At 48.6% G+C, this 57,671-nt stretch carries 40 protein-coding genes and 3 tRNA genes (1 of these 43 running past the window's edge); 21 read left to right on the top strand and 22 right to left on the bottom strand.

Translation table 11 applies throughout. The features are described from left to right. Positions 1-36 carry the end of a hypothetical protein gene (locus ACN4EG_RS13135; protein ID WP_431630010.1) on the top strand. The gene continues 411 nt to the left of window position 1, outside the view, so only the last 36 of its 447 coding nucleotides appear in the window; its start codon lies beyond the left edge, outside the window; it ends in the stop codon at positions 34-36. Between the two features lie 98 nt (positions 37-134). On the opposite strand, the gene ACN4EG_RS13130 is transcribed toward ACN4EG_RS13135, so the two are convergent. The 6 genes from ACN4EG_RS13130 to ACN4EG_RS13105 form a co-directional block, all read right to left on the bottom strand. Continuing rightward, complete coding sequence (locus ACN4EG_RS13130) at positions 135-452, bottom strand: hypothetical protein (RefSeq protein ID WP_431630012.1); 318 nt, start codon at positions 450-452, stop codon at positions 135-137. Beyond that, positions 358-633, bottom strand: coding sequence for a BrnT family toxin (locus ACN4EG_RS13125; protein ID WP_431630009.1), 276 nt, complete (start codon positions 631-633; stop codon positions 358-360). The genes ACN4EG_RS13130 and ACN4EG_RS13125 overlap by 95 nt, the downstream gene beginning before the upstream one ends. Positions 634-715: 82 nt before the next feature. Continuing rightward, on the bottom strand, positions 716-1,189 hold the full coding sequence (locus ACN4EG_RS13120; RefSeq protein ID WP_431630007.1) for a hypothetical protein: 474 nt from the start codon (positions 1,187-1,189) through the stop codon (positions 716-718). A 177-nt stretch (positions 1,190-1,366) separates the two neighbouring features. Further along, entirely contained in the window at positions 1,367-3,646 is a 2,280-nt protein-coding gene (locus ACN4EG_RS13115) for a pentapeptide repeat-containing protein (RefSeq protein ID WP_431630005.1), read from the bottom strand. Between the two features lie 624 nt (positions 3,647-4,270). Beyond that, a complete protein-coding gene (locus ACN4EG_RS13110) occupies positions 4,271-4,489 on the bottom strand; it encodes a hypothetical protein (protein WP_431630004.1) in 219 nt (72 codons plus the stop codon). A gap of 353 nt (positions 4,490-4,842) precedes the next feature. After that, complete coding sequence (locus ACN4EG_RS13105; protein WP_431630003.1) at positions 4,843-5,550, bottom strand: exopolysaccharide biosynthesis protein; 708 nt, start codon at positions 5,548-5,550, stop codon at positions 4,843-4,845. 201 nt (positions 5,551-5,751) lie between these two features. Here ACN4EG_RS13105 and ACN4EG_RS13100 point away from each other — a divergent pair, with 201 nt between their 5' ends. Continuing rightward, positions 5,752-7,620 (top strand): ABC transporter ATP-binding protein, encoded by a 1,869-nt coding sequence (locus ACN4EG_RS13100; RefSeq protein WP_431630002.1) that lies wholly within the window; start codon positions 5,752-5,754, stop codon positions 7,618-7,620. Here the strand turns inward: ACN4EG_RS13100 and ACN4EG_RS13095 are convergent. Next, on the bottom strand, positions 7,561-7,833 hold the full coding sequence (locus tag ACN4EG_RS13095; protein ID WP_431630001.1) for a hypothetical protein: 273 nt from the start codon (positions 7,831-7,833) through the stop codon (positions 7,561-7,563). The two genes, ACN4EG_RS13100 and ACN4EG_RS13095, sit on opposite strands and share 60 nt — an antisense overlap. Here ACN4EG_RS13095 and ACN4EG_RS13090 point away from each other — a divergent pair. Continuing rightward, positions 7,795-8,877, top strand: coding sequence for a bestrophin family protein (locus tag ACN4EG_RS13090; protein WP_458575109.1), 1,083 nt, complete (start codon positions 7,795-7,797; stop codon positions 8,875-8,877). The two genes, ACN4EG_RS13095 and ACN4EG_RS13090, sit on opposite strands and share 39 nt — an antisense overlap. Before the next feature lie 115 nt (positions 8,878-8,992). On the opposite strand, the gene ACN4EG_RS13085 is transcribed toward ACN4EG_RS13090, so the two are convergent. The 3 genes from ACN4EG_RS13085 to ACN4EG_RS13075 form a co-directional block, all read right to left on the bottom strand. Next, entirely contained in the window at positions 8,993-10,486 is a 1,494-nt protein-coding gene (locus ACN4EG_RS13085; protein WP_431629999.1) for a PP2C family protein-serine/threonine phosphatase, read from the bottom strand. Between the two features lie 811 nt (positions 10,487-11,297). Further along, the gene (locus ACN4EG_RS13080) at positions 11,298-11,708 is read right to left on the bottom strand and encodes a ribosomal maturation YjgA family protein (RefSeq protein ID WP_431629997.1); all 411 of its coding nucleotides are present in this window, start codon (positions 11,706-11,708) and stop codon (positions 11,298-11,300) included. Between the two features lie 58 nt (positions 11,709-11,766). After that, the gene (locus ACN4EG_RS13075; protein WP_431629996.1) at positions 11,767-12,729 is read right to left on the bottom strand and encodes a glycosyltransferase family 2 protein; all 963 of its coding nucleotides are present in this window, start codon (positions 12,727-12,729) and stop codon (positions 11,767-11,769) included. Between the two features lie 269 nt (positions 12,730-12,998). Here ACN4EG_RS13075 and ACN4EG_RS13070 point away from each other — a divergent pair, with 269 nt between their 5' ends. Then, on the top strand, positions 12,999-13,328 hold the full coding sequence (locus tag ACN4EG_RS13070; RefSeq protein ID WP_431629995.1) for a DUF7219 family protein: 330 nt from the start codon (positions 12,999-13,001) through the stop codon (positions 13,326-13,328). Positions 13,329-13,405: 77 nt separating this feature from the next. On the opposite strand, the gene wecB is transcribed toward ACN4EG_RS13070, so the two are convergent. The 9 genes from wecB to ACN4EG_RS13025 all read right to left on the bottom strand — a co-directional run bounded on the left by wecB (position 13,406) and on the right by ACN4EG_RS13025 (position 25,333). Continuing rightward, positions 13,406-14,530, bottom strand: coding sequence for a non-hydrolyzing UDP-N-acetylglucosamine 2-epimerase (gene wecB, locus ACN4EG_RS13065; protein ID WP_431629993.1), 1,125 nt, complete (start codon positions 14,528-14,530; stop codon positions 13,406-13,408). Between the two features lie 239 nt (positions 14,531-14,769). Continuing rightward, a complete protein-coding gene (locus ACN4EG_RS13060) occupies positions 14,770-15,147 on the bottom strand; it encodes a hypothetical protein (protein WP_431629992.1) in 378 nt (125 codons plus the stop codon). A 609-nt stretch (positions 15,148-15,756) separates the two neighbouring features. Further along, positions 15,757-16,530 carry a TIGR03943 family putative permease subunit gene (locus ACN4EG_RS13055; protein WP_431629991.1) on the bottom strand — a complete coding sequence of 258 codons (774 nt, stop codon included), beginning with the start codon at positions 16,528-16,530 and terminating at the stop codon, positions 15,757-15,759. 282 nt (positions 16,531-16,812) lie between these two features. Beyond that, a complete protein-coding gene (glgP, locus tag ACN4EG_RS13050; RefSeq protein WP_431629990.1) occupies positions 16,813-19,017 on the bottom strand; it encodes an alpha-glucan family phosphorylase in 2,205 nt (734 codons plus the stop codon). 882 nt (positions 19,018-19,899) lie between these two features. Further along, on the bottom strand, positions 19,900-20,361 hold the full coding sequence (locus ACN4EG_RS13045) for a hypothetical protein (protein WP_431629988.1): 462 nt from the start codon (positions 20,359-20,361) through the stop codon (positions 19,900-19,902). A 39-nt stretch (positions 20,362-20,400) separates the two neighbouring features. Beyond that, positions 20,401-20,874, bottom strand: a complete 474-nt coding sequence (locus ACN4EG_RS13040) for a CRR6 family NdhI maturation factor (RefSeq protein ID WP_431629987.1) — start codon at positions 20,872-20,874, stop codon at positions 20,401-20,403. 34 nt (positions 20,875-20,908) lie between these two features. Continuing rightward, positions 20,909-22,471: an ATP-binding protein gene (locus ACN4EG_RS13035; protein ID WP_431629986.1), complete on the bottom strand. Its 1,563-nt coding sequence runs from the start codon at positions 22,469-22,471 to the stop codon at positions 20,909-20,911. Between the two features lie 751 nt (positions 22,472-23,222). After that, positions 23,223-24,287, bottom strand: a complete 1,065-nt coding sequence (locus tag ACN4EG_RS13030; RefSeq protein WP_431629984.1) for a tetratricopeptide repeat protein — start codon at positions 24,285-24,287, stop codon at positions 23,223-23,225. Between the two features lie 167 nt (positions 24,288-24,454). Then, positions 24,455-25,333 carry an alpha/beta fold hydrolase gene (locus ACN4EG_RS13025; protein WP_431629983.1) on the bottom strand — a complete coding sequence of 293 codons (879 nt, stop codon included), beginning with the start codon at positions 25,331-25,333 and terminating at the stop codon, positions 24,455-24,457. 217 nt (positions 25,334-25,550) lie between these two features. On the opposite strand from ACN4EG_RS13025, the gene ACN4EG_RS13020 reads away from it, so the two are divergent. The 4 genes from ACN4EG_RS13020 (at position 25,551) to ACN4EG_RS13005 (ending at position 28,493) form a co-directional block, all read left to right on the top strand. After that, positions 25,551-25,622: transfer RNA gene (locus tag ACN4EG_RS13020), tRNA-Gly, on the top strand. Between the two features lie 224 nt (positions 25,623-25,846). Next, positions 25,847-25,918: transfer RNA gene (locus ACN4EG_RS13015), tRNA-Gly, on the top strand. 919 nt (positions 25,919-26,837) lie between these two features. Then, a complete protein-coding gene (locus ACN4EG_RS13010; protein ID WP_431629982.1) occupies positions 26,838-27,245 on the top strand; it encodes a hypothetical protein in 408 nt (135 codons plus the stop codon). Positions 27,246-27,272: 27 nt separating this feature from the next. After that, the gene (locus ACN4EG_RS13005; RefSeq protein WP_431629981.1) at positions 27,273-28,493 is read left to right on the top strand and encodes a glutamate-5-semialdehyde dehydrogenase; all 1,221 of its coding nucleotides are present in this window, start codon (positions 27,273-27,275) and stop codon (positions 28,491-28,493) included. Between the two features lie 132 nt (positions 28,494-28,625). Here the strand turns inward: ACN4EG_RS13005 and ACN4EG_RS13000 are convergent, their stop codons facing one another. Continuing rightward, positions 28,626-29,444, bottom strand: a complete 819-nt coding sequence (locus ACN4EG_RS13000; protein WP_431629980.1) for an acyl-CoA desaturase — start codon at positions 29,442-29,444, stop codon at positions 28,626-28,628. 169 nt (positions 29,445-29,613) lie between these two features. Here ACN4EG_RS13000 and ACN4EG_RS12995 point away from each other — a divergent pair, with 169 nt between their 5' ends. The 4 genes from ACN4EG_RS12995 to ACN4EG_RS12980 all read left to right on the top strand — a co-directional run bounded on the left by ACN4EG_RS12995 (position 29,614) and on the right by ACN4EG_RS12980 (position 42,996). After that, a complete protein-coding gene (locus ACN4EG_RS12995) occupies positions 29,614-30,846 on the top strand; it encodes a methionine gamma-lyase family protein (protein WP_431629979.1) in 1,233 nt (410 codons plus the stop codon). A gap of 721 nt (positions 30,847-31,567) precedes the next feature. Then, positions 31,568-39,631: a PAS domain S-box protein gene (locus tag ACN4EG_RS12990; RefSeq protein ID WP_431629977.1), complete on the top strand. Its 8,064-nt coding sequence runs from the start codon at positions 31,568-31,570 to the stop codon at positions 39,629-39,631. A 97-nt stretch (positions 39,632-39,728) separates the two neighbouring features. After that, positions 39,729-41,642 (top strand): response regulator, encoded by a 1,914-nt coding sequence (locus ACN4EG_RS12985; protein ID WP_431629976.1) that lies wholly within the window; start codon positions 39,729-39,731, stop codon positions 41,640-41,642. A 226-nt stretch (positions 41,643-41,868) separates the two neighbouring features. Further along, positions 41,869-42,996 carry a response regulator gene (locus ACN4EG_RS12980; RefSeq protein WP_431629974.1) on the top strand — a complete coding sequence of 376 codons (1,128 nt, stop codon included), beginning with the start codon at positions 41,869-41,871 and terminating at the stop codon, positions 42,994-42,996. Positions 42,997-43,022: 26 nt separating this feature from the next. Here ACN4EG_RS12980 and ACN4EG_RS12975 read toward each other — a convergent pair whose 3' ends face one another. Continuing rightward, complete coding sequence (locus ACN4EG_RS12975) at positions 43,023-44,366, bottom strand: UDP-N-acetylmuramoyl-tripeptide--D-alanyl-D-alanine ligase (protein ID WP_431629972.1); 1,344 nt, start codon at positions 44,364-44,366, stop codon at positions 43,023-43,025. 189 nt (positions 44,367-44,555) lie between these two features. Between ACN4EG_RS12975 and ACN4EG_RS12970 the strand changes: the two genes are divergently transcribed. Then, positions 44,556-44,636 (top strand) — tRNA-Leu (locus ACN4EG_RS12970). 148 nt (positions 44,637-44,784) lie between these two features. Here ACN4EG_RS12970 and ACN4EG_RS12965 read toward each other — a convergent pair. Beyond that, on the bottom strand, positions 44,785-46,851 hold the full coding sequence (locus tag ACN4EG_RS12965; protein ID WP_431629971.1) for an AAA family ATPase: 2,067 nt from the start codon (positions 46,849-46,851) through the stop codon (positions 44,785-44,787). A 359-nt stretch (positions 46,852-47,210) separates the two neighbouring features. On the opposite strand from ACN4EG_RS12965, the gene btpA reads away from it, so the two are divergent. The 8 genes from btpA (at position 47,211) to ACN4EG_RS12925 (ending at position 57,628) form a co-directional block, all read left to right on the top strand. Beyond that, a complete protein-coding gene (gene btpA, locus ACN4EG_RS12960; protein ID WP_431629969.1) occupies positions 47,211-48,008 on the top strand; it encodes a photosystem I biogenesis protein BtpA in 798 nt (265 codons plus the stop codon). A gap of 321 nt (positions 48,009-48,329) precedes the next feature. Further along, positions 48,330-49,466, top strand: a complete 1,137-nt coding sequence (locus tag ACN4EG_RS12955) for a response regulator (RefSeq protein WP_431629967.1) — start codon at positions 48,330-48,332, stop codon at positions 49,464-49,466. 534 nt (positions 49,467-50,000) lie between these two features. Then, entirely contained in the window at positions 50,001-52,187 is a 2,187-nt protein-coding gene (locus ACN4EG_RS12950) for an SPFH domain-containing protein (RefSeq protein WP_431629966.1), read from the top strand. 1 nt (position 52,188) lies between these two features. After that, positions 52,189-54,132: a protein kinase domain-containing protein gene (locus ACN4EG_RS12945; RefSeq protein ID WP_431629965.1), complete on the top strand. Its 1,944-nt coding sequence runs from the start codon at positions 52,189-52,191 to the stop codon at positions 54,130-54,132. Between the two features lie 14 nt (positions 54,133-54,146). After that, positions 54,147-54,893 carry a creatininase family protein gene (locus ACN4EG_RS12940; protein WP_431629964.1) on the top strand — a complete coding sequence of 249 codons (747 nt, stop codon included), beginning with the start codon at positions 54,147-54,149 and terminating at the stop codon, positions 54,891-54,893. Positions 54,894-55,065: 172 nt separating this feature from the next. Next, on the top strand, positions 55,066-56,619 hold the full coding sequence (locus ACN4EG_RS12935) for a class I SAM-dependent DNA methyltransferase (RefSeq protein WP_431629963.1): 1,554 nt from the start codon (positions 55,066-55,068) through the stop codon (positions 56,617-56,619). Continuing rightward, a complete protein-coding gene (locus ACN4EG_RS12930; protein ID WP_431629962.1) occupies positions 56,616-57,092 on the top strand; it encodes a DUF1016 N-terminal domain-containing protein in 477 nt (158 codons plus the stop codon). Before ACN4EG_RS12935 ends, ACN4EG_RS12930 begins: the two co-directional genes overlap by 4 nt. A gap of 86 nt (positions 57,093-57,178) precedes the next feature. Beyond that, positions 57,179-57,628, top strand: coding sequence for a restriction endonuclease subunit S (locus tag ACN4EG_RS12925; protein WP_431629961.1), 450 nt, complete (start codon positions 57,179-57,181; stop codon positions 57,626-57,628). Positions 57,629-57,671 lie beyond the last annotated feature (43 nt).

Genomic DNA, 57,671 nt, shown 5'->3' with positions numbered 1-57,671 from the left:
GAAATCTTTGAGGTAAAACCTGAATTTTCAGTTTAAATGTGAAGTTAAAACCCATCTTGTAGGCAGGCTAGATCCAGCTAACGTTCCGGTTGAGCGGCTGCCGATAACCTTTGCTGCAACACTAACCAAACTTGCTAGTCCGCTCCAACCGGGTTGTTAGGTTGCTGTCGCTGAGCAATTTGGAGTAGTAACCGTAATGCTTCATTTACAGATGCATCGGTTGGAAAGGCTCGGGCAATATCAGGATCTAAAAGAACTAAATTTGTTCCTGCTCGGTATCTTTCAACATACTTACCTCTGACACCTCCCGTCATCTTGGAGAAGTCGTATTCAGGGCGTAGTTCATCCTTTAGCTCATCAACTTCCTTCTTCATAAAATCTCCTTTCTTGGCGAGTGGCTCTTCGAGCACTGATAATCCGAGTGCGGTTTCCTCGGTCAGTGTGAGAGACAACTAACAACTGCCCTAACCCGGACATCCCAATGATAACGTAGCGGTCTTCTCCTATGGAATGATCAGGGTCAGGAAATGTTACAGATAACGAGTCGTCAAATACGGTTGCAGCTTCTTGGAAAGAAATACTGTGCTTTCTCAGATTGATAACCGCTTTATCTGGGTTCCACTCGAATTCCATGCAGAAGCTCTCATTGTCAAATGGCTTCCGCAGTTTATCAGGTTGCCAAGCCCTTAAACTGCGGAAATGAGTTTGATGCCACCTATGAAATTTGGGTCAACAGTTTTCTCAAATGTTGCTGAAAACCCTGTAGCCCCTCCACATCTTTCCAATACTGAGATTGGAGCATTCCGTCAGTTGGAATCTTATGCACAAGACCATTACGGGGAAGGTGCTCAACACCGAAAATCTTTTTCTGGTGCGGAAGGTTCCACCGATCGACTCCTTTACGAGACATCCACACAGCCTTCACTATGCGGTATATGCCCCACTCTTTTTCGGGGTTTTCATAAACCACGTCATCTAGCATCTCAACTATGTGAGTGCCCCTTGCTGATTGAACGAGTACTACTAAGTCACCCTTAAGAGGTTGTTGAGCATTGGCTTTATCGTCTTGACTGCGCCAGTGCAAGCGAAAAATTCTAGCTTCTGGAATTGGCATCTCATCAAGTTTGTCATAAGCCCAGCCTTGGTCAGGTTTAACATTCTTGAGCCACTTCAGTTGCGATAAATCCATCCTACCAACGACCTCAAAGTAATGTAATTCTGAATCTCAACAGACAACACTCAGGCGACTGTCACCACCAACTATCTAAGCAACCTAACGGCTCTGGTCAGCGGTTACCAATAACCTCTGCTACACCACTAGCAACTTCAGTCAATCCGCTGCACCAGAATTGTTATGCTGCGATCGCTACATTGAAAACCCCAGTGCCTTCAAAATCATTGGTAAAAGCTTACTGCACGCTTCCATAATCTTGGCGGTATCTGGCAATGTCCTTAACGTTGCTTCAAACATCTTCTTCGCCTTCCGTACTAGTCCTTCCTTTCTTTCCTGATCGGGCATTTGCTTAACCTCTGCTAATGCTTGCACTTGCTCCAGTAAATCTGCTTTATCTTCAAGGGATAGCTCAGTTGCCTCCTCAATAGCTGCCTGAAGCTGGATCAAAAGTTCTTTAATTCCAGGTTGGTCGGGATTCGGAGAATTGGGCAATCGATTAACAACGTTGGATACACTGCCGCTGATTTCACCCAAGTTAATTGTTGATCCGGTGACATCACCACCAATACTGATATTAGTTCCGCTCTGTTCTGACATAAACGCTCCTTGATTTCTATAAGTTTCTGCATAAAACTTTGGTTGCTTTAAGGCTGTCATAACCATACCTTCTAGGCTCTGGATTCGATCGTCTTGAGCAGCTAATAACAACTGAATATTATCGTGTGGTAGAGCCTTGATTTGATTATAGTTAGAAAAATATTGAGCACTCAATTCTGATTTATCAACTAAATCTGAGGTTTTAGCCCGTAACAGAAACTTATCACGTCCTCGCTTCTCAAGTGCTACGATTTCCAGTTCCGCCTCTGGATTATTTTCTGATAGCCTTTTAAAGGCTATAGCAATAGAACGTGGATCAACTTCGCTGTTGTGATATAAATCGAGAGTATTCATCAAAGGCTTGATAAAATCAGTGAAATCCCCTTCAGAAAATATTTCTTGACGATTGTCTGGTTTTCGTACCGGGTCAGGGTCTTCTTCTGTTGGGAGGTGCATGTAAACATATTCACAACGTACTCCATCGAGTTTAGTTTCTCCTGTAACACCCCAATCTTCAATATAAGCTCCTGTGAGACAGGCTCTCGTTAAATCAGTTCGATCTAACCGAGCTTGCACCAATTTTGCTCTGGACAGATCTGCTTCCTGCAAGGCAGATTCACTAAGATCTGTTCCAATAAAACTAGCATCTGAAAGATTAGCTTTAGATAAGTTGAGTCCTCTCAAATCCTTGCGATCAAAGTTTTTGTTTCGTCCATTTCCTGTAACTACAAGTAGCTGTAAATTACGATTCTTTAAATAAGTTTCTTCAGTGAAAGCAAACTCAAGCTTTTTAACCTGAAAAAAACGTGTTCGCTTAAGAATAGATTTGCTAAAGTTTGTATTTTTCAGTGTTGCATTAGTGAAATCAGCATCAGTTAGATTTGCCAGCTTAAACTTAGTTCCTTTTGCAGCAATAAAAGCTGATGCTATATTAAGGATAAACCTATATTTCTCATTCATAGATATAGCTTGCCGTCCTATATAACCACTTAAAATAATCACAATGACAGCTACAGTTGCAGCACTAATTGATAACGAGATCCCTAAAAGATTTAGAAGCTGATATTGGGATAGGATTGAATATAGTAAAGTCAAAGTTAATATAAAAGCCATAGCTACAGCTACAGCTTCAACCATGATTCCACTTATAAATCCAGCTAAAATGTTTGCTCCAGCTATAGATAAAGAAGCAAATAAAATCGCAGTTAGCAGTAGGATTAAAGTTAGCCCTCCAAAAAAAGCTAGGAATACAGTTAGCATTCCAACTCCATATAAAGCTCCAATTAAAAGTCCAGTTAATCCTCCAAGGAAAAACCCTATAAATCCGAGAGATGATGCTCCTAAAGCAGCCCCAAATAAAGCTCCCGATAAGGCTCCAACTGAAGCTCCAATAAAAGCCAATATACCAAAAATTATTAAAATAACTCTAATACTTACTATTAAACCCTTCTTTACAGTAACAGCACAAAAAGTAACAAATAATATAAATTTGATTACTGTTAAGGTAGGATACATAATGCGAAATATGGATATCGTTGCACCCAATTGCTGCATTGACATCTTGCCCTGAGGGTCTACTAAAGCTGAAAGAGAGTGCTCAGGAGTTAATAACACGAATGCATATGCTAACATCTCAAGAGCAGTAACAATAGCGATACCAGCAGATATTGCTGCTAAAAAAAATGAAATTATTACTAGTATAAATAGCCATCGCTTCTGTAAGCCAGCTATTGTAGATCTAAAGTTTGTATTAACGAGTATGGCATTGCTAAAATTTGCTCCTCGGATATCCGCATAACTAAAATTCGCTCCAGTGAGGTCTTGCCCTTTGAAGTTGTGTCCACGCAAGTTCTGACCAGAAAAATCTAAAGTCATAGTTATAGAAGGTTATGAAAGCAAGTTTGTTTAGCTCGTCTGACAAATTCTGTGCTTAATTACAGCTTGACGATGTAAAGATTTTCTTGTGCATACGTAGCGATCTAGCTTGATGTTGAACACTAACGAGTAATCTCCGAATACTTCCCCCACCTAGAACTGAGCTGCATAACGATTAATAGACTGAATTTTTCCGCCTAAGATCCCAAAATGGGCGGATAGGCAGAATGAATCAGCCTAAGAACCCAAATTCCTACTTATGTCGATTCTTTCTGTATAATATGCCCTTGAAGCTGATTCGCGAGAATCTTTCCGTATAATTTCAGATTTCTTATGGGAATTATCAAATGTACTACTGGGGGAGGCAGTATATCTACTTATCTCCATCCAGCTACCTCTAAAAAAATGCTGAATCAGGTGCGGGATGCGATTCGTCTCACGCATTACGCCTACCGTACTGAAGAAACTTACGTACAGTAGATCCTCTACACGATTCAAGAGTTGTTAGGTGATAAGGATGTGAAAACAACGATGTTCCACACCCATGTACTAAATGATGGTAATCGAGGTATCCGTAGTCCATTAGACAACTAACCAAACTGCGAAACACCTTAGCTTCAACTGTTATCGCAGCCGTTCGCGACTCAATATGCTGATGTATTGCCCGTCGGAATGCAAAATCTTCATCGGTTGACTCCAATGAATCCTGTCTGCGATGCGATGGACATGTAATTGATTAATCGTGTCTTGAATGAATTCTGGATGACCGATTAAGTGGATCTGTAAGCGTTGTTTCTTATGTTGAACTTCACGATCGCTCCGATCGCTAGAACCTTTCGCCATATTGTGAGCTTCTCCTTGTTGTGAATCTAAGAAGCCCCAAAACTTAGAGCCACCCCGTTTGACATCACAAACAAGAGTGGCTCGATCGAATGTTAAAATTCTCAACAAGCCGCCTTGCTGTTCACGCAGCGAGGGGGAATAGCTACTTGGGGTTGTTGGCCCAATCCCAGGTAGTGGCCTAAATTTTTGGGAACCCAGCGACCCCATGCTTCATGCCGACCCGTTGTAAAGAAGGATGTCCATGGCGATCGCTATAGAAAGCAAGACTACTGACAAACCAGGGTCAAGTCAAGCCTGTTGATAAAAATTATAGATTCTTGAAATTCCTTGAACTCATCCAACCGTAGTAGGGGTTATCGCCCCAAAGCCCCCTTAATCAAATCAAGAAGACTGCTCCCCCCAAAGGCGATCGCCAACAAAATCGAAGATGACAGAATAAATCCACACACACAAAGAACCAATCCACCTAAACTAATCGCCCCATCATCATCCAGCAAACCAAACCCGGTCACAAAAATTCCCATGGCTGGCAGAGTATTCGTCCCCGGAATCGGAATCATCATCGAAATCGACATCAACGCGATCGCTAAACCAATCACCGTCCGTCCCGGCAAACTAGTGCAAACCTGCGTTAAACGAGGCCGGGAAATCGCCTCAATCCGTCTCAACCAAGGCAACCCAACTTTCAGAACCTGGCGCACTTGCCCCACCTCAAACCCATGATTCCGCCAACTCTCCGGAAACCACGGTTCATCTCGCCCAATCAACAACTGTCCCGCCAACACCACCATAGCAATACCAAAGGGCACTGAATAACCAGGAGCCGGAATGGGCAAAGCCGATGGAAAAGACAACAGCACAAACAAAAAACCAAACGTCCGTTCCCCAGCGAGATCCAGGAGATTGCCTAGCGTGACTTTGGTCTCCCGATCGTCAGGCAGCGATTGTTGGGACGCAGGCGAAGGTTGTTCCACTCTTTCGCGATCATCCCCATCAGCAGATTGCTGCCAACGATCATTGTCAAAAAAATATTTTTCAAGTTCGCTAGAAAGGGTGGCCATAGATTGTTAGGTTACGACTGAATGAAATGAATTAGGAGGAATCAGTTGTTAGACAAGCTTGTTTACTGTTTCTAGAGCAGGTCTGTCGCTTCTAGAGCAGGTTTACTGCTTCTAGAGAAAGTATACGAGACGAATGACCTTCTACCGGGTTAATCAATCAGAGACGGATTCCAGCAAAGCTCACAAACTCACGCGAACCCCATGCGGCAACCCTCTTGCAATTTTCAGGTGCGAGAGACAGATCGATCGTGGTATGTTACAAACCCATCTCCCTCACACACCCAAGTCCCTGCCATGGTTGCCTCCACCAAACGCCATCCCCTGCAACGCCTCCTGCGCTACAGCCGCCGCCATCGATCGCAAATCTGGGCTGCTAGTACCTGCTCCATCCTCAACAAAATCTTCGACCTTGCGCCTCCCTACCTGATTGGCATGGCCGTCGATATCGTCGTCAAACGCGACGCCTCCCTGATCGCCAACCTAGGCATCACCAGCATCACCGGACAACTCACCATCCTGTCCATCCTCACCCTCGTCATTTGGGGATTGGAATCGCTGTTTGAATACGCCTTCGATCGACTCTGGCGAGAACTGGCCCAAACCCTCCAGCACGAACTGCGCCTAGACACCTACAACCATTTACAAAACCTGGAACTCAGCTTTTTTGAAGAACGCAGTACGGGTGGCTTGTTGTCGATTCTCAACGACGATATTAACCAACTGGAACGCTTTCTCGATAGCGGTGCCAATGAATTGCTGCAATTTTTCACCACGGTTCTCTTTGTGGGTGGCACATTCATTATCCTTGCGCCTGCGGTGTCATGGTTGGCCATGTTTCCCATTCCGTTCATTCTGATTGGCTCGATCTCGTTTCAAAAACGACTCGCGCCCCGTTACGCCAACGTCCGCGAAAAAGCTGGATTCATCAACAGCCGCCTCGCCAACAACCTCTCCGGCATCGCCACGATCAAAAGCTTCACTGCCGAAGACTACGAAACCGATCGAGTTGCCGCTGACAGCGACGCCTACCGCCAAAGTAACCGCCAAGCGATCGCCCTCAGTGCCGCCTTCATTCCCCTGATTCGCTTCATTATCCTGATTGGCTTCACCGCCACCCTCTTCCTCGGTGGCCTCGCCGCAGCCAACGGTGCCCTCTCTGTCGGTACCTACGGCTTCATGGTCTTCATCATCCAACGCCTACTCTGGCCGTTCACACGCCTCGGCCAAACCATGGATCAGTACCAACGGGCCATGGCCTCCATTAACCGCGTCATGAACCTGTTGGATACACCCATCGCCATTCCCTCCGGCCAACGATCGCTCCTGCTCCACCAAGTCAAAGGCGAACTTGATTTTCGGAATCTCTCCTTTGCCTACCAAGGCCGCAAAAATGCCCTGACGCAATTAAACCTGCACATTCCCGCAGGCAAAACGATCGGGATTGTCGGCGTGACTGGCTCCGGCAAAAGCACCCTGGTCAAGCTCCTACTACGTTTCTACGAACTCCAGGAAGGCCAAATTCTCTTAGACGGCATCGACATTCGCGATTTACAAATCCGTGACCTGCGGCGTTGTATTGGCTGGGTTAGTCAAGATGTCTTTTTGTTCCACGGTACCGTTGCTGAAAACATTGCCTATGGCAGCTTCGATCGTACCCCTGAAGAGATTACCCAAGCGGCAAAACACGCGGAAGCCCACGAATTCATTATGCAACTCCCCCACGGCTACGACACGATCGTCGGCGAACGGGGCCAACAGCTTTCCGGCGGCCAACGCCAACGCCTCGCGATCGCCCGCGCCCTGCTCAAAGATCCGCCCATCCTGATCCTAGATGAAGCCACCTCCGCCGTGGATAATGAAACCGAAGCCGCCATCCAAAAATCCCTCGACTACATCACCCAAAACCGCACGACGATCGCGATCGCCCACCGTCTGTCTACGATTCGCCATGCCCACTGCATCTACGTGATTGAGCAGGGACAAATTGCCGAACAGGGAACCCACGAGGCACTACTCGATCGGCAGGGCATCTACGCCAAGCTCTGGCGCGTGCAATCCGGTATTCGCTAAATCGATCGTCTGACACCAACACCATAGCTCCAGCCCTAATTGATTGCAGGGCAAGGCCGCAAGGCCGCAGAGGATGAGAGGCCGCAGAGGATGAGAGTAAAACCCTTGTACTGGATTGGCCAGACGGGGGATAATAGAGTTTTGGACGGCCCATGGTGTTGGAGGCAGACGATCGTGCAAAGACATTTCCAGGGATTCAGGAGCGTACTGCAACTACGTGGCTCAGTTCTACCGACTGTGCTCCCGCGCGTTATCATCTTCGGAATTTTTAGTAGCTCCGTTGCTTGGTTGTTTCAGCATGACTTGCCGATCGATCTGACCGTTCTGGGCCTCTTAACAGAAAATGTGGTTTGCAATTTAGTTTTGGGTTTGCTATTGGTTTTTCGGACGAATACAGCCTACGATCGCTTTTGGGAAGGTCGCAAAGCTTGGGGGGACTTAGTCACCAATGTTCGCAATTTAGTGCGGCTTCTGCGAACTAATTTAATTAGTCTGGAGGGGGATGCCAAGGCAGAACGCGATCGCACCCTACAATCTCTCAGTGCCTTTCTGGTCTGCACCAAACTGTCTCTACAAAAGGGCGACCTGGAAGAACTGAAATCTGCTCCCAATGGTCAATTAGGATTCCATCATCTGACGATCGAACCCACCACGATCGTTAAGTTGAAAGCGGCCAAGAATCCACCCTTAGAAATTTTGCTATGGGTCAGTATCTATCTGCAAAAAGCCTGTGAACAAGGGCACATCGACAGTAGCCAGCGGAGCGAAATGAATGCGTTAGTCAATCAGTTGGTTGCATCTTTAACCGTTTGCGAACGGATTCAAGCAACTCCCATGCCAGCGGCTTACATTATTTGTCTTAAATCATTGACGTTAATGTATTGTTTACTGATTCCCTTCGCATTGGTTGAGCAACTAGGACTATGGACTGTCTTTGTGACAGTAGTGATTAGTTTTGTTTTGCTCTATGTGGAGGCAATCGGGGCAGAAATTGAAGATCCCTTTGGTAATGATGTCAATGACTTACCCCTACATGAAATTTGTCAATCGATCGTCGATATGGTGAATGACGCGATCGTCACTCGTCCTTACCAAGTACCTGTTTCGCCCCAACCCGTCTCTGAATTAGCGGCGGCAACCAGTCAAAGCATTAACAACGAAGTCGTAAATGCTTCCCCGCAATCGGCAGCCAATCTCCCGTCCAGCCGATCGACCCCCCTGGCCCCGGTTATCCAAACAGATCTACCCGCCGTTTAGCGATCGCTGTTACTGGCCGCGAAGGGCTATATCCTGGCAGCCATCAAGACTGGCAAGGGGACTGCCTTAATCAACCACTCAGTTAATCAACAACTCAGTTAATCGAGACTGGAGGTTATTTGTTTTTTGTAGGATTGGGAAGTTGAGGTTTCTTCGCGAGGTCAACGCCATTCGTTATTTCAGCCGATTCTAATTCTTCATTGGCCGTAATGCGCATGACCACTAAGGTCATATCATCCGCATTGGGCTTTCCTTCTCCCACAAAGCCCTGCACCGCATCAAACAAATGCTTGAGAATTTGCTGGGGATCATGGTAGCGGCGACAAGCCCATTGAAACGCCTTGGCCAAATTTTCTTCATCAAACTGCTGACCTGACTGGTTTGCAGCCTCTGTAAACCCATCAGTGTAATAAATAATCGTATCCCCCGGCGCAAGTTGAATTTGTCCATCCTGATACTGGGTATTTGCATCCAAGCCAATCAGCATGCCCAAGGTGTCTAGCCGCCGGATCGTATTGGTCGCAGCTTGCCAGAGCAACGGTGGATTATGGGCTGCGTTACTGTAGGACAGGATCCGGGTTTTGGGATCGTACTCTGAATAAAACAGCGTCACAAACCGGTTGGAATTTTCCAAATCCGCATACATGACTTGGTTCAGATGCTGCAAAATTCGAGCGGGGGAGTGACCATTTAAAACTTCGGCCCGCAACATGCCCCGCAGCATGGTCATAATTAACCCAGCGGGAACCCCCTTGCCCATGACATCCCCGATCGCCACGCTCCAATGGTCAGGGTTGTCTTTGCTCTCGGGTGTGGTGGGCGCAGCGGGAATAAAGTCATAATAGTCACCGCCCACACGGCTTGCGGTTTTACAGAGGGCAGCCAGTTCCGCCCCGTCAATTTTGGGACATTGACGCGGCAACAACCGATATTGAATATCTGCACCAATTTCTAACTCGCGATCGAGGCGTTCCTTTTTGCGCAACTCAGCGGTTAATTCATCGTTTTCGATCGCAACCGCCGTTTGATCAGCAATCAAGCGCACCAGCTTTTGACGCTGTTCTGTCCAGGCATAGTCCGGATCCCGACTAAAAACATACAGTCGTCCCCGTTCTTGCTTTTTGACCAGAATGGAAGCCCCAAAAATTTGGATTTCTTCCCCCAAGTAATGACTAATTTCGACATCCAAATTGGCGATCGCCTGGGGAGATTTCACGATCGCATCATTGGGTGGCAAGCTAATGACGGTATTAGTGACTTTCCGCGCAGCAGACTCCAGTGCCCGCCGAATATCCGGTGCCCAACGATTATCTTGGCAATGGAGCCGCTCTAGCTTCACCTGACCATTGGAGCGAAATAACATCAACGCTCCTCCGTCGGAATCCGTTACCCGACTCGCCATCAGCGGAATCAGTTCCAGAAACTGGTTGAGATTATTAAAACTACGCAGGGCAAAACTCAGAGAACTGAGGAGATCTTGAATTTTATGTTGTTCTCGATTGAGGCGAGCAACCAGTTCTTTCAGCGCCAAAACAGGTGTCGCTCCCGCAGCACGGTTGCTGGGAGGATCGGGAGGAGAGGGCTGTCTTGGCAGGGGCACAGCAGTCATTATTAGGAAGCACTCAGGACAGATATAGCAACGAAAGAACCCATGGGCCAGAAGCCCCTCAAAGCACCCCATTGAAGATTCCAAGCAGCTCAGAATTCCATGAGGGTCTTCAGTCTAACGCGAACCTGTGGCAAACAATGTTAACCAATCCACTTAAGTTTGTGGATAAATTCTATACGTCTGCTCCCAGGGGAGTTATGCCACAGGGGAGCCGTACCACAGACGAGTTAGGTCACGAGCTGTAGGGAAAATACTGGAATTCCTAAAAAATTGTCCGCAGACAATTTCCAGGACACACAGCATAGGTTTCCCTAATCCAGAGAAGTATACACAAGTGTTGAAAAAACAGTATCACTAATATTTGAGAACTGTCTGAAAATTTGGCATGATCTCTAAGAAAGGCTGACTTTTTGGCCCTTCGGCCCTTTGGAGACAGTTCATCCATAGCAGTAGAGCCTAGGGCAGGACAATTTTGGCGTGATGTATTCTTCCTTTAGAGAGATGTTTTTCTAGGATCATGTCAGCGTTGTCATAGTTAGAGAAATTGCTCTAAAGAAATTGCCTTAAAGAATCCCTATCAAGAATCCCTATTTGGAGAATGCTGGGTTGAGGTCATCCCTAACATTTTCTCCACCGCTCCCAAGAGGGAATAAATTCTCAAAATCTCTCTTGCAAAAATCTCTTGCAAAAATCTCTTGCAACAATATGTAGTCCAAAAGTCTGTAGCCCAAAAGTCTGTAGTCCAAAAGTCTCTAGTACAAAAGCCTACAGTCCAAAAGTCTGTAGTCCAAAGTGGCCTGATGGGGAGTGGTTATTTCGGAAACTGAGGATGGCGATGGAGTTGCAGTGCAAGCCAACCACCGATCGCACTGCCGACAAAGTAAGTGGGGAAATCTTCCCAGGTAAAGGTGGTTCCTAGAATTAAGCGACCGACGATCGTTCTTCGTGCTGCGATCAAGATGGGATCCTGGGAAAGCTGAAGAAATTCCAATCCGCAGGTGACTACACAAACCGCGATCGCCACCGCTGAAGGTCGTAATTTGGGCCAAATCGCCAAAACTAAAAAAATCCAGAAACTTTCATAGGCAATATTGCCCACGGCATTGTTAAACCATTCCGGTGTGATACCTGTTGCAAAGCGCACACCGTAGCCTAGGGGCACCATTCCCCCCATTGCCAATAACAGCTTGAATCGATATTGCCAGCGCGATCGTCCAGTCATAGACTTGTACTCCCCATCACAGCATTCCCATCACAGCGTTCCCTTCACGGCGCTAGCATCACAGCGTGACGGTGGCGGAAAAGGGCGTAATTTCGCGGGCTGACTCAGGTAATTTCGCCTGCTGCTGGCCCTGCCATCGGGACTGGAGGCACAGGAGCCCGATCGGGGTATTGATGACATCAACAAGACTGGCTCGGCGCAAGGGCCATTTAACCAGGGCGATCGGGCATTCTTTCAGTAACCAGCGGGCCAGCCGATAGCCATAGTATTTCGGCAGGGGTTCGGCCATCAGCTCAATGCCATGCAGCTCATGCAAAAAACGGTTCGATCGGCCATACCTACGCCACTGACTCAGCAGATCGCTTAGGGTCTGGCGGTGGCGATGCTGGACGATCGCAGAGTCTGCAAACTGCCACTGACAAGCCGTTTCCCGCAAAATCCGCCAGCACAAATCGGCATCGCCCCCCGTGGTCAAATAGGGACGGAATAACCCGACGGATTCCAAGACCAATCGCCGTAATGCTAAATTCGCCGTCTGACCGTAGGGGCAAAACGGGTGCGCTAATGTGTGCTTTTGCGAGAGGGTTTCCTGGCGATCGGCATACTGTTCCAGCAAGGAAAATCCTGGTAGCGCTTTGACTTCCCCAGCCACTAACCCGATCGAGGGATTTTCAAAGGGTTGTATCAAACGTTCCAGCCAGGTTGGCTCAGGCCGACAATCCGCATCGGTAAACGCGAATAATGGAGCACTTGCCGCACAAATTCCGCGATTGCGCGCCGCATAGGAACTTTGGATCGTCGATTCCTGCAATACCCGCAGAACGAGCCCTTGCCCAGCAGCCTCCTGAGCCGCCCTGTGCAGCCGTTCCACGGTTCCATCCTGACTATTATTGTCAATGAGCAAATACTCCACCCGATCGCGGGGATAGGTCTGGGCCCAGAGGCACCTTAACAAGTCCTCCAAATCCGATTGGCCGTTGTAAATCGGAATAATGACAGAAACTGTAGGTTGGAAAGTCATGGGCACCAATCGTTAAGAAGTCGTTAAGGTGAGGGTTATAAAACTGGGATACGCCCGTTGTTTCCTCAGTCTTTTCTCAGTATGGGCACGATCGCATCTGAAATCACCGCTCGGATAGGAAGGCTGGCCCCGCTATATGGGGCAATATCCCTCTGAAAGTCAGCCTAGGCTCAGCCATAGCAGTCTTTGATCAAAACTTAAATTGTCGATCCTAGGGTAGCTATCCTAGACTCTAGAGTAGTAATCCTTTTTACCCTGGCGAATCTTCTGTGACTCAACAGCCCAATCCTCAACCCTCTGATGATGCAAATGCTTCTGATGCAAATTCTTCTGAGCCAAGGCCAAATCTGAGTAAGGAGGCATTCCTCATGCCCTATGCCACCTACCGGGGAGAATTTGTTCCAGAAAATTTACTCTTTAACGCCAATCTTCAGGAGTTTGCCCAGCGGGTTTCTCTTCTATGTAACTTAGAGACGGCGGGCAAGGTCTCTCCGGAAGAAACCTATCAACAAATTAAGCAATTGTGGAAAGATCTAAAATCTTCCAAAAAAAGTCTTTTGGACGAGGCTGAGCAACGCCGATCGGACGATTCACCCTAACTAGCGGTTCTGTCCCCCCGTGCTCAACCTTCTTAATCAACTGCCCTCAATCAACTGCCCTCAATCAAATGCCCAGGTCATTCATCTTCACGGGTTAGGTAGGCTTCTACTAGCTCGACAATTCTCTGGGCTGCAAGGCCATCTCCAAAGGGGCTAATTGCATTGGCCATCGTCTGGTAAGCGATCGGGTTGCTCAAAAGTTCCCCCGCTTCTTGAAAAATCCGATCGGGATCTGTGCCGATTAATTTAGCCGTCCCCGCCATCACGGCTTCCGGGCGCTCTGTGTTCTCCCGCAGGACGAGGACAGGTTTTCCTAAACTCGGTGCTTCTTCTTGGATCCCCCCGGAATCCGTCAACAGGAGATAACACCGCTTCATGGCTCCCACCAGTTCGGTATAGTCTAACGGCTCCGTCAAAAACACCCGTGGATGGGTTCCCAAAATTGCTGTCAGGGGTTCCCGCACGGTGGGATTGCGATGTAACGGGAGTAATAGTGCTGTATCCGGGTACGCTTCCAGAATTTTCAAAAACCCTTGGGCAATATTCTGGAGCGGCTCTCCCCAATTTTCCCGACGGTGAACGGTGGATAGAATAACGCGATATTGCTGCCAGTCTAAACCAGGCACTTCGCAGGCAGGATCCCGTTGCGCAACTTCTAGCAGAGCATCAATCACGGTATTTCCGGTTTGGTGAATTTCACCCAACACACCGGACTGCTTTAGGTTTTCTACGGATAACTGCGTGGGGGCAAAGTGTAGTTGGGTAATTTGCGAGACGAGCCGCCGATTCGCTTCCTCTGGGAATGGGTTATAGATATCTTCGGTGCGTAACCCTGCTTCCACATGCCCGACAGGAATTTTTTGATAAAAAGCAGCTAAAGCGGCTGCAAAGGCTGTTGTTGTATCACCTTGGACTAAGACGATGCTGGGTTGGAGGGACTGAAACAGCGCTTCTAATCCTCGGAGGGCATTGCAGGTGATGTCCGTTAAGGTTTGCTGGGGTTGCATAATTGCCAGATCTCGATCGGCCTTAAGGTCAAACAACTGCATCACCTGATCCACCATTTCCCGATGCTGTCCCGTCAAGACGACTTGGGTCTGAAAACTTTGCGATCGCTGGAACGCCTGGATCACAGGAGCCATCTTAATCGCCTCGGGACGGGTTCCAACAATAATGCAGACGGGGAGAGGAAATTTGAGCATGGTGCTGGAGAAATTGAGAAGGATCAACCATTCATCGGTAATGTTAGCCCTTCACATATAGCCCGATTTGCCCCTGTTTGCCAAACAGATTGCTTTTCCCACAAACTTCCTAATAAAAAAACTCAGCACTAGGCTGAGTTGAGGTTTGAAGCAATCTGTCTGAACAGCTATTTAAACGTAGTAAGAACGTAATAAAAACTGCACCGTAACAGGGACGTATGGTGAAACTTACAGGCTCCTTATCCCTTCACGTCGCAGGTCAAGGGGCAGGAGGCATAAATGGAGGTTGTATCCGCAGGATGTTCATCTCCATGGAGCCACCGCAGCCACTCTACGTCGTGGGGAAGAATGCCTTTCAGGGTCAAAAACGTTGAAACTGCCAAAATTCCCAGCACATGTACTCCGATGAAGCCTACAGCAGTTAGCAGAACAGCACTGGTCGGCATGATGGCGTGCAATGTAACAGCCATCAAAGAGGCGATCGAAACAACCAACACTAGAACGGGAAACCCAATCACGATCATGCAAACAGCAAGCACGAATGACCAAATCAGGATACTCTTTAGCGTCGAAATCAAACCTAAACCGACAGTATTTTGACTATGTGCTAATGCCATACTTTTTTCTCCCAGAGTGCAATGGATATGAACTTGTACCAAACCTCTCAAAAATCCCAAAAATAGATCCGGCAATGATCCCCGCAATTGGGATTGAATGGATTCAGTATAGGGAAAGCACTGAAGGAGGGGAAGAGCTATTTAATAAATTTTACAGTTTTTAGCTTTCAGTCTGATATTTCGTGAGTATTTCTACTAGGTATTGAATCTTTAGAAACTCTCAAATCGTTGCTCCATAGGAACTTTGTTATTGCAATGAGTAATTATGCATATTGCAAAGATCTTGGATTTAAAAATACAAATTCCGTGAAAAAAACTCGAATAAAAAACAACAACTATAAACAGTTGTTGAATCATTTAAAGAATATCGATGAATATGACGTTTTGTATTGCAACTCGTTACAAAATTACGGGTGACTAGGCCAGACAGTTGATCTGGTACGCTTACCCAATACTCTGATCTAGTACACTGACCCAGTACTTTTACGGATTCCGACTGCTTAGTTGTTGGGTCTATTCCTTGTTGACGAAATATTGAATGATCGCCTTGGGCCGATCGCTATCCTGCGATCGCTACCCTCCAATTTCCGGTACTGAAATGGGGCCATCCTAGGAGTCATAGGGATTCTTGGGTTCAGGAATCGTTTGGCTAGATGTTTCTTGAATCACGACCTGTCGCTTATTGTCTAGGGATTCAGTGATAATTTGCCCTTGAACTTCCAGCCAACCATCGGGCTGATAGGTATTTCGATCGCCACTCTTGACTTTAACCGGTAGGCTAACGGGGTACACATCCGCCGCACAGCAGGTAATGACAAACCGTGTCAGCAGGAAATAATCCTGGGGTAAGTTGGGCGCATGCACCACAAAGCCTTGAAGCTTCACCTTTTGTCCGGTGTAAAGATCCGGTTCTGGACGAACTTGTAGCTCTCGGATCCATTCAATCAGCGTTTTATTCTCAGGATTTTTTGCAGTTTGGAAACTCTGAGGTTTCACACGAGTCAGGGTAATACTGTCGTTGACTCCTCGTTGCAAAGCGGTTTGGCTAGCAAAGGCGCGGGGGGGAATGATCAACCCAAGAATAGCCACGGTCAGTAACAATACACTGCTCCAGCCTGGTGGAAGCAAGTTAAGGTGCTGCATCACAGGCCCAGCATTGCGCGATCGTCGCAGCAAGAGCCAAGCTTTATAGAACGCCACCAGCAACAGTACAATCCCCGTCACTACCGTTAACACAGCATAGTTAGGATGGATCAGTAAAGCTAACTTACCCGTTCCCCAGTACACCAGTAGCAATATCCCCCAGGCGGAGATCGCGGCAATATCTAACCACGGCAGAACATTGGGCGGAAAAACTGGTTTCTTTTGGGAAGGACGAGACATAGGTGGTACTAGGGGTAGTATGAGGCAAGAGTGAGATAGGACTAGACTCAAATCCCTTACTAGATTCCTCACTATTAAGCTTGGGAACACGCGCTTCGCAATTTTAGCGTGTTCTGTTTAATTCCATGGCTCCTTTAACGCCCTCATAGAAATTAACGGCGGCGAAACAAAGCAGTTGAGCAGAAATGACCTACTGGCCTGTTCTCTACCCAACTGCAAGCGGTGTCTTAACGTTTAACCTGTTCTCAGTGTGGTGTTAGTTGACCCATCACTAAACCATCACTAAACCTGCGCTAAACTAAGTTCCACCTTGGCAACGCTTTGGGGCGCATACATCTGATTCACATAGTCGATGAGCATCCGATGGGTATTGAAAGCTGGACAGTTAGTTTTGATCGAGGCTTTCATCATCTTGACCCAGTTATGCGGCACTCCGTTGGCATCTTGGTCGTAGTAAAGCGGCAGAATTTCATTTTGTAGCAAATGATAGAGCGCTTCCGAGTCGATTTTGTCTTGCAGGGTTTGGTCACTGGTATGGGCATCTTCGCCGATCGCCCAACCATTTAAGCCCTGCCCTTGGCCATCGGCTTGATAGCCTTCGCACCACCAACCGTCCAGGACGCTGCAATTCAAGCCACCATTCACACAAACCTTTTGGCCGCTGGTACCCGATGCTTCGAGGGGACGACGAGGATTGTTTAGCCATACATCGACACCATGCACGAGCTTGCGGGCAGTGTACATATCGTAATCTTCGATGAAAGCGACCCGATCGCGCAGATCAGACTGGCGGCACCATTCCATTAATCGTTGAATAATCCGCTTGCCTTCTTCGTCCGCTGGGTGGGCTTTTCCAGAGAAGATGATCTGAATGGGGCGATCGGTGCTGCTAAAGATCTCCATTGCCTTTTGGGTATCTCGTAGCAGCAAATCTCCCCGCTTGTAAGGGCTAAAGCGACGGGCAAAGCCAATCGTTAGGATCTCTGGATCCAAAAGATGAGTTGTGGCATGGATCAAACTCCAATCTTCGCCGCGATTTTCCCGAGCCATGCGAACCTTCGATCGCGTATGGGCTACTAATCGGGCTTTGAGGATTTGGTGCCGTTGCCAGATTTCTTCATCGGGGATTTGATCGACCTGCTGCCAAAGTTTGGGATCGTACATGTGATCCTGCCAGTTATTCCCCAAGTACTCAGTGAATAAATCTGCAAACAGCGGCGCGATCCAACTAGGCATATGAACCCCGTTAGTGATGTAGCCGATCGGCACCTTGTCCTCACTGCGATCGGGATACATTACATTCCACATCTTGCGGGAAACTTCTCCATGAAGTTGGCTCACCCCATTGGCATTCCGACAGAGCCGCAGCGCCAAGACAGTCATACCAAACGGTTCCCAAGGATCCCCAAGGCGGCGAGCCCCCAGGGATAGAAACTGTTCCCGCGTCAGTTTTAACTTTTCCCAATAATTCGCAAAGAAAGAATCAATCAGATCCGCTGAGAAAACATCGTGGCCTGCGGGAACAGGGGTATGGGTCGTAAAGACGCAGCGCTCCCGGACTGATTTCTCGACATCGTAGAAGGCTTGACCTGTCTTCTGCATTTCTTGCCGACAAACTTCTAACAAGCAGAAAGCAGCATGGCCCTCATTCAGGTGATAAATTGCAGGTTCAATGCCCAAGGCTTCCAACGCAAGCACGCCTCCGATCCCTAACAGGATCTCCTGGGCAATCCGAGTTTCCTGGTTGCCACCGTACAGGTGTCCAGTTAACCAGCGATCAATGGGATCATTCCCGTCAATATCGGTATCTAGCAAAAATAGTCGAGTCCGACCAACATTCACTTGCCAAATCTGGGCTTGCACTTGGCGAGATCGAACCTGAACTGCGATGGTTATAGGCTGGCCGTCAGAATTTTTCACCGGGCTCAAGGCCATCCGCTCAAAAGGGGCATCCACATAGTAATCTTCCTGCCAACCTTCCCGATTCAAGCGCTGCCGAAAATAGCCTTGGCGGTAGAGTAAACCGATCCCCACCATGGGAATGGCCAAATCGGATGCCGACTTCATGTGATCTCCAGCCAGAATCCCTAAACCGCCGGAATAGACGGGAAGGGATTCATGAATACCAAATTCCGCACAGAAGTAGGCGATCGGATGCTGATAGGACAGGTGATCGGGGAGATGTTGACTTCCCCAGGTGTCTTGCCCAGTCATGTACTGATCAAACTGGGCTAGAACTTGATGAAATTGCTTCATGTATTGGGGATCGCAGGTCAACTGAGTCAGGCGATCGGAAGAAACTTGCTCCAGCAAAATCACAGGATTTTGCCCACAGCGTCCCCACTCTACGGGATCAATCAGCACAAATAGGGAAATGGCTTCGTAATGCCAACACCACCAATAGTTGTAGGCAAGATCCGCTAATCGTTTCAACGATGTGGGCAGGCGCAGGCTCAACTGGGCTGCAGGGGAAGGGTGATTTACCATAATTTCAATTTTGAAAGTGACAGTGGCAGGGTTAGAATTTAATACTTTGAAAGGAAACTCTAACTCTGAAACGCTAAAGACCTTTTTGCTTCGCCTAACTTGTTTGCGTTGCCTAACTGACAGGGATATCAGATCAGCAGAGGGCTGTGATTGGCATGATGGTGATGAATGTTGTGTGATTGACGGCTCAGGAATCTCATTCAATGGGGATTTACCAAGATTCCAACCCTCTCCAATCAACGGGATCGCGAATGATGATCGTATGTCCTAGTTCTCTGAAAATTGCTCGGGGAAAATCTGATTAGGTCGTGCTTGGTTAGGTTGCGACTAGTTAGGTTGCGACTAGTTAGGCTGCACTCTGTAGTCTCTAATCACTCTGTAGTCTCCAATTGGCGACACACGATCATTGGCTACATACGACAGTCTGTAGAGTCAGACTCAGCACAAAGGCTACATCGTTTTTTCCAGCTTACCCTAGGTGATGGTGAACGGTTTGGTATTGTGTAGTTTGTTACATTTCTCGACAAGAGTACGGGATTGTTAAACCTAGAAAGAAATCTCGTAATATTTCTCTGATTAATTCCGTCGCTAGAGAGGGGCCTAAATTGACGTCAGTTCGATAAATTTGTGGTGCAGTTCGATCGTCTACGCAGCAGCGCAGATCGGGGAATGCCTCCCCTCAAGACTAGTGGCTCTGGCAGGTCGTTAGAGGAACGGCCTTGCTCCCTGTTCTGTCAAGGGACTCGACTCCCCCGATCCCCCAGGAAATTCTCCGTCCAAGGACAGGAGATTTGTGAGAGACAATTTTGCTTGGCTCACTCCCGTTAAGCTGAGCTTGGCAATTCCGATCCCCGATCGCTTGCCAGCGCCTCCTGGATGGTTCTACAACAGATCAATCCGTCCATCATTGCGGATGAATAGAGCTTTATCTCCCGGTTTCTGGGCCGCAAAGGTTAACTCGACCCGCAAAATATCCGTCTTGGGTTGAGAAAGCTTTGCTTTCAGGGGCGTCTCATTTTGTTCCCAAAAGACGATCGAAGCATTGGGTTCCGTACTACCTCCCCGCTGAAAGGTAATTCGTCCTCCTCCCACCAAAATGACGGGTTTAGCCCCTTGGACTTTCTCAATAAACAGAGGGCGTCCTGTACGATTCCAAACTTGCACTTGAATGCGTTTACCAGGTGTAAATTGCAGAGGTTTAGGGGGGCAATGGTTAGCACAGGTTCCAACTTCCTCCGCTTGGGCAGAATCATTAGGCATGATTCCCACGCCTAATGGACTCAGTATTGCTACCCATAGGATGCCGATCGTGATTCCCATGACTTCTAACCTATGCTTTGCCATTTGTGCTCTCCTGAGTTACCCGCGCAATCAATTAATTGATTAGTTACCTAGCAGATCAAAAAATTCATCCTCTAGTTCATAGCCCAAAACCTTAGCCATCGCCTTAATCCGAGAGCGCCCCTCAATACCCTCTGATTTCATCCAATGCAGGAGCGTAAAGGTCTTGTGCATGACAAAGATCTCCAAGGCTTCTGGGTTGAACTGGATCCCGTCCTTAGGATGAAACTGGTGCGGTACTAACATCGCTGCATAGCGGGCTAACTCTCCCGATCGCCAATCCAGCAGAAACGGCAACCAAGGGTAACGAGCATCTAGGCGAATAAACCACAGCCGCACCTCCGGAATTTCTGACCATTCACGGGGATCACCGGGTTCACGGTTCACGGCAATCTCAAAGGCGACCTGCTGTTCATAGTTCAAAATGTCATCCCGAAACGAGTCAATGATGCGCTCGGCGGGGAGGGTATCAATGCAATGGATTTGGTCACTAGTGAGCGTAATTGAAACAGGCATAACCAGGCATAACAATGATCACAACATGCAAAAACTATTCTGACGGTTTATCAGCCTCTCGATACTGATAAATCGGTAAAAGAACATTAAAAATTGACCCATCATTAGGCCGACTTTTCACCGAAATTGAGCCACCACAGCGCAATAGAAGTTGCTGCACAATGGTCAGACCCAACCCTGCCCCGCCGGGATCATCCATGGCAATTTGGCGGACTCGATAAAACCGATCGAAGATTTTAGGAATTTCCTGCACCGGAATCCCGACTCCGGTATCTCTAAACTCTAGTTGAATGTAGTCCCCTTGCTGCTTGGCTTTAACCCAAACCTGTCCTCCACGGGGCGTGAATTTAATGCCGTTGTGCAACAGGCTGACAACAATCTGGCGCAACCATGGATTTAAGCAAGCGATCGTGGGTAATCCTTCTGGAATGGTATAGGCTAGGCGCACTCCTTTTTCTTCAGCCAAAGGTTGATAAGTGCTGACCACGCCAGGAACCACATCCGACAGGCTGATGGGTTGTAAGGTCTGACGCTCTGCCATTTGATCTAAGCTGACGAGATCTAGCAAGCTGCCAATGAGAGAACTTTGGCGATCGCACTCTTTCACCAACAGATCCATGTAGCGTTGGCGTTGGGGCGGTTTAAGGTTAGGCGAATTCAGCAAGGTTAAGGCAGTCTTCATGTTCGTCAGCGGAGTGCGCAATTCCTGCCCAACATTGCTGATAAATTCGTCCTTTGCCCGCACCGTATTGATCAGTTCTTCATTCTGAATCTGTAGAACTTCCACAATTTCGGCTTGCTTGCGATAGGTATTGGAGCGCTGCCACAGTTCTTCCTGACGATGCAGATGTTTCCCCAATAACTGATTGACAAGTTGGGGAGAGGACATTGGAAGGGGTTGCTGCGTCCCATAGGTGTGCCACTGATCCACAATTTGCAGGAGCGTGCAGGGTGACTCCGCCGCAAGATGGTCAGTGACTTCAAAGTTGGACGATCGCACCAGTGTTTCCAACCGGAGCAACAACTGTTGAATGCGCGATGGATCCAAAGTATGGGCTAAAGAAAGTTGATTTCGTTTTTCGCTAGCTTCAATTGGCGGATCCGAAGTATCATGTTCCCCTTCACTCGATTCATTGCCCCGCTTCGATCGACTCCGCTGAGCGCACACGCCATTACAAAACTGATCAGACCACACAATAAAGAAAAATTCTCGACGGAGGAGCGTATCTCCAGCCAAGTGCAAGGTCACCAAGCGATCCTGAGACGTTGCATGGTGACGATAGCTGTCAACCACCAGTGGACTCAGGACTTCTTGAACCGCTGTCTGTTCCTCATTGGTCTCTTCCAGCGTATTTCGAAATAGAAATAAACTCCGAGACTCCTCTGACAGCGCAATGCAGCGATCGATCTCACCTTGCCAAGACTCGCCTCGCGGCAACTTTGCCCAAATGACTACTGGCGTTTCTAAGGACATTAGCAGATCGACTTGATTTGCAATAAATCCTTTAAACGTGTTCGGACTTACCTGAATCGGCAAAATATCAGTCTTGACTAAAAAATCGTGGGGGGACAGCTCGAAGGCAAGGGATGCATTCATAAAAGTTGCAGTATCAAGGGGCTCATCTGGCAGGAAGTCAACAGGGCAACGTTGAACCAGCAAAACAAGGTTGCAGTAAAGGACTCAGTAAGGACTCAGTATTGATCTAGCCACAATTTTAAAAAATGGCATCGCTTTATGAAAAAAATAGTCAGGAAAAATTCTCTAGCTTTAAATCTGTAACTTGATCGCAGGTGAATTCAACAAGTGTGAATGTGAACAGGGTTCGCATGTGAACAGAGTGCAAATGCAATCAATGATAACGCCCGGTTCTGGAAGTCTCAGGCCGACTCTGGAAGTCTCAGGCCGACCATAGAAGCTAATTATGGGGGATCAAATGTAATGTGAGGCATCAAATGTAATGTGGGGCATCAAAATTTTTTTGATATTGCTTGGCTATCAGAAGCATATAGTTCCTGAATCTAGGCTGAATCCAGGCTGAATTATGCCTCAACAACAGTCGGACAATTCCCAGACAAAGCCACAGGGTTGTTAAGGGCTCTAATCCAGCATTAGAGCCAACTATGGAAAAGAAAGATGCTCTCCATAGTTGACTGTCCCGTTTTTTGCGGGTGCAAAGCTTGTGAACCATGGCAAATACAGCACAAGCCTACACCCGCGGCAGCAATATTTTCCACGTAAGGGATTTTTCTAAGAAATAGTCTTCCCGATTCACTCACCGACCCATCCACCCACCGACCCATCCAATTGAGATTGTATTGAATTGATACGCTGTTCCCTACGCTTCCATTTAAGCTCCCATTCGCTGAGCGTACTGGTTGGCTTTAAAAAAGTCACCCAGTTGATAGCAGGTTCGCTTAAGATCTTCGAGCGCTTGTTTTTGGAGTCTAGGATCCTGTAAGGTTTGGGTCACGACGAGGCGCTGTTCGTAGCAATCTAAAGCCTTGGTAAATTGCCCAATTCCTTCATAAAAAACAGCCAAGCTTCTCAAGGCTTGTTCCTCCGCAGGGTAATCCTTCAAGGATTTTGCGAGGTTCATACGCTCTTGGTTGTATTGGATAGCGAGATCGTAATCTCCCATGGAGTAGCAGGCTGTGCCTAAGTTTTTGAGCACTTGTCCTTCCAGGCGTCGATCGCCCAGCCGTCGAGCTAAGGCTAATCGTTCTTGATAGTACCCGATCGCTTGTTGATGGTTGCCCATTGCGTAATGGGCATTGCCCAAGTTCTTGAGGATTTGAGCTTCAATGCTGACCTCTTGCAACTCTTGAGCGATTTCTAATGCTCGCTCTTCGTAGAAAATGGCTTGTTGGTGATCTCCAGCAGCCTTATAGGCGAGTCCAATGTTATTCAATGCAGCCATCTCACCTCGCCGATCGTGGAGTTGGCGGGCAGTTTCTAGGCTTTGCTCTTGATAGTCGATCGATTGTTGATAATCTTCCAAATGACGATAGGCGTTGCCCAGCGTTCCCAGCACTTTAACAGTACTGAGATAATTCTCAATTTGTTGGGCAAGATTCAAGCTGCGTCTAGAATAATCGATCGACATCGGATAATCACCTAGGTTATAGCAGGATAGCCCCAAAGCACCTAGGGTTCGCTCCTGGCCAACGATGTCGTTCAATTCCCAATACAGAGCTTGCGCTTGTTTCAGGAAGGTTATGGCCTGTTGATCCTGATGGTGCTGTTGGTGCTCAATGCCCTGTTTCAGCAATTGATCCGCTTCTGACTTACGCAAGTTGTAACTGGCAGCATCTAGTTCAACAGCATCTAACCAGGACTCAGGTAGAAGGGTTTCTCGCCCAACTGATGCACCAGACAAAACCTGCTGGCCAGCATCCTGTCTGCGATTGTTCATATTGGAGTCTCCCTATCTGAACAGCCTAAGATACCCTCAAGGCAGGTACTACCCTGTGGTATCACACCCATGGTTCAGACCCTAGCGTTTTTCCGGTTGGTAAGACTCCGTAGGACTTCGGAATTTGTTATGGCCTTGAAATACGCTTCTGGACAGCAACCGGGATTTTACCAACCGTGCTGGTTCAGCCAAGCCAGAATCTTTTGATTGACAATCTCTGGGCGTTCATCGTGGGGACAATGCCCCGTTCGAGGGATAGCCTGAAATTGAATCTGATCACGGAGTTGTTGATAAAGCGTGGAACCTTGAATAGGGGTCCATGGATCCTCTTCACCCCAGAGGACTAACAACGGTTCCTTGACTTGGGGTAATAGGTCTTGAGGGCGCGGCCCTGCTGGTGCACTCAAAATCGAGGCAAAGACTTTCTGGGCACCCGGATCACAGCTGGGACGATGGAGCAATTCCACTAGTTCATCTGTAATTGCATCAGGGTTGCGGTACACCTGACGGAGACTATTCCGGATGCGGTGTTTTTTGCGCACTTGGTTAAACAAAAACACGCCAACCAGATCTGAGCTAGCAAGCTTTGCAAAACTTCCTAGAATGAGGCGAAGGGGAAAATTAAGCTCGTCGGGACGGTGATTGAGGCCCCCCGCAGGGTTAAGGAGTACACCACCTCGGCTCAGTTCTGGAGAGTTTGCCATAACCATCAGGGTGAGGAGTCCCCCGATCGAATTGCCAACAAAAACTGCTGGAGTTGGCACTAACTCTCGGCAAAAATCCTGAACCAATCCCTGCCACAATTCCATGGAATAATCCAAGGCAGGTTTATCTGATGCGCCAAACCCTAATAAGTCAAGGGCAAAAACTTGATAACCGGACTCGGCGAGCACTGGAATATTTTTTCGCCAATGACCAATCGATGCACCAAAACCATGGAGCAAGACAATGGGCTGTCCATTACCCACAACGGTGTATTGGATGTGATGGCCTTGCCAAGACCAAGTCCGGAGTTCGAAAGAGCGGTTCAGGGGCGCAACTGTCACGATCGGTCTCCCATCAGAAGTGGGGCAAATTTAATACAATCGGGGTTTGCAATCAATTCGTTGAGAAAAGTTTACAAAGCTTAGCCAAATCATAGCGTGAATTTTACCCACTGCATCTTACGGATTCCTGCCATCCCCCCCCCTGCACTACAATCACCCCCCACAATCACCAAAATGCTTGACAAACTTAAGAAAAGCTGAGAGTATGGAAAACATCGCGGGTGTAGCTCAGTGGTAGAGCGTCACCTTGCCAAGGTGAATGTCGCGCGTTCGAATCGCGTCACCCGCTTTCTTGGCAAATCTAATTAAATGTTTTTCGAAAGGGTTAAGCTTAGGATAGCCTGGACGAAGGATAGTATCTGTTGCAAATGTTGCAGAGACTCACCTAAAGTTGCCCTGAAGTTTGCAGCGCATTGTATGATCCGCAGCATCGTACCCGACATGCTGTTCTTCACAATAATCATTCAAAAAATATTGACAAGCTTAAGAAAAGCTGAGATTATCAAAAACGTCGCGGGTGTAGCTCAGTGGTAGAGCGTCACCTTGCCAAGGTGAATGTCGCGCGTTCGAATCGCGTCACCCGCTTTCTTGGCAATATTCAAACTCAAATCGACGTTGATTTCACATCAGCTTTCAATATAGCCTTAGCTATCACAAAAACTCTGTGTAGACTTGTTGTGCTATGAGGGCCAGACCCTGCCATTGCTGAGGACTTGTGCTGAGGTTAGATGACTTAAAACTTAGTTATGTCAGGGCTTCCCGCCTGATTGCTAAACTCAAATGCTTCTGAACCTGTCACGAGACAGATCCTGTAAGATGAAGGACTGGGGCAGGGGGTAGAAAATGATTTCTTCACAAGTTTTCGGGTGATACAACTCGCTTCAAATCCTTCCATAGCAGGGCATTACGCAAATGCCTTTAGGCATCAGCCTACCTCGATCGATCTCCTGATAGAAGAACCCACTTGGAATCATGTGCTGTCATCCTTGCCGGAGAACCTTTCAGGGCAAATCCTCGAATCGTGCTGTAGGCTTTGGACAATTAAGGTTCTAGCCATGGCTTTCAAATAGGCGCTATACCAAATTGGTTGCTCAATGCTTCGGTTGCTCAATGCTTTGGTTGCTCAATGCTTTGGTTGCTCAATGCTGTAGAGTCTAGCCCCTCTATCTCCTACGAAGAGGAAGAAAAGGGGGGAATTCATCTAAATTTCTTGAGAGTCCCCTTTCTTAAGGGGGATGGGGGGGATCGTTATGGGTGTTAATTACAAATTGATTTGGGATTAGTGAGGTCGGATGTTAAGCCAATATTGCTTTTGTTGATGCTTCTTGTCGATCATCGTTAATATTTCAAGTAGAGGGTGTCGGGAATCTGGACAGTTGACTGTTCCCTAAGCATGTTCCCAAGATAGCTCCTAGGGATAGGGTGGCTATCGAATCTCTCCGCTCGCAACCGACGAGCTCATCAATTCGGTGCTGTGATGCTAACTATAAGGCTAGGTTCACCTGTGTATTCACAGAAGCCCCTAAAAATTGAGTTGACGGAAGAATATCCTTGCCCCTGTCGGCGTCGGTCAAAACTGGTTCCGATTACGCTGACTGAGGCATTTGGCTGTGAACACTGTCAAAATATTTTTGTGGTCGCGCCCGAGGGAGATCAAATTGAACAGTTATCGGGGTTGTATACTGCTCGACGATCGTGGCGCTGGACAGGACAACAATGGGCTTTAATTTATCCAGGTCGGGATAGTTACTTGATGGCAGTGGTGAGCCTCCTAGGCGTCTTGCTCCTAGCTTGGATGCTAGTGATTCGCTACTTACCAGCCTCGATCGTGACTTTGTTCTGCATTGTTAGTGCTTTCCTATTGATGGTGGTGCTGCCTGCTGTGAGAAGCTGGTTTAATAACCGACGATAGGAAGATGATTGCCCTGGTGAGTATTCAATGACCCCCGACGTCGCCCTTCAGACAGCCCAACAGGCTTCAATTCCCCTAACGGCTGCCCACATTGTCTTGCGGAATCAGGCTGTCCAAGCGATCGGCCAAGCCTTGCGATCTCATCAAAATGAAATTTTAGAAGCCAATACCCTCGATCTAGAAGCGAGCCGGGAAATGGCGGTTTCTCCCCTGCTGTTGGATTGGCTGAGATTGACGCCGGAACGGCTAGAAGGGTTAATTCGGATGCTCCAGATGATTTCCTATGCATCGGATCCCTTGGCTTCAGAAGGGTTGGCAACGCTCGGTAAGGCGCGTCGGTATCGCATTAAGGTGCCTTTGGGGATCGTGGCCCTAGTATATGAATCCCTCCCCCATTTAGCCGTTTTGGCGGCGGGGATGTGTCTCAAAACTGGTAATAGCCTAATTTTACGGGGAGGGACTGAGGCAAGCCACACGAACTGGGCACTGGTTCAGGTGATACAATCGGCGATCGCCTCAATCGGGCTTCCAGAAAATAGTGTAATTTTGCTTCAGGGTAATAGGGGTGGATCAATTCGAGATCTTGTTAGCCAGGATCGGAGAGTTCAATTGGTCATTCCCTACGGTCGCCCAAGTTGGGTTGCACAAATTGCTCAGCAGGCGACAGTGCCCACCATGACCTCGGTCATGGGCAATTGTTATCTTTATTGGACGGCTTCTGGCACGGTGGAAATGGTGCGGGATATGATTCTCGATAGCCACGTGGGAGAACCCGATGCAGTTAACGCGATCGAAAAAGTCCTCGTCTCTTCGCAGCATAGTTTACCTTCGCTCATTCGGTTGTGGGATAGTTTGCGTGATCGGGGCTTTGAACTGCGAGGGGATGATGCCATGCGGCAGGAAGCACCGGACTTGAGACCCGTAGATCCGAGTGAGTGGAAACAGCCCTACCTCCGCAAGATTGTGGCCTTTCGACCTGCGGAGAATGTTGAAGAGGCGGTTGCGTTTATTAATGGCCACAGTAGTCACCATGCCGACGCGATCGCAACGGATTCCTATTCTGCGAGTGAACAGTTTCTCCGCACCGTAGATAGCGGCTCCATCTATGTCAATACTTCACCTCGGTTTTGTCGATGTGCTGCCGATGGCCAAATTTCCCTAGGAATGTCAAGTCAAAAAGGCTTCAATCGGGGAGCGATTACCTTTGCCTCATTAACTACTACGCAGACTATTCACCGAGGACTTTGAGGAGCTAGAGTGTTCCTTGGAGGGAGTCCTTCGATATTTCATCAATAAAAAAACTGGATGAATTGTTCTAATCCATCCAGTTCATTCAAATTAATTTAAACCTGCCGATCGTGACGCCTTGTGCAACACAATCTATTTCGTTTCAGCAAGTTTGACCTTGGTGGCAAGTCCGAGGGCTTGCAGTGTGCGAATCATGATCCAAGTGAAGTCAATTTCCCACCATCGTAAGCCATGACGGGCAGAGTATTGGAAAGCATGGTGATTATTGTGCCAGCCTTCGCCATAGGTGAGCAGTGCAACCCACCAGCAGTTGGTGGAGTTATCCCCTGATTCATAGCTACGATAGCCGAACTTATGGGTTGCGCTATTGACAAACCAGGTGCAATGGTAAACAAAAACTAGGCGGACAAAGATTCCCCACAGAACAAAGGGTAACCCACCGATCGCGTATAGCAGGACACCCAAGGCAATTTGGATGGGGAAGAAAAAATTGTCAAAGAAACGATAAACCGGATCGTCTGCAATATCTTTGGTAAATTTGGGGACTTCCTTTAAGGCAGGCACTTCATGGAACATCCAACCCATGTGGCTCCACCAGAAGCCTTTATTGGAATCATGGTGATCCACTGGCTGATCGGAGTACAGGTGATGATGGCGGTGTAGGCCAACCCACCAAATAGGGCCACCCTGCATTGCCAAAGTGCCACAGAATACAAAAAAGTATTCCAGCCATTTAGGCACTTGAAAGCTCCGGTGAGCCACCAAGCGGTGCCATCCTAGGGTAATCCCTAAGCCACCCGTCACCCAATGCAGAAACAGTGCTAAACCTAAGCCCTGCCAGCTAAAGTTCCCCGGCAAAAAAGCTAAGAGTGCTCCGAGGTGAATAATGGCAATGATGGCTACAAAGTGCCACGAAATTTGGAGTTTTTTTTCAGTTGCGATCGTCGTCATTCCCTCAATCTCGATAGGATTATCAGCCCAATCTGCGCGACAATAAGCTCCGCACCAGCTTAAATTCGGTTGGTATCAGGTACATGGGTTTAAGGTGTCGAGTGCTGATTACAGGCTCACGCTCCTAGGATCCCCCTTTAGATTGTAGACGGCGGATGGATGATTCGTAATGAATAGCGTGGAACTAGTTCAGCAAGCAGAGCAGGCACTGTTAGAAATTTTTTCTGGTATTGATGCACAGGTCAAGCAAAATCTTCAAAGGGTGCTGAATGCCTTTCGTCATCACCGAGTGGGAACCCACCATTTCGCGAGTGTGTCGGGCTATGGTCACAGTGATTTGGGGCGGGAAGTGCTCGATCGGGTCTTTGCGGAGGTTGTGGGGGCTGAATCGGCGGCGGTGCGGGTACAGTTTGTTTCGGGTACCCATGCGATCGCATCGTGCTTCTATGGGGTGTTGCGTCCAGGGGATGAGCTACTGTCGGTGGTGGGTGCGCCCTACGATACGTTGGAAGAGGTGATTGGCACTCGCGAAGAGGGGCAGGGATCGCTGGCTGAGTTTGGAATTACTTATCGTCAGTTGGATTTAACCCCCGTAGGACTGATTGATTGGGCAGCCTTGGAAACGGCAATTCGCCCGGAGACCCGCATGGTGACGATTCAGCGCTCCTGTGGCTATGCTTGGCGGCCTAGTTTATCGATCGCAGAGATTGAAAAAATTTGTGCGATCGTCAAACGGCAGAACCCCAACACCATTTGTTTTGTGGATAACTGCTATGGCGAGTTTATTGAAACCCAGGAACCGACAATGGTGGGGGCGGATCTAATGGCGGGTTCGCTGATTAAAAATCCCGGCGGCACGATCGTGACGGCGGGTGGGTATGTGGCAGGTCGATCGGACTTGGTGGAAATGGCTTGCTGCCGGTTGACGGCTCCGGGGGTGGGTAGCCACGGGGGAGCAACATTTGACCAAAATCGCTTGCTGTTCCAGGGCTTATTCCTTGCGCCACAAATGGTAGGCGAGGCGAAGAAGGGCAATCATCTCGTAGCCTACGTGATGGATCAATTGGGCTATCCAGTGAATCCGGCTCCTATGGATCCCCGTCGAGATGTGATCCAAGCCATTAAATTAGGAACGCCAGAGAAAATTATTGCATTTTGTAAGGCGATTCAAGCTTGGTCTCCGATCGGATCCTACCTAGACCCCGTTCCTGCTGAGATGCCCGGTTATGCAAGCCAGTTGGTGATGGCGGGGGGGACATTTATTGATGGCAGCACGTCGGAGTTTTCGGCGGATGGGCCATTGCGAGATCCCTATGTGGTCTTTTGCCAAGGCGGCACCCACTGGACCCATGTGGCGATCGCGCTTGAAGCGGCAGTAGATACAATTGGCAAGGCACATTAACAGATCGTCACAGCAAACCGAGTAATCCGATCGGATGTGCGAATATGCTCAGACCCACAGCTTTGTAATCACTGGCAATCAGTGGATTCTTTGACTAAAGTAATGTATCGAGAATCGAAGCATTTCAAAGAAGTTGGAAGATTTTTTTGCTTAACCCCAACACACGATCTCCATCGCTATCACCATCATGAAGAAAACTCTAAGTTAAATCTCTGAATTCAAACCTCTACAGCCAATGCCACTATTACCTAAACGCAAATCACACTGGGTTAAATTGGTAATGTTAGGTTCAATGATAGGGTTCGCAGAACTGATCTTGTTACTGGGTTGGGCTGTCTACAGTGGTAAAGTCCCTTAGGTGTAATTGTCTTGAAACTTTTACCTGTTCAAAACAGTGCTTGGCGGGGAATGTTTACTGGGAGTCATTCGTTAGCAGCTGCGATCTAAACCGTTTGGGAGACTAGGGTTTCAGTCTCCCAAACGGCTATCAATTATTATGCAAACAGTTTGTTTGTCGATCGTGAACCTAGAATTCAAGTTGATATCAGCTTGATATTAGTCCTGATGCTCTGTTGAACAATGGATTATGTGTTGAGAGCATTGGTGGGTCATACATATCTCAACTGACCGAAAGTCTCCTATTGCGAACGACGATAAATGACGCACATAATCATGAATGATTGCTTGCATCTATACTTGGGATATTGGGATGGGTATTTAGATGGATCTAATCATCGAAATCGCAGGCTATCTCCTCGGGGAAGTTCTTTACGAAAGTGCTCATACTCTGGTTTATCGAGCCATTCGTAGGGACGATCACCAACCCGTTATCATCAAATTCTTGCGAACATCCTACCCTACTGTCTTAGAACTGATTCGGTTTCAGAATCAATTCCACTGTGCGCAATCTATCCAATCCTCTCTCATCGTTCAGCCCTATGCCTTAGAACCTTGGCAGAATGGGTTCGCTCTGATTATGGAAGATTTTGGAGGAATTTCTCTGCGGGACTACCTCGATCGCGCCCAGTCTACCAATTCTGCGCTAGCATCCTCACCTGCATTTCCCCATGCTTCTATCGCATTACCCTTAGCAGAATTTTTCTCGATCGCCTGTCAGCTTGTAGAAATCCTGGAACTTTTGGGTCAACATCATTTGATTCACAAGGATATTAAGCCTAGCAATCTCTTAATTAATCCTGACACCCAACTTGTTAAATTGACAGACTTTAGTTTGGCATCCTTGTTACCCAAAGAAAGCCCAACTTTACTCCCACTCCAGCGCCTAGAAGGAACATTGGCTTATCTGTCGCCAGAACAAACGGGGCGCATGAATCGGGGAATTGACTATCGTAGTGATTTCTATGCCATGGGAATCACTTGGTTTGAACTCTTAACAGGACGGTTACCTTTCCATGGAGAGGATGCACTGGAGTGGGTCCATTGCCATATTGCTCAGCAACCCCCACTGGCCCACGAGTACAACCCGATCGTGCCACCGATGCTGGCTGAAATCATCAACAAACTGATGGCTAAGGATCCCAACGATCGCTATCAGAGTGTTCTGGGGTTAAGGCATGATTTGGAATTCTGTCAGCAAGCTTGGCAAACTCAGGGCGAAGTTCCCAACTTTCCCTTAGCGAGACAGGATCGCAGCGATCGCTTCCACCTCTCAGATAAGCTTTATGGGCGAGACACTGAAGTTGCAGAATTACTCAGCGCCTTCGACCGTATTTCTGGTACTAGTTCGCTAACTGAGGCTTCCCAAGCAAATTCTCAGTCAGTAAATTCTCAGAGCGATCGCTGTGAACTAATCTTAGTTACAGGTTGCTCAGGAGTGGGCAAAACAGCCGTGGTGAACGAAGTTCATCGATCTATCGTGCGACGGTGCAGCTACTTCATTCAAGGCAAATTTGAACAAGCCCAACGGGACTGTCCCTTTTCCGCCTTTGTCCAAGCCCTACAAGATCTCATCCAGCAGTTATTGTGTGAATCAGAACAACAACTCCACTACTGGCGATCGCAATTGTTAGCAGCCTTAGGCCAGAATGGTCAGGTCATTCTGGAGGTCGTTCCCAACTTAGAACAAATTATTGGCCCACAACCCTCCGTCGTGGAACTGTCTGGCAGTGCTTTGCAAAATCGCTTCTACCGCGTTTTCCAGAAATTTATTCAAGTTTTTGCAAACAAAATCCATCCCCTAGTGATCTTTTTGGACGACTTGCAATGGGCAGATCGGGCGTCCCTCCAGATGATGCAACACTTAATGGAAAGCCAGCAGGCTCTATTGTTCATTGGGGCCTATCGTGAAAATGAAGTGCTGCCAAACCATCCTTTGATGCTGACCCTAGAGAAGCTGTATCAGACTGGAGTACGGGTGCAGACCTTATCCCTCAAACCCCTCACGCCTTCGGATCTCCGTTGCTTAATTCCCGACATTTTCAAAGGGTGTTCAGATCATTTAGTAGCGTTAACACCGTTGCTCTATCAACAAACCCAGGGCAATCCCTTATTTGCCAAACAATTTCTGAGTGCGTTGCACCAAGATGGCCTGATTACGTTTAACCATGGACGGGAAGAATGGCAATGTGACGTTGCTCAAATTTCGGAGTGGACATTGGCTGATGATGTTGTGCAATTAATGATTGGGCAAATTCACAAACTCCCCCAACCGACCCAAGAGCATTTACAATTAGCGGCTTGTTTGGGTAATCAATTTAATTTGGAGACCTTAAGCCTGCTTTTCAATCAGTCACACACAGAGACTGCTAGGCACCTCTGGGCTGCGCTGCAAGTAGGCTTAATTACGGCAACGGGTGACATTTATCAGCTATACCATAGCAATTCTGAAGATCGTCTGATTGTATTGCCACAAACCCAGGATAGTAAGCCAGGATTATCCGTCCACTTAGCTTATCGATTTGTTCACGATCGCATTCAACAAGCGGCTTATGAACTGATTTCCATAACTGAACAAGCAACCATTCATCGCTATATTGGCTGTTTACTACTTCAAAAATTATCCCCTGCTGAACAAACAGAACGATTGTTTGAAATTGTTCAACATTTAAATATAGGAATAACAGCTGCGGCAGAAACGTTACCTGACCTTGCTTTGGCTAGTATTAATCTACCGTCCGTAGACCTAGCTGAAATTCAACCCATAGCACTAGCCCGCTTGAATTGGCAGGCCGGTCATAAAGCCCAAGCGACTACGGCCTATGCGACCGCGATCGAATATTTCACTCAAGGCATTCAATTATTACCAGTAGGTGCTTGGCAACAACATTACGATTTAACGCTCGCATTACACAGCGATCGAGTTGAAGCAGCCTATCTTAATACGGAGTACGAATTCGTTGAACCCTGGAGCGAGACTGTTTTGCAACAGGCACAGGATGTTTTAGACACGATCGCGGTGCAGGAAATTCGCCTAGTGACGGCACGGGCACAGGGACAATTACAGCAAGCATTAAACACAGGGCTTCACATCCTACAATCCTTAAATATCACATTCCCAGAACAGCCTAATTCGATGGATGTGATCATGGAGGGGCGCAGAATTCGTCAATTATGGATTTATCGCCTATGCCTAGACCAAGAGTCTGACATAACGGGTTCTCCTACTGATCAACAGACCGACTCTGAACCTTCTCCTTTGGGATTGTTAGATCTCCCGCCTATGACCAATCCCAATGACTTAGCGGCAATGCAAATTCTCACGAACCTTTCTGGGTCTGCCGCAGTGATTGCGCCCACTTTACTTGCCTTGCTGATTTTTAAACAAATTGAGCTATCCCTCCTAGGTGGAAATTGCATCATTTCAGGTATTTCCTATGGAGATTATGGAATTTTGCTCTGTGGCATCCTAGAAGACCCAAATGTAGGCTACGAATTTGGTCAATTGGCCCTACAGTTGTTAGAACGCTTACAAGCCAGACCTTGGACAAGTCGGGCATTGTTTATCACATCCACCTTTATTCAGCACTGGAAAAAACCCTTGGCGCAAGGACTTCCGGGGTTTCTAGAAGGGTATCACTGGGGCTTAGCAACGGGTGATTGGGAATGTATGGCCTTGAATGCGGTGATGTATTGTGAGCATCGTTATTTTTGTGGCCATGAGTTAGTCCAGTTAGCCGATGAGATGGAGCAGTATGGGCAAATGCTTGCTCAGGTAAAACAAATTACAGCGCTACAATGCCATCGCATTAATCAGCAGTTAGTGCTGACCCTATTAGGTCGTCGAGGAACCGCTCAATCTGCTGAAGGAGGTTTGAATTCTGACTTCTACAACTTACAGGGAGAAGCTTGTTATGCAGATCGATTTTTTCTGCCTAATACAGACTTTTCCGTTTTACCAATACTTTGTTTTCATCAATGTTTTCTGTATTATCTCTTTGGTCATTTCACACTAGCCAACCAACAACTCTCTCTGTTGGATCTGGACGAAGGTTCAGGGGATGAGACCAAGCTTCAGATTATGTTGAATGGGTTAAGGTATCGTTTCCCGTTCTATCACGCTTTGATCTTATTAGCCTGTTGTCGAGGGGCGGCTTCTCACCAGATCGCCCTCTATTTAGAACAGGTGAGGGTTCATCAACAAAAACTGCAACGGTGGGCAAATTTGGTGCCTGAAAATCATCAACATCGCTGGGAATTGGTTGAAGCAGAGCGGCAAGCGATTTTGGGCAACCCCCTTGCAGCGATGGAGTTCTACGATCGCGCGATCGCCAATGCTAAAAAACATCGCTTTATTCAAGACGAAGCCCTAGCCAACGAGCGTGCTGCAGAATTTTATCTGAGTTGGGACAAACCCAAAATTGCCCAAGTTTATCTTACCGATGCCTACTACGCCTACGCCCGATGGGGCGCGAAAGCAAAGACAGATGACCTTCAACAACGCTATGGCAACCTCTTGCTGCCTCCGTTGCGACCTGCAGAATTCTCCAGTCCCAGTACTGACCAAAGCCCCAATACTGCCCACCATTTTCAGACCAGTTTGCGGCTGGGACAGGTTTTAGATTTTTCATCGATCGTCAAAGCCTCGCAAATTCTAGCGGGGGAAGTGGTGCTTGATCAGTTACTGACCAAGTTGATGCAGGTGGTATTGGAAAATGCTGGAGCAACCCGTGGCGTCGTCATTTTGCAGGAAGACCATGATTGGACGATCGCCGCGATCGCGAGTCATCTTGAGACTCAAATCATCCTCCCACCCCAAGTTCCTTTGAAATCACATTCGGATGTACCCCTACCTCTTATTCACTACGTTATCAACTGCCAAGAACCGATCGTATTAGATGAAGTTCGTCTCACCTCTTGGTTTGTGACCCATCCCTACTGGCAAACCCATCCCGTTTGTTCCGTTCTAGCCATGCCAATTTTAGGCCAAGGGAAATTGATGGGAGTGTTGTATTTAGAAAATGAAGTCACGCCCGCAGCCTTTAGTCATGGGCAGGTGGATTTGTTAAAAATTCTCTGTACTCAAGCCGCGATCGCCTTGGAAAATTCGCGACTGTACCAACAATTGGAAGCCTATTCCCAAAACCTGGAACAACGGGTACAGGAACGAACGGAAGCCCTTCGTCAGAGTGAACACCGCTATGCAACCCTAACTGAATATGCACCCGTGGGCATTTTCCGAACCGATGCCGCAGGCAACAGCCTCTACCACAACCCCAAATGGTTAGAGATGGCAGGACTATTGCTAGAGAATCCCCCCAGTAACAACTGGGAACAGGCAATTTATTCCCTAGATCGCGATCGAGTCATTCAAGAATGGCAGACCGCAGTCCAGAATCAGCAACCTTTTACCAGTGAATATGGTCTTCAAAAGCCCGATGGCACAGTGACTTGGGTGATGGGACAAGCGGTACCAGAACGGGATGACCAAGGACACATCCTAGGTTATGTGGGCACTGTGACGGATATTAGCGGACGTAAAGCCAGTGAGCGGCGCTACGCTGCACTAACCGAAGCCGTACCTGTTGGCCTGTTTCGTTTTGACCATACAGGGCAATGTGTCTATGTCAATAAGCGCTGGTGTGAACTGACCCAGCAACCACCGGAAACGGCCATGGGGTATGGCTGGGTGCAAACGATTCATCCTGACGATCGGGAGTGGGCCTTACAGGCTTGGCAGCAAGCTTACGCAGAGCAAGGCGGCTATTACCAAGGCGAAGGTCGTTATCTATTACCCGATGGCCAAATTTCCTGGTTCTACTGTCAAATTACGCCAGAAATGGATACCACTGGCAATACGATCGGGTATCTAGGAGCCATTACAGACATTACTGCTTTAAAAGAAACGGAAGCAAATCTGAAACGAGCCGAAACCGAAGCAAAAATTCGAGAACAACAGGTCATTTCACTACTGAATAATATTCCCCACATTGCCTGGTTAAAAGATACTGAGAGTCGTTTCCTAGCCGTAAATCAACCCTTTGCCCAAGCCTGTGGTTACACCCCGGAACAATTGGTCGGCATGCAAGACCAGGATATTTGGCTCCTTGACCTAGCGGCTGAGTATGTTCGAGAGGATAGGAACGTCATGCAATCTCGACAGCAAAAGCGTGTGGAAGAACGGCTGATCACCTTTGATGGACAGGAACAGTGGCTAGAAACCATTAAAACACCGATCGTTACTGATAGGGGTGAAATTCTAGGCACTGCTGGGATTGCCATGGACATTACCCACCGCAAACAAACGGAACAAGCCCTAGCTGAACTCAACCAAGAATTAGAACAACGGGTGCAGCAACGCACGGAGGAATTACAACAACAAACCCAATTATTACAAACTATTCTAAATAGCATGGGCGATGGCGTCGTGGTTGCCAATTGCACAGGAGAGATCATTTTGCATAATCCTGCCGTAGAGCAGATTACCGGACTTCCAGGGCTCCATTCACAGGCACAAGACTGGCAGAGCCTGTGGGGGATTTATTTACCCAATGGCAGTCCCTGTCCGGTTTCCCATATTCCCCTAGTGCAAGCAATCCAAGGCTATGCAACTGATCAGGTGGAAGTTGTTTTGCGGAATGCCATGCGGCCCGAGGGGGTACATGTTGAAGTCACTGCACGCCCCCTGACTGATGCCACAGGGAGTGGGATTGGTGGGGTTGCGGTTTTCCGGGATGTGACGGTACGCAAGCAAATGGAAGAGGTGCTGCGCCAATCCAACCTTGAGCTAGAACGCCGTGTAGAAGACCGGACGGCAGAACTCCGACAAGCCATGGAGTCTGCGGAAGCGGCTAACCGAACCAAGAGTGCATTCCTAGCCAACATGAGCCATGAACTCCGCACACCCCTCAATGCCATTCTTGGGTTTAGCCAATTGCTAGCCCATGACCCCAATCTGAATTCAACTCACCAAGAACAGCTCTCAATTATTAACAGCAGTGGTGAACATTTACTAGGACTGATTAATGACATTTTAGAGATGTCAAAAATTGAAGCGGGACGCAGCACGTTCCATCCTAATCCCTTCGATCTTCGGGCGTTTTTAGAAGGTTTAATCCAAATGTTTCAGCTCAAAGCAGAACAGAAAGGATTGAAACTCAGCTGGGAACGCACAGAGGTCTTGCCTCAATACATCCAAACCGATGAAAATAAATTGCGCCAAGTTCTCATCAATTTACTCAGCAACGCGATTAAATTTACCGATCGCGGCTCTGTGAAACTTCGGGTGAGTTGCCACGATGTCACGGCACCAAACTGGGCGATCCCCACAACATTTAACGGGATCAACCTGGATCAGGCTGCGTACGTGATCTGTGAAGTGGAAGATACAGGCATGGGAATTGCTCCGGAGGAAATCCATCTCCTCTTTGAGCCATTTATCCAGTCTTCTACCCAACCTCGGTTACAAGAAGGTACTGGCTTAGGATTACCGATTAGCCGCGAGTTTGTCCGGTTGATGGGTGGGGAACTGACCGTGTCCAGCCAAGTCGGGCAAGGTTCTTGTTTCCGGTTCCATATCCCGATCGAACGGGTGACCTCAGATCTCATCCCCTGCACCCATTTCCCCCAACGACCAATCGGCCTCGCCCCAGGACAACCGACTTATCGCATTCTGGTAGTAGAAGATCACCTGGCCAATCGAAAACTCATGTTATTACTGTTGCAATCCTTAGGGTTTCATGTACGGGAGGCCACTAATGGCCAGGAAGCAGTGGAACTCTGGGAAACTTGGCAACCGCATTTAATATGGATGGATATGCGAATGCCTATCATGAATGGCTACGAAGCCACTCAACAAATTCGCCAACGGGAACAATCCCATCGAAATCTGCTGACCACAGCGATCGAAGATCCTCAGCAAACAACAGCAACTACTACTTCTCCTGCACGGCCCTCAACGCCCACCAAAATTATTGCCTTGACTGCCGGAGCCTTTGCGGAAGAGCGCACAAAAACCTTAGCGATGGGCTGTGATGACTTTGTCACTAAACCCCTACAGGATCGCATCATTCTTGATAAGTTGGTGGAACACTTGGGTGTGCGCTATTTATTTGCGGCCCCTCCCTCAAGCCAATCCTCCAATTCGGCTGAGGCTGTCCCTTCGATCGAGGTAGCCCTGACGGAACTCCAAGCTATGCCAATTGATTGGGTGGATCAACTACAACAAGCCACGATTGAAGTGAATGTAGAAAAGATTCTTAGCTTACTCCCATTGATTCCAGAGGAACAATCAGACCTGCGCCTTTTGATCACCCACAAAATTCATTCCTTTGATTTTGAACAAATTTTAGATTTGATTGCGGAGGCATATCATCGCTTAATCCCCTAAGATAAAACCCACTGGGTGATGTTTTATTCTGTCTGCCAGTCCATTCTAGTCAGAAGAGTCCATTTATACAGAGTTTCGCCTGTCCTCCTCCAACCGAATGATGAACGCCAAATTGTCTCCACGGAAAGGCATTATTCTAATTGTTGATGATTCTTTGGAGAATCTCCGAGTTTTGTCTGCAACCCTGACTCAGCAAGGATATTCCATCCGCTGTGTCAAAAGTGGTTCCCTAGCCTTGATGAGCGTTCAAGCCTCTCCCCCCGATTTAATCTTACTGGATATTCGCATGCCTGAAATGGACGGCTTTGAAGTCTGTCGATGGCTAAAGGCTGACGAAAAAAACCGTGAAATCCCGGTTATTTTTTTGAGTGCTCTTGATGATGCCATCGATAAAGTGCAGGCTTTTGCAGTAGGAGGTGCAGATTACATTACAAAACCCTTTCAAATTGAAGAAGTGCTCGCACGGGTTGAACATCAACTGACCATTCGACACTTACAACAACAATTACTGGAGCAGCAACAGCAACTCAAAGAACAAAACATTCAACTACAATTGGCGAAGGAACAAGCCGACGCAGCTAATCAAGCAAAAAGTGAATTTTTGGCAAGGATGAGCCATGAACTGCGAACTCCCCTCAATGCAGTTTTGGGATATAGCCAACTATTGCAACACGAACCCTTTCTAACACCCGCAATTCAGAACGGCCTAGATATTATTCTTCACAGTGGAGAACATTTACTTGCTTTGATTAATGACATTTTAGATATGTCTAAAATTGAAGCAGGCAAGGTGTCTCTAAACGTAAGCTGTTTTGATTTACGACTACTTTTGAAAACGTTGGAAGAGATGTTTCACCTCAAGGCTGAAACTCAAGGACTCCAACTCATTTTTGACTATTGTCCTGAACTTCCTCATTACATTCAAACAGATAAAAGTAAGCTACGACAAATTTTAATTAATTTGTTAGGAAATGCAGTCAAGTTCACGCACCAAGGAGGTGTATCACTGCGAGTTCGAGTGATGTCCGCTGCATCACAAATGTCTGCTAGTTTGTCTGAAGGTGGTTGTTTAGATCAGCAAACATTGCAATTTGAAATTACAGATACGGGGTCAGGCATTGCTGACGAGGATTTAGGTCAATTATTTCACCCCTTTGTCCAGATCCAGACACAACGAACCGCTCAACCAGGAACGGGACTAGGTTTAGCCATTTGCCATCGGTTTATTCAACTGATGGGGGGGCAAATCACTCTTAAGAGTAAATTAGGGAGTGGAACCACAGTGGAATTTCAAATTCCTGTAGGTATTGCCAATGTGGGCGAGCTGGAAGACTGCCACTTGCCTCGCCAGGTGATTAGTGTGGCTCCCGATCAACCTCGCTACCGTCTTTTAGTCGCCGAGGATAAATGGACGAATCGTAAGCTTTTGGTCAAAACGCTCGATCGCTTGGGCTTTGAAGTACGAGAAGCGGCGAATGGCCAGGAAGCCATTCAAATTTGGGAAACTTGGCAACCGCATTTAATTTGGATGGATATGCGTATGCCCGTCATGGATGGTTATGAAGCCTCCCAGCATATTAAATCCCATGTTCGGGGACAGGCAACGGTCGTGATTGCGTTGACCGCTAGTGCCTTCGAAGACGATCGCTCCCTCATTCTGGATATGGGGTGTGATGATTTTGTCCGTAAACCCTTTCGTGAGGAGGTCATCATTGAAAAACTAGAAAAGCATTTGGGTATTCGCTTCATTTATGCGGATGCTTCTGTAGAGCAAGATATCCTCGCTTTACCAAAAACAGTGTTAGCCTCGGATATCTTAGATACTTTACCGTTAGCCTGGAAAGTTCAATTTCAGCAAGCTATTTTGGAACTCAATCTCAGTCGGATGGTCACCCTCATTAGTGAAATTGAAGTCCAACATCCTGCATTGGCCAAGACACTGATCCAGATGAGTAATAACTTTCAATATGATCAGTTAATGAATCTTTTACAGGGGGTAAATTTATTATAGACATTTTCCTCATGACCTCGACTTCGATCGCCTCAATCTTGCTTCAATGATCGGCATTTTCCTAGTAATTGACTCGTGATTCACTGATGTCCTTAGCCTGTTCTTGGCTAGAGCTCTCTCAGTTCAGAATAGCTTCTAGGTTTTCTGAGTATAACTGACTCGATCCTAGACAAGACTCTATGCTTTTAGCCTTTACGATTTTTCGCACTCACTACAAATTGGAACTATGAACTCGAATAGTTTGTATTCTACTCAAGGCAATATTCTTGTCGTTGATGATACTCCTGCCAATTTACACTTACTGGCCAAGGTTCTGACTGACCATGGTTATACTGTACGCTTGGCCCCCAGTGGGCCATTGGCACTACGATCGATCGAGGTTTGCTTACCTGACTTGATTCTTTTGGATATCATGATGCCGGAAATGGATGGGTATAGCGTTTGTCGATCGCTTAAAGACAATGAAAAAACTCAAAACATTCCCATTATTTTTCTAAGTGCTCTCGATGAAGCTTTAGACAAAGTCAAAGCCTTTACTGTTGGGGCAGAAGACTACATCACAAAACCGTTTCAAGAGGCGGAGGTATTGGCTCGTGTCGAACATCATTTAAAGCTTCAACGCTTACAAAAACAGTTGATTGAACGAAATTTAGCCTTAGAGCAATCTAATCGAGAATTAGAACAATTTGCCCACATCGTTTCCCATGACCTACAACAACCTCTGCAAAGTGTCACTGGTTTTATTAAGCTGGTCAAGATGCAGTATCAAGAGACTCTGGACGATACTGTCCTTGAATATCTCGATCGAGTGGCAGCAGCAGGTGGCCGAATGCAGCAATTAATTCATGACCTATTAATCTATGCCAAGGTTGGACGAGAAGCCCTCGACTGGACAACTATAGATTGCAACTTACTATTAGAAATAGTTATTGAAAATTTACGAGTTACGATCGATGAAAAGAAAGCCGATATTCTGTACCAAAACTTGCCTACATTACAAGGCAATGAAACACAGTTAATTCAACTCTTCCAAAACCTCATCAGCAACGCATTGAAGTTTGTGCAGCCAAATATACTCCCCCAAGTCAAGATTGGTGCAGAAAAACGAGGAAATGCTTGGTTATTTAGCATCCATGACAATGGTATTGGCATCAAACCCGAAAACCGAGAGCAAATTTTTGAAGCATTTCGTCGCTTGTATAACAGCAAGACCTATCCAGGCACTGGCATTGGTTTAGCAACCTGTAAAAAAATTGTGGAAAACCATGGGGGTCGAATTTGGGTAGACTCTCAATTTGGCATTGGCACCACGTTTTATTTCATCCTAGAGCAACCTATCTGCAAATCCAGTTAAATGCTCCGGTCTTCATGGGTTGACGTCTACGATCGCAGGGCATTCACGACCCGATCGAGTCCCACTGCGCGGGAGGCTTTGAATAAGACACGATCGCCCGGTTGCATCAAGGTTCGCAGCCGTTCTACCGCCGCTTCATGGCTGTCAAAGGTTTCCGTCGGAACTGGGGCAGCCCCCTGGGCGAGGGCTTCAGCTTCAGCGGGATCGGCCAAAATCAGCAAGCGATCGATCTGGAGTTCCCGCACCTGTTCTCCCACTTGACGGTGGAACGGAACAGAAAATTCTCCCAATTCCCGCATTGTGCCTAAAACAGCAATGCGGCGACTTCCGGGGGTTTGCGAGAGCAGCTTGAGGGATGCCAGCATGGATTCTAGCCCTGCATTATAGGTTTCATCCAACAGCGCAATGTCGTTAGGCAATTCGTAGCGTTTCGCTCGCCCACCCGGTAGATCGATCGCTAATCCTGCCTCAAAGGGCTGCCAACTCAAATTCAACGCCTTCAAAACCGCCAGCGCCCCTAGATAATTAATGGCATTGTGTTCTCCCGGTAACGGCAGGGGGTATTGCACACCCGCAATTTCGATCGTCTCTCCATCCGATAACTGACCTTGCAAATCTCCTTGGGTAAAGCCATAGGACAGCGTCTTCCCTTGCCAGACGCTTGCTGCCGTTTGGGTTAACAGCGCATTATCTGCATTAAAAATCGCAATTTTGTCCGGTGCCAATTCTGCGAACAATTCACACTTCGCCTCCGCGATCGCCTCACGGGAACCCAGCAATTCAATATGGGCTGTCCCAACGGTGGTGATTAGCCCGATCGTCGGTTCAGCAATCTGCGCCAGTTCAGCAATTTGTCCCCGACCGCGCATCCCCATTTCAATCACCGCAAAGTCGTGATCCGCTTCCAACTGCAACAGGGTCAGTGGTACCCCAATTTCGTTATTAAAGTTCGCCTGACTTTTGAGCACCTTACCGTAGTGGGATAGCATCGCCGCCACCAGTTCCTTCATGGTGGTTTTACCCACGGATCCCGTAATCCCAATCACTGGGATATTAAACTGTTGCCGCCACCAACGCCCGATCGCTTGATAGGCTTTGAGGGTATCGTCTACCTGGATTAAGGGTAACGCGGAGTCCGCAACGGGATATTGCCGATCGACGATGGCCGCCACTGCCCCTTGGGCGATCGCGGTTTCCACAAACTGATGCCCATCAAACCGTTCTCCCCGCAGCGCTAGAAACAGTTGTCCCGGCTGAATTGTACGACTATCGGTGGTCAGCCCTGCAGCAACTTGGGTTAAATCTTCCAGGTTCAAACCAGTGGCATGGGTAATTTCAATTAATTGAGCCAGAGACGCATGGAACGGCATAGGTTTGGGATTGGCAGGTGAGTAAGGGCGATCGCACTAGCCAATCATTGAAAACTGAATAGTGTCCTTTGACAAGTCATTTCTGAGCGGTTCATTCCCCGTTCCCAAGATTTTTTATGTAAAACGCTAGCCAAGTAGAATTTCTTTGCTACAATACTAAAGCTTGGGAAAACCAAGTGATAACTATGCGCGGATGTGGCGGAATTGGTATACGCGCACGCTTGAGGTGCGTGTGGCATTGCCTTGCGAGTTCGAGTCTCGCCATCCGCATAGAAAGGGAGGAAGTACTAACTTCTTCCCTTTTTTGCATTTTTGAGCAGGACTGGGAAGAAATTGTTTGAGGAATTTCTTCCCTTAAATAATTCCTCAAGCAATTTGTGCTGGACGATCGATTTATGCCAGACGATTTGACAGACCGCTAACCCAGCCGAAATTCTTTGCTCCAAGTCGGAAATTCTTGGCCCAGTTCTCGGCCATAGAGTTGTAATCGCGAAATATTTTGGGTGCCGACTTTTTGAATGAGGTGGCGCATAAGGACGATCATTTTGGGCATCTCCGGCGCAGGAGTCGCTTCAAACATCACTTGCAAGCAACCGTTGCGCAAATTGGCTTTGGCCTGAATGCCCTGGGCTTGCAGCGATCGCGCCATCAATGCCTGAATCTGCATCAGGGTATTTTCCGGCGTCACTGCAGAGGGGGCAACAACCGGGACAGGCGGCGGGGGTTGTAAGGTCGAGGTTTGGGGTTGCTCCACGGGTGCGATCGTGCGTTCCACCGTCAGTTCTGCGGGAACAGGGGGCGGGGGTTGGTCGAAAACAGGATTAAGGGACGGGTCGATCGTGGAGCCTAGGTGGGTGCCTACTGGGCTGGCATCTATGGAGCTTATGCTGATTGAGCTTGCTAGCGTTGCACTATTCTGCGGTGTGACTGGCCCATTGACTGGCCCATTGACTGGCCCATAACTGGCCTCGATCTCTGACGGCTCCGACCAAACATCCTGGGCTAATTCCTGGTCAATCTGCGTCAAACTGCCACTGACAGGCGCTTGCCCGTCATTTTCCAAGGGCATCCAATGGTCAGCCCCCAAATACTCATCCACGGGAATGTCTTCTGGCTGAAGCGTCGTTAGCAAGCGATCGGTCAAGTCGTACTGACTCACCGATGCCAGGCGATTGGCCTGCCGTTCCACAATTTTTTCAAACAAATTCCGCACTAGACGAGCATTGCCAAAGGTTTTGTCCCGGTTTTCGTAGACACTTTGCAAGACCTTGAGGGTCGCTTGCTGAGCGGGGGGCGTTAAGGTGAAATGGCTTTTTTCGGCCAGTTTAAGGAAAATTTCCAGGAGTTCATCGGGGGTGTAGTCGTTGAAGTAAAAATAACGGTTAAATCGGGATTTCAAACCAGGGTTAGATTCAATAAACGCCTGCATTTCCGCTTGATAGCCCGCAACGACTACCACCAAGCGATCGCGGTGATCTTCCATGCGTTTCAGTAAGGTATCGATCGCCTCTTGCCCAAAGTCGCGGCCATCCCCCGGTGGCTTCAGGGTGTAAGCTTCATCGATGAACAGCACCCCATCCAGCGCTTGGGTCACTAGTTCATCCACATTCTGCGCTGTCTGGCCCACATAGCCCGCCACCATCCCGGAGCGATCGGTTTCCACCAAATGCCCCTTCGTCAAAAACCCCAAATCTTTGTAGATCTTGCCCATCAGCCGTGCCACGGTGGTTTTTCCGGTACCCGGCGGGCCACAAAAGACAGCATGGAGCGAGACCGGGGTTTTGGCCAGTCCCCGCTGCGATCGCACCTGTTGCACCCGTAGGAAATTCGTCAGGGTTTTGACCTCTTCTTTCACCTCCGTCATACCAATCAACTGATTCAACTCCGCCATCACATCCGAGAGTTGGGCGGGATCGGTGGCAGCGGGATTGGCGGCAGCGGGATTGACCGATCGATCGTTTCCTGACAAATTGCCTGCATTACTGGAACTGTTGTGCAATAACTTCCAAATCAACGACAGGGCATCCATTTCCTGCATCGTGACTTGGTTATCGGCTTTGATAATGATCTGGGCAAATCGATAGATGGCGTTGATGACGTGGGTGGTGTATTGCGTTCCCCGGTTGGTGTCGATCGCCTCCAGCAGTCCCGGTAGCTCCAAGCGATCGATGGCTCCATCCTGTTGGGTAAAGTCCATGATCAGCTTGAGCGTCTGCTTCTCATACTCCCGCCGGGTTTGGCTGGAATAGTCCCAGAGGTGCAACGCCACATTTAATTTGTCTTTATCCGCTTTAACCAGCCCGAACAGCACCAAGTAGGCCAACAATTCATTGGAGCTAATATCCGCATTGCTGCGGCCACAGATCCGCACCACCCGCGCCAAGTCCGTCAAAACGTAATCACTGTAGGCTGGGCCCAACTGCAAAACCGGGGCAAGCGCCTTATACAGCAGATTCGCCTCCTTAATAATCTCCTTGGCTTGCACGGCAGTTCTCCACAGATGAAAGATTCAGGGTGGATCCTTGAGGGGATCGGGCTGGTTATCGCTTATACGATGCCTGATTTACACGATGCCCGATTTACACTATGCCCGATTTCCCGATCGAAATTTGAGATCAAAGTCACTTCATCGGTGGTGACTTAACCTTGATTAAGGAATGGTTTATCAACAACGATCGCTGACAACCACAAATCTAAATGAAATCTAAACGGGTTGTGTTTTACGATAGCGTTTTACGATAGATGTAAGATAGACCTTGCTTCAAAACGCCAAGACTCATAGCTCACGTGGACTTAAAACAAATCTTCAGAACCCCTAATCCTATCATTGGTGTCGTGCATTTGATGCCCCTGCCCACCTCTCCCCGTTGGGGAGGCAGCCTGCGGGCGATCGTCGATCGCGCCGAACAAGAAGCAACGGCCTTGGCGGCGGGGGGCGTGGATGGCATTATTGTGGAAAATTTTTTTGATGCGCCCTTTCCGAAAGATCAAGTCGATCCGGCGGTGGTGAGCGCCATGACGGTAGTGATCCAGCGGCTGCAAAGCTTGGTGACCGTGCCGATCGGGGTTAATGTGCTGCGGAATGATGCTCGTAGTGCGATTGCGATCGCCAGTTGTGTTGAGGCTCCCTTTATCCGGGTCAACGTGTGGACAGGTGCAATGGTTACCGATCAGGGTGTCATTGAAGGCAAGGCCCATGAATTGATGCGCTACCGCCGGGAACTGGGCAGTGATGTCAAAATTTTTGCTGATGTATTGGTGAAACATGCCCGTCCTCTAGGAACGCCAAATTTAACCACGGCGGTACAGGATACGATCGAGCGGGGCTTGGCCGATGCGGTGATTTTCTCCGGTTGGGCAACGGGTAGTCCCCCCGATTTACAGGATTTGGAACTTGCCAGTAGTGCAGCCCAGGAGACTCCGGTTTTCATCGGCAGTGGGGCGACCTGGGAGAATATTCCCCAACTAATGCAAGCCGCCGATGGAGTGATTGTTTCTAGCTCCCTCAAACGGCAAGGCAAACGGGATAACCCGATCGATCCCATTCGCGTCAGCCGATTTGTGGAAGCCGCCCGTCGGAGCGTGGCCTTGAAACAGAGCCAACCGAGCGAGACACCATCGGTCCAGCAAATACGAGCTTAGGGCATGGGCTCTCCGCCCGATCCGCTTTGCCAAACGGGAGCACCGGAAACCCATTGATTGAGTAGACCGACGGTGGATAGTCGGTCTGTAACCAGATTCTGAACCAAATTTTCAACGGGGTTTAGAGCCAGCAAAGATCAGCTAAATCACTCTGATTTTTCTAGGAATATCATGAGATCTTGGCTAGAAATGGGAACACTGAGTCTATCGTCTGGGATCTACCTCAAATGCCATCCTGATCACATCCTATTGGGATCTCCCTAGGCAGATGGGAGGAGGTCTATATAGACGCTTACTTCATCCTTGTACGAGTGCTCCCTTATGCGCCTACAGCTGTCTCCTGGCATTAGCTACTACATTCGTAAGTTACTTCGACAAAATCTCGATCGCTTAAAATTTGACAACCAGCAGGGAGCCGGGATCCAGGCAGACGCAACCAGCGATCTTAATGTGGTACTTTCTAGCCTCTACGACAATGAGCAGCGAGCTAACTCCGTTGTTGATGAGCTGGAACGGTTAGCCCTCGTTCACCAAAGCTTGAGTGGACAGGGTGCCAGGAATCGCCCGGAATTGCAGAAAACGGAAGACAAAATTTTTTCTCTGCTGCACCTCAAACCCTTTGACGGCAATCATAAGGGCACTGTGCTGATTGTGGATGATGTGCAAAGTAACCTCACCCTACTATCGGCAGCACTGAAGCGACAAGGCTATGACATTCACACGGCCCTGTCTGGGAAGGAAGCCATGGCATCGATTCAGAATGCCATTCCCGATGTGGTGCTGTTGGACATTATGATGCCAGATATGGATGGTTATGCCGTCTGTGAATATCTGCGTAACTATACCCTAACGCAGGATATTCCCGTCATTTTCGTCAGTGCCATTCATGATGCCTCTAGTAAGGTAAAAGCCTTTGGACTAGGTGGCTCGGACTACATCACCAAGCCCTTTCAGATTGAAGAAGTCTTGGTGCGGGTTGATAACCAACTGAAAATTCGCAGCCTGCAAAAGCGCTTAGAAAACCAGAATGTTCGGCTCCAAGATGAACTGACAGAGCGGCGACAAATGGAAGAACGCTATCTCAGTTTGTTTGAACGATCGAACGAAGGGATGTTTCAAAGCAGTCCTGAGGGGCGGTTCTTGAAAGTAAACCGAGCCTTAGCCAACCTCTACAAGTATGCTTCCTGCGAAGATCTGATTGCTGCCATGACGGATATTAGCACCCAGCTTTATGTCCAACCAGACCGGAGACAAGAACTGGTTCAGCAATTACGCCAACAGGGACATATTTTGGGCGTAACCTCCGAAGTGTATTGCCAGGATGGCAGTACTCTGTGGATTACTGAAAACATCTATGCAGTTCGGAATGCACGGGGCAAGATTCTCTACTACGAAGGAACAGTTCATTCTGTAGAATGTAGCCAAGCAATGTCTGTTCCGCAATTGCAGTTGTCCTAGCAGGAATTCGCAGGATTGTAGGCCCATTATGATGGCGGCTAAATGATCAGCGATCGGCAGTTTTTCCGGAAACGCCGATCGCTGATTTGTAGTGATCTGGCAATTGTGGCAGCAATCCCCCAACAACCTTGACGCTGCACAATTGCCTGGAAAGATTACGTTGAGATTAAAAACCGATCGCTCCCATAGCAGGAGTTGTAGGCTGAAAAGAGTCCTAACTCGAGAAGTTCTCTGCTCAAGTCAAAACCCATCTACCGATCTCGGCGCAGCAATCTCGGTACTGACCTGACCCCAACCACTGCCCAGTCACTGACACCGACCCAGTCTTTGGGTTTGCTTGATTTTGAAGCGTTGTCTGTCTATCACTTCACTCCAAATTCTTTTACTATTCTAAATCTTTACCCAATACTCCGGACACTTTTTGGAACGGAAGCTGAAACCTGCATTCCACCGTTGGCATTCGACCTCACTGAGGATGCTGAAACCCGCATTCTACCGTTGTCGATTTAAAACTGTCCGGACTATTGTTTACCTATGAATCGCTTTAATTCCTTTTCGTTGCGGGCATCCCGTCTGTTCGCTCAATTTGCAGCTTCAGTAGTGGCTTCCAGCACGATCGTTGCAAGCGGCGCTATCCTCCATCCAGCCTTGGCCGAACCCCTCAGCAACCCGATTGTGCCGTCTAACGTGTTGCTCAGTTCGACGATCGCACCTTCAGCATCTACCCTTTCCCCAAAACTGCCCCTCGCACAAACCATCTCCTTCAATCCAGCCAACCAGCTCACCTCTTCAGCACACACCGCTGGATCGATCGCGACCCTGCAACCGATCGTGGTTGGGAGTTTACCCATCTGGAGCGTGCCCTTGGCGGTCATTGGGACAGGACTGATTATCACTTTTGCAGCGGGACTGGTGATTATTGGCGAACGGGAAGTCGGTATCGTCGTGAAAAAAGTTTCCTTTGCGGGCAAAAGCTTACCACCGGGACGACTGGTTGCGCTGAACGGCGAGCCGGGCTACCAAGCCGATACCCTAGCTCCCGGTTGGCACTGGGGCTACTGGCCCTGGCAATATTCCGTGCGCAAGGAATCGGTGGTGGTGATTCCCCAGGGACAAATTGCGCTCCTAGTGGCCAATGATGGCGAGGCGATTCCTTCCGAGCGCATTCTGGGCAAAGTCGTGGAGTGTGACAATTTCCAGGATGCCCGCAAGTTTTTGTTAAACAAGGGCGAAAAAGGTCGGCAGATGGGTTTTCTGACGACGGGAACCTATCGCATCAATACGGCACTGTTTAAGGTGATTACGGCTGAAACGGCTTCCAAGGAAGGCATGACCCACGAGCAGTTGATGGTGCAGCACATCGTGCCTGACAAAGTGGGCATTGTGACGACCCTGGATGGGATGCCGATCGAACCGGGCGAGATTGCAGGGTGTACCATTCCCGGCCACAACAATTTCCAAAATGGTCAAGCGTTTATCCAAGCGGGTGGGCGTCGGGGGTTGCAGGAACAGATTTTGCTATCGGGGTCATGGAACTTGAATCCGTGGCTGGTGCAGGTGGAACCGGTGCCGATGACGGAAATCCCGATCGGCTATGTGGGTGTTGTAATTTCCTATGTGGGTAAGGCCCATGAGGATATCAGTGGCGCGGCCTTTACCCATGGGGACTTGGTGCATCCCGGCCACAAAGGGGTGTGGACAGAACCGCTCTATCCCGGTAAGCATCCCATCAATACAAGGGTGATGAAGGTGGAACTGGTTCCGACGACGAATATTGTGCTGAACTGGTCAGTGCGGACAGAACGCCATAATTATGACGCCAAACTGGGGGCGTTGACGGTGCGATCGCGGGATGGATTTGCCTTTGACCTAGAAGTGGCGCAGATTATCCATGTGGGGGCATTGGATGCGCCGAAGGTGATTTCCCGCGTGGGTTCGATGCAGAATTTGGTCGATCATGTGCTGGAACCCACGATCGGCAACTATTTCCGCAACTCTGCCCAGGATTACACCGTGTTGGATTTCCTGAGTGCCCGGAGTGAGCGGCAGTCGGAGGCAGCGGAATACATTAAAGTGGCGCTGCGGGGCTATGACGTGCAGGCGATCGATACTCTGATTGGCGACATTCAACCGCCAGAAAGTCTGATGCAAACCCAGACCGATCGCAAAATTGCGGAGGAACAACGCAAGACCTACGAAGTGCAGCAGCAGGCACAAACCCAACGGCAGCAACTGGTGCGGGAAACCTCCTTGGCGGAAATTCAGGCGGATTTAGTGCGATCGGAGCAAAATGTCAAAATTGCCGAACTGCAAGCCAATTCCCAGGTCAAACAGGCCACCGGGGAAGCGGAAGCCACTCGTTTGCGGGCAGGTGGGGAAGCCGATGCGGTGCGATCGATCGGGCAAGCCAAGGCTGCTACCTACCAAGCCGGGGTAGAGGCGTTAGGCTCCCACAGCTACACCGCAATGCAACTGATGCAAATCATCGGCGATCGCCATGTGCGGTTGATTCCCGATATTTTGGTCGGGCAATCGGGCAATAGTTCGGGATTGGTAGATGGTTTATTATCGATGATTTTGTGGAACCAAGCCCAAGGGCACAGCGATGCAGGGGCTCCAGAAAATCCGGTGAATCCTGCGAATCTACCCACACCCAGCGGAACCAGCGATCGGCCTGCCAATCCGCCCCTCGTGATTGAGCCACCCTCCAACTTGCCTTGATATGATGGCCTATTGCTTTAATCCCCGTTGTTCCCATCCTGAAAATCTCGATCGTGTTGCTTTGACTCAGAGCTTGAGTCATCAGAGCTTGAGTCATCAGAGCTTGAGTCATCAGAGCTTGAGCGACTCAGTCGGTATGCAATTTTGTGCCCATTGTGGTCAATCGTTATGCCTGCGCGATCGGTATTTCGGGGTGAAACGGCTGGGGCAAAGTACCCGGCATCAGACGATTTTGGCGCGGGATAGGCGAATTCATCAGACCGTTCTACCCCACCAGTCGAGTTCTGTCGTGGTGCAGGTGGTGTTTCGATCGGCTGCATCGATCGCGCTGTATCGTGCATTGCAAGTTCTGACCCAAAAGCCCGATTCTCGAATTCCTCCGTTGTTAGATGTGTGGACAATGGAAGAAAACCTTTACTTAGTTTGGCAGTATGTTGTTGCTGACAACTTAGTTGCTGTGGTTTACGATCGAGGATTGTTCACAGAACCGCAAATCTGGCTATTTCTCAGGCAACTTTTAGCGATTCTTCAACCATTGCATCGATCGGGAATTCTCCATCGTCATATCCAACCCAGTCACCTGTTACAGAGTGCCGAAGGTCAATATTATTTGATCGGTTGGCAGTCGATTCAGCCAATTAATGCGGTAGAAGATCCTGCAACATTAGAGTCCGCAAATGCTCAATTACAAGCTACAACGGTAGAGGAGATTAACTTAGAATTAGTCGGTAGTGCGGAATATGCCGCTCCGGAACAATTACAAGGACGTGCGACAGCTGCGAGTGATCTCTACAGCTTAGGCGTGACCTGTCTCTACTTGCTGACGGGACTTTCGCCCTTTGCGCTGTGGGATGATGGGGCACAGAATTGGCGCTGGGAAGCGGTTGTGCCGGAGGCGGTGAGTGGACAATTGCAATCTTTACTCGATCGCTTAATTACGCCCAATATTACCGATCGCTTTACCAGCGTTGACCAGGTGTTACAGGCCATGGGTGAACCGCAAGCTCCGGCATTTCCAGGGCAACGATTTGCACCGAGTCCTTGGGCGCACCAGCGAACCTTGACGGGACATCGGGGCGGGGTAACGGCGCTGCTGTGGGATGGGTCACGATCGCAGCTCTTCAGCGCTGGCCAAGATCAGACGATTCGAATGTGGGATTTGCAGCGATCGGAGCCCGTCGATAAACTCATCGGCCACCGTAAAACCGTATCTGCCCTAGCGCTGACACCGGATCACCCGTGGTTGACTTCAGCGAGCTATGATAAAACCCTTCGGGTCTGGGATTTACAGACAAAAACCTGTGTCCGGGAATGGAATGCCCATGACCAAATTATCACAGGGTTAGTCGATATCCCCAATAGTAACCAAATCATTAGCAGTAGTTGGGATAAAACGCTACGCCGATGGAACTGGGAAACGGGAGAACTCTTGCAAACAATCACCGGACATCGATTACCCATTAGCGCGATCGCGGTTAGCCCCAATCAGCAATGGTTAGCCAGTGCCAGCCACGATCGCACGGTGCGGATTTGGGAGTTGGCGACGTTGAAACTGCACCAGGAATTGGAGGGCCATACCTGGGCGGTGACGACAGTGGCCTTTAGTCCCGATGGGCAATGGTTAGCGACGGGTAGCGACGATCGTACGATCAAAATTTGGCAGGTGGACAATGGGAAGTTACTAAAAACTCTACCGGGACATGGTTGGAGCATTGCGGCGTTGGCCTTCAGTCCCGATGGGCAATGGCTGGCCAGTGGCAGTTGGATGCCTGCGGTGCGGCTGTGGCAATGGCAGCAGGAAACGGTGTTTGAACTCCAGGAATTCGGGGAGGGCATACACCGCAATTTTGTGCATACGATCGTGTTTACAGAGGACGATCGCTTAATTACGGGCAGTCAAGATCAACGGATTCGGGTTCACTCTAAGATAGAGAGGGAAGCCTAATTGAGATTGGATGTATGCTGCTGCATTTGTGTACTTGGCCGGAAGTGGAAACCTATCTCCAGCGATCGCGGGGGATTTTGCTGCCGATCGGGTCTACGGAGCAGCATGGGCCCACGGGGTTGATTGGGACGGATGCCATTTGCGCCGAGGCGATCGCCAAGGGCGTGGGGGAAGCGACGGAAGCGTTAGTCGCACCGACGATTAATGTGGGGATGGCCCTGCACCATATGGCCTTTCCAGGCAGTATGAGCCTCAAACCCAGTACGTTAATTTTAGTGATTCGGGATACGGTAACAAGTCTGGCTAAAGCAGGATTTCGCAGGTTTTTCTTTATCAATGGCCATGGCGGCAATGTGGCGACGCTGAAGGCAGCCTTTGCGGAAACCTATGCCTATTTGGCGGACATGGGACTGGAAGGGGCTGAGGATGTGCAATGCGTCGTGTGTAATTGGTACATGGGCGGTGGGGTGTATCGGCTCGCGAAGGAACTCTATGGAGATCAGGAGGGTTCCCATGCGACGCCGAGTGAAGTAGCGGTGACGCAGTTTGTCTATCCGGAGGCCATTAAAACTGCACCGTTGAGTGAATCTGTGGCGAAGGGGCATAAAATTTATGGCGCGATCGATTTTCGGCGGCGCTACCCCGATGGGCGCATGGGGTCGAATCCTGCACTGGCGACACCGGAACATGGGCAGCGGTTCTACGAGTTGGCGGTGAAGGAAATTACCCAGGATTATCTAGCCTTTTTGCAAGCGGAGTAGAGATGGCGAAGTGTGCCGCGATCGCGGACTTCTGCGAAAGCTTACTGCGCCTATGGTCAAAGGCATCTCTATCATTTGCAAGGGTTCTACTTGGGTCTGAAAATGTTTTTTAGATCGTCATCCGTGCGAGTTTAATAGCTAATGGAAAGATGATCAAGGCGGGGGATGACCGATGCTGACGGGTGAAATTCGATCGCAAATCGATAAAATTTGGGATGCGTTTTGGTCGGGGGGGATTTCCAATCCGCTGGAGGTGATGGAACAGATTACCTATTTGCTGTTTCTGCGACGGTTGGATGATTTGCATACGCTGGAGGAACGCAAGGCAAATCGTCTGAAGAAGCCGATGGAGCGGCGGTTATTCCCGGAAGGGACTTACACCAATGGCAAGCATCAACGCGCCTATGAGGACTTTCGGTGGTCGCGATTTAAGAATTTTGAGTCGCGGGAAATGTTTGAGGTGGTGGGGGATTATGTGTTTCCGTTTTTGCGGACGGAGTTTTTGCAGCAGTATGGGGATGGCTCGACCTATGCGATGCACATGAAGGATGCGCGGTTTACGATTCCGACGCCCACATTGTTGCAGAAGGTAGTGGATTTATTGGATCAGGTGCCGATGGCCGATCGGGACACGAAGGGCGATCTGTACGAGTACATGCTAGGGAAGATTGCCAGTGCGGGGCAGAATGGGCAGTTTCGGACGCCGAGGCAAATTATTCAGTTGATGGTGGAGTTGACGGCTCCGACGCCGCAGGATGTGATTTGTGACCCGGCGAGTGGGACTTGTGGTTTTTTGGTGGTGGCGGGGGAGTATTTGCGCGATCGGCATCCGGAGATTTTTCGGGATGGGAAGCTGAAGGCGCATTTCCACCAGGGGATGTTCCATGGGTTTGATTTTGATAGTACGATGCTGCGGATTGGCAGTATGAATCTGTTGCTGCATGGGGTGGAGAATCCGCAGGTGGTGTATCGGGATTCGTTGGCGCAGGAGCATTCTGGGGAGGATGAGAAGTATTCGTTGGTGTTGGCGAATCCGCCGTTTGCGGGGTCGTTGGATGCGGATAATACGGCGAAGGATTTGCAGCAGATTGTTAAGACGAAGAAGACGGAGTTGTTGTTTTTAGCGTTGTTTTTGCGGTTGCTGAAGGTGGGGGGACGGGCGGCGGTGATTGTGCCGGATGGGGTGTTGTTTGGCTCGTCGAAGGCGCATAAGCAGTTGCGGCAGATTTTGGTGGAGGAGCAGCAGTTGGAGGGGGTGGTGAAGCTGCCGGGGGGCGTGTTTAAGCCCTATGCGGGGGTTTCGACGGCGATTTTGTTGTTTACGAAGACGAATTCGGGGGGAACCGATCGGGTTTGGTTTTATGAGGTGGAGGCGGATGGGTGGAGTTTGGATGATAAGCGGCAGCCGTTGTTGCCGGAGGAGAAGTTGGGGGTGGGGGCGCAGTTGAGCCCGGAGGAGCATGGCAAGAATAATTTGCCGGATGTGTTGGTGCGGTGGCGGGAGCGTTGTGGGTCGGAGGTGGAGCGGCCTCGGACGGCGCAGAGTTTTTGTGTGTTGAAGGAGGAGATTGCGGGGAATGGCTATGATTTGAGTTTGAATCGTTATAAGGAGGTGGTGCATGAGGTGGTGGAGCATGTGCCGCCGGGGGAGATTTTGCGGGAGTTGGGGGAGTTGGAGAAACAGATTGCGAAGGGGATGAAGGATTTGGAGGGGATGTTGAAATGACCTTACAAGCGTGGCAATCCCTGTACGAGAAGGTTTCGACGTTGATTTCGGCGGCGCGATCGCGGGTGCGATCGGTGGTGAATCAGGAGATGGTGCTGACCTATTGGCAGGTTGGGCGGTTGATTGTGGAGGATGAGCAGGGGGGAGAGGTGCGGGCGGAGTATGGGAAGGCTGTCCTAGAAGGTCTAGCAGAAAGGCTGACGGCTGAGTTTGGCAAGGGGTTTGACATGACAAATCTGCGCTACATGCGTCGGTTTTATCAGCTTTTCCCAATTCAGGACGCAGTGCGTCCTGAATTGAGTTGGACGCATTACCGATCGCTGCTCAAGGTGGAGAATGAGGCGATCGCGAAGTATTCGGTGTTGGCGGAGAGTGAGCAGATTTTTGCGTCGAAGTATCGGTTGGTGTTGCCGACGGAGGAGGAGTTGGTGGCGGGGTTGAGGCGGTTGGAGGAAGGAATTATGGAGGAGTAGAATGGAGAACGATCGATGCTCTAGAAGGGTCGATCGGGTTTGGTGGGTTGGGTTTTGGGTTGTTTGGTATTTGGGGAGATGTTGGGATGAAGATTGAGATTGTAGCTCTAGGGGATTATGTTCAGGTGCGGGGTGGATTCGCATTCAAATCGGAACATTTTTCCGATGTGGGAATTCCAGTTGTGAGAATTTCCGATATTCAGGATGATTTAGTTTCGGTTGAGAGAGCGGCAAGAATTTCAATTGAATTAATTGGAAGAGGAGAGAAGTATCAAGTTGAGCCGGGTGATATTTTAATTGCTATGTCTGGAGCGACAACTGGCAAAATTGGCATAGTCCCTGATAATTGTATTCAGCCAATTCTACAAAACCAGCGTGTCGGGAATTTTAAGATAAAAGATTTAAAAAAAGTAGATAAAACATACCTAAAACAGTACGTTGGTTCTTCTGTCTATCAGTCAGAAATATTTAAATCAATAGAGTTGTTGGGAAATAAAACCAGCTCTGGGACAGGGTTTGCCCTGACTGTTATCTAACTTATGCTGCATCTAAGTAGAAGTTCCACAAGCCTGCTGCGTT

This window comes from Alkalinema pantanalense CENA528 (assembly GCF_050753345.1).
Lineage (GTDB): Bacteria > Cyanobacteriota > Cyanobacteriia > Leptolyngbyales > Leptolyngbyaceae > Alkalinema > Alkalinema pantanalense.
Note: the sequence above shows the minus strand (reverse complement) of the source record. Positions and strands in the feature narration are given on the sequence as shown.

Excerpts from the sequence above, each read along its gene's own strand:
- ACN4EG_RS13060 (WP_431629992.1), bottom strand. The coding sequence starts at position 15,147 with ATGGCATTAGCACATAGTCAAAATACTGTCGGTTTAGGTTTGATTTCG.
- ACN4EG_RS12975 (WP_431629972.1), bottom strand. The coding sequence starts at position 44,366 with ATGCCGTTCCATGCGTCTCTGGCTCAATTAATTGAAATTACCCATGCC.
- ACN4EG_RS13005 (WP_431629981.1), top strand. The coding sequence starts at position 27,273 with ATGACCCCCGACGTCGCCCTTCAGACAGCCCAACAGGCTTCAATTCCC.
- ACN4EG_RS13085 (WP_431629999.1), bottom strand. The coding sequence starts at position 10,486 with ATGACTGCTGTGCCCCTGCCAAGACAGCCCTCTCCTCCCGATCCTCCC.
- ACN4EG_RS13105 (WP_431630003.1), bottom strand. The coding sequence starts at position 5,550 with ATGGCCACCCTTTCTAGCGAACTTGAAAAATATTTTTTTGACAATGAT.
- ACN4EG_RS12930 (WP_431629962.1), top strand. The coding sequence starts at position 56,616 with ATGACCTTACAAGCGTGGCAATCCCTGTACGAGAAGGTTTCGACGTTG.
- ACN4EG_RS12990 (WP_431629977.1), top strand. The coding sequence starts at position 31,568 with ATGGATCTAATCATCGAAATCGCAGGCTATCTCCTCGGGGAAGTTCTT.
- ACN4EG_RS12940 (WP_431629964.1), top strand. The coding sequence starts at position 54,147 with ATGCTGCTGCATTTGTGTACTTGGCCGGAAGTGGAAACCTATCTCCAG.
- btpA (WP_431629969.1), top strand. The coding sequence starts at position 47,211 with ATGCCCCTGCCCACCTCTCCCCGTTGGGGAGGCAGCCTGCGGGCGATC.
- ACN4EG_RS13110 (WP_431630004.1), bottom strand. The coding sequence starts at position 4,489 with ATGGCGAAAGGTTCTAGCGATCGGAGCGATCGTGAAGTTCAACATAAG.
- ACN4EG_RS12950 (WP_431629966.1), top strand. The coding sequence starts at position 50,001 with ATGAATCGCTTTAATTCCTTTTCGTTGCGGGCATCCCGTCTGTTCGCT.
- ACN4EG_RS13080 (WP_431629997.1), bottom strand. The coding sequence starts at position 11,708 with ATGACTGGACGATCGCGCTGGCAATATCGATTCAAGCTGTTATTGGCA.
- ACN4EG_RS12935 (WP_431629963.1), top strand. The coding sequence starts at position 55,066 with ATGCTGACGGGTGAAATTCGATCGCAAATCGATAAAATTTGGGATGCG.
- ACN4EG_RS12945 (WP_431629965.1), top strand. The coding sequence starts at position 52,189 with ATGATGGCCTATTGCTTTAATCCCCGTTGTTCCCATCCTGAAAATCTC.
- ACN4EG_RS13055 (WP_431629991.1), bottom strand. The coding sequence starts at position 16,530 with ATGTCTCGTCCTTCCCAAAAGAAACCAGTTTTTCCGCCCAATGTTCTG.
- ACN4EG_RS13045 (WP_431629988.1), bottom strand. The coding sequence starts at position 20,361 with ATGGCAAAGCATAGGTTAGAAGTCATGGGAATCACGATCGGCATCCTA.
- ACN4EG_RS12985 (WP_431629976.1), top strand. The coding sequence starts at position 39,729 with ATGATGAACGCCAAATTGTCTCCACGGAAAGGCATTATTCTAATTGTT.
- ACN4EG_RS13075 (WP_431629996.1), bottom strand. The coding sequence starts at position 12,729 with ATGACTTTCCAACCTACAGTTTCTGTCATTATTCCGATTTACAACGGC.
- ACN4EG_RS13125 (WP_431630009.1), bottom strand. The coding sequence starts at position 633 with ATGGAATTCGAGTGGAACCCAGATAAAGCGGTTATCAATCTGAGAAAG.
- ACN4EG_RS12980 (WP_431629974.1), top strand. The coding sequence starts at position 41,869 with ATGAACTCGAATAGTTTGTATTCTACTCAAGGCAATATTCTTGTCGTT.
- ACN4EG_RS13115 (WP_431630005.1), bottom strand. The coding sequence starts at position 3,646 with ATGACTTTAGATTTTTCTGGTCAGAACTTGCGTGGACACAACTTCAAA.
- ACN4EG_RS13035 (WP_431629986.1), bottom strand. The coding sequence starts at position 22,471 with ATGAATGCATCCCTTGCCTTCGAGCTGTCCCCCCACGATTTTTTAGTC.
- ACN4EG_RS12955 (WP_431629967.1), top strand. The coding sequence starts at position 48,330 with ATGCGCCTACAGCTGTCTCCTGGCATTAGCTACTACATTCGTAAGTTA.
- ACN4EG_RS12925 (WP_431629961.1), top strand. The coding sequence starts at position 57,179 with ATGAAGATTGAGATTGTAGCTCTAGGGGATTATGTTCAGGTGCGGGGT.
- ACN4EG_RS13120 (WP_431630007.1), bottom strand. The coding sequence starts at position 1,189 with ATGGATTTATCGCAACTGAAGTGGCTCAAGAATGTTAAACCTGACCAA.
- ACN4EG_RS12995 (WP_431629979.1), top strand. The coding sequence starts at position 29,614 with ATGAATAGCGTGGAACTAGTTCAGCAAGCAGAGCAGGCACTGTTAGAA.
- glgP (WP_431629990.1), bottom strand. The coding sequence starts at position 19,017 with ATGGTAAATCACCCTTCCCCTGCAGCCCAGTTGAGCCTGCGCCTGCCC.
- ACN4EG_RS13100 (WP_431630002.1), top strand. The coding sequence starts at position 5,752 with ATGCGGCAACCCTCTTGCAATTTTCAGGTGCGAGAGACAGATCGATCG.
- ACN4EG_RS13040 (WP_431629987.1), bottom strand. The coding sequence starts at position 20,874 with ATGCCTGTTTCAATTACGCTCACTAGTGACCAAATCCATTGCATTGAT.
- ACN4EG_RS13030 (WP_431629984.1), bottom strand. The coding sequence starts at position 24,287 with ATGAACAATCGCAGACAGGATGCTGGCCAGCAGGTTTTGTCTGGTGCA.
- ACN4EG_RS13000 (WP_431629980.1), bottom strand. The coding sequence starts at position 29,444 with ATGACGACGATCGCAACTGAAAAAAAACTCCAAATTTCGTGGCACTTT.
- wecB (WP_431629993.1), bottom strand. The coding sequence starts at position 14,530 with ATGCTCAAATTTCCTCTCCCCGTCTGCATTATTGTTGGAACCCGTCCC.